55 protein-coding genes (2 of these 55 running past the window's edge) are annotated in these 56,069 nt (G+C 60.7%); 28 read left to right on the top strand and 27 right to left on the bottom strand.

The features are described 5' to 3' along the window. From ntrX to dusB, 5 genes are all read right to left on the bottom strand, one after another. Positions 1-988 carry the 5' portion of a nitrogen assimilation response regulator NtrX gene (ntrX, locus tag ACR0AC_RS06995; RefSeq protein WP_170450251.1) on the bottom strand. 422 nt of this gene lie to the left of the window's left edge, so 988 of the gene's 1,410 nt are visible here — the first part of the coding sequence; the start codon lies at positions 986-988; its stop codon lies off the left edge, out of view. Further along, entirely contained in the window at positions 985-3,249 is a 2,265-nt protein-coding gene (locus tag ACR0AC_RS06990) for a sensor histidine kinase NtrY-like (RefSeq protein WP_480780695.1), read from the bottom strand. Before ACR0AC_RS06990 ends, ntrX begins: the two co-directional genes overlap by 4 nt. Before the next feature lie 123 nt (positions 3,250-3,372). Further along, positions 3,373-4,740 (bottom strand): sigma-54-dependent transcriptional regulator, encoded by a 1,368-nt coding sequence (locus tag ACR0AC_RS06985; RefSeq protein WP_170450246.1) that lies wholly within the window; start codon positions 4,738-4,740, stop codon positions 3,373-3,375. Next, positions 4,740-5,822 (bottom strand): ATP-binding protein, encoded by a 1,083-nt coding sequence (locus ACR0AC_RS06980; RefSeq protein WP_170621889.1) that lies wholly within the window; start codon positions 5,820-5,822, stop codon positions 4,740-4,742. Before ACR0AC_RS06980 ends, ACR0AC_RS06985 begins: the two co-directional genes overlap by 1 nt. Continuing rightward, positions 5,819-6,802, bottom strand: coding sequence for a tRNA dihydrouridine synthase DusB (gene dusB / locus ACR0AC_RS06975; RefSeq protein WP_480780658.1), 984 nt, complete (start codon positions 6,800-6,802; stop codon positions 5,819-5,821). Before dusB ends, ACR0AC_RS06980 begins: the two co-directional genes overlap by 4 nt. 185 nt (positions 6,803-6,987) lie before the next feature. On the opposite strand from dusB, the gene ACR0AC_RS06970 reads away from it, so the two are divergent. From ACR0AC_RS06970 to ACR0AC_RS06890, 17 genes are all read left to right on the top strand, one after another. Then, a complete protein-coding gene (locus ACR0AC_RS06970) occupies positions 6,988-8,118 on the top strand; it encodes a bifunctional 2-C-methyl-D-erythritol 4-phosphate cytidylyltransferase/2-C-methyl-D-erythritol 2,4-cyclodiphosphate synthase (RefSeq protein ID WP_170621891.1) in 1,131 nt (376 codons plus the stop codon). Then, positions 8,115-8,612 carry a phosphatidylglycerophosphatase A family protein gene (locus tag ACR0AC_RS06965; protein ID WP_170518984.1) on the top strand — a complete coding sequence of 166 codons (498 nt, stop codon included), beginning with the start codon at positions 8,115-8,117 and terminating at the stop codon, positions 8,610-8,612. The genes ACR0AC_RS06970 and ACR0AC_RS06965 overlap by 4 nt, the downstream gene beginning before the upstream one ends. After that, on the top strand, positions 8,609-9,076 hold the full coding sequence (locus ACR0AC_RS06960) for a CinA family protein (protein WP_480708266.1): 468 nt from the start codon (positions 8,609-8,611) through the stop codon (positions 9,074-9,076). The genes ACR0AC_RS06965 and ACR0AC_RS06960 overlap by 4 nt, the downstream gene beginning before the upstream one ends. Positions 9,077-9,283: 207 nt before the next feature. Then, positions 9,284-10,465, top strand: a complete 1,182-nt coding sequence (locus tag ACR0AC_RS06955) for an ammonium transporter (RefSeq protein ID WP_480872545.1) — start codon at positions 9,284-9,286, stop codon at positions 10,463-10,465. Between the two features lie 138 nt (positions 10,466-10,603). Next, a complete protein-coding gene (locus tag ACR0AC_RS06950; RefSeq protein WP_480872543.1) occupies positions 10,604-11,281 on the top strand; it encodes an orotate phosphoribosyltransferase in 678 nt (225 codons plus the stop codon). A gap of 201 nt (positions 11,282-11,482) precedes the next feature. Beyond that, complete coding sequence (locus ACR0AC_RS06945; RefSeq protein ID WP_480872541.1) at positions 11,483-12,973, top strand: replicative DNA helicase; 1,491 nt, start codon at positions 11,483-11,485, stop codon at positions 12,971-12,973. A 117-nt stretch (positions 12,974-13,090) separates the two neighbouring features. Then, positions 13,091-14,161, top strand: coding sequence for a Hint domain-containing protein (locus tag ACR0AC_RS06940; RefSeq protein ID WP_480872539.1), 1,071 nt, complete (start codon positions 13,091-13,093; stop codon positions 14,159-14,161). 225 nt (positions 14,162-14,386) lie between these two features. After that, complete coding sequence (gene alr / locus ACR0AC_RS06935; RefSeq protein WP_170621895.1) at positions 14,387-15,421, top strand: alanine racemase; 1,035 nt, start codon at positions 14,387-14,389, stop codon at positions 15,419-15,421. Next, positions 15,418-16,200, top strand: a complete 783-nt coding sequence (locus ACR0AC_RS06930; protein ID WP_170450224.1) for an MlaE family ABC transporter permease — start codon at positions 15,418-15,420, stop codon at positions 16,198-16,200. The genes alr and ACR0AC_RS06930 overlap by 4 nt, the downstream gene beginning before the upstream one ends. Next, the gene (locus ACR0AC_RS06925; protein WP_170450223.1) at positions 16,197-16,943 is read left to right on the top strand and encodes an ATP-binding cassette domain-containing protein; all 747 of its coding nucleotides are present in this window, start codon (positions 16,197-16,199) and stop codon (positions 16,941-16,943) included. Before ACR0AC_RS06930 ends, ACR0AC_RS06925 begins: the two co-directional genes overlap by 4 nt. Positions 16,944-17,513: 570 nt before the next feature. Beyond that, positions 17,514-17,966, top strand: a complete 453-nt coding sequence (locus tag ACR0AC_RS06920; protein ID WP_170450221.1) for a paraquat-inducible protein A — start codon at positions 17,514-17,516, stop codon at positions 17,964-17,966. Positions 17,967-18,117: 151 nt separating this feature from the next. Then, positions 18,118-18,897, top strand: coding sequence for a kinetochore Spc7 family protein (locus ACR0AC_RS06915; protein WP_480872536.1), 780 nt, complete (start codon positions 18,118-18,120; stop codon positions 18,895-18,897). 120 nt (positions 18,898-19,017) lie between these two features. Next, positions 19,018-20,382, top strand: coding sequence for a DNA repair protein RadA (gene radA, locus ACR0AC_RS06910; RefSeq protein WP_480872534.1), 1,365 nt, complete (start codon positions 19,018-19,020; stop codon positions 20,380-20,382). A 40-nt stretch (positions 20,383-20,422) separates the two neighbouring features. Next, the gene (locus ACR0AC_RS06905; protein WP_170519014.1) at positions 20,423-21,013 is read left to right on the top strand and encodes a CvpA family protein; all 591 of its coding nucleotides are present in this window, start codon (positions 20,423-20,425) and stop codon (positions 21,011-21,013) included. Positions 21,014-21,650: 637 nt separating this feature from the next. Further along, positions 21,651-23,174, top strand: coding sequence for an amidophosphoribosyltransferase (gene purF / locus ACR0AC_RS06900; RefSeq protein ID WP_170450213.1), 1,524 nt, complete (start codon positions 21,651-21,653; stop codon positions 23,172-23,174). A 254-nt stretch (positions 23,175-23,428) separates the two neighbouring features. Continuing rightward, on the top strand, positions 23,429-23,677 hold the full coding sequence (locus ACR0AC_RS06895; protein WP_170450211.1) for a hypothetical protein: 249 nt from the start codon (positions 23,429-23,431) through the stop codon (positions 23,675-23,677). Between the two features lie 42 nt (positions 23,678-23,719). After that, complete coding sequence (locus ACR0AC_RS06890) at positions 23,720-24,364, top strand: SDR family NAD(P)-dependent oxidoreductase (RefSeq protein ID WP_480872531.1); 645 nt, start codon at positions 23,720-23,722, stop codon at positions 24,362-24,364. A gap of 62 nt (positions 24,365-24,426) precedes the next feature. Here ACR0AC_RS06890 and ACR0AC_RS06885 read toward each other — a convergent pair whose 3' ends face one another. The 4 genes from ACR0AC_RS06885 to ACR0AC_RS06870 all read right to left on the bottom strand — a co-directional run bounded on the left by ACR0AC_RS06885 (position 24,427) and on the right by ACR0AC_RS06870 (position 26,939). Beyond that, entirely contained in the window at positions 24,427-25,269 is an 843-nt protein-coding gene (locus ACR0AC_RS06885) for an ATP-binding protein (protein ID WP_480872529.1), read from the bottom strand. A 117-nt stretch (positions 25,270-25,386) separates the two neighbouring features. Then, a complete protein-coding gene (gene tatC / locus ACR0AC_RS06880; RefSeq protein WP_170519024.1) occupies positions 25,387-26,262 on the bottom strand; it encodes a twin-arginine translocase subunit TatC in 876 nt (291 codons plus the stop codon). Next, on the bottom strand, positions 26,259-26,717 hold the full coding sequence (gene tatB / locus ACR0AC_RS06875; protein ID WP_170450203.1) for a Sec-independent protein translocase protein TatB: 459 nt from the start codon (positions 26,715-26,717) through the stop codon (positions 26,259-26,261). Before tatB ends, tatC begins: the two co-directional genes overlap by 4 nt. A gap of 6 nt (positions 26,718-26,723) precedes the next feature. Further along, on the bottom strand, positions 26,724-26,939 hold the full coding sequence (locus tag ACR0AC_RS06870; RefSeq protein ID WP_170450201.1) for a twin-arginine translocase TatA/TatE family subunit: 216 nt from the start codon (positions 26,937-26,939) through the stop codon (positions 26,724-26,726). Positions 26,940-27,157: 218 nt separating this feature from the next. Between ACR0AC_RS06870 and ACR0AC_RS06865 the strand changes: the two genes are divergently transcribed. Then, positions 27,158-27,463, top strand: a complete 306-nt coding sequence (locus tag ACR0AC_RS06865; RefSeq protein WP_170450198.1) for a hypothetical protein — start codon at positions 27,158-27,160, stop codon at positions 27,461-27,463. 21 nt (positions 27,464-27,484) lie between these two features. Further along, positions 27,485-28,156, top strand: coding sequence for a helix-turn-helix transcriptional regulator (locus tag ACR0AC_RS06860; protein ID WP_170621904.1), 672 nt, complete (start codon positions 27,485-27,487; stop codon positions 28,154-28,156). Between the two features lie 64 nt (positions 28,157-28,220). On the opposite strand, the gene ACR0AC_RS06855 is transcribed toward ACR0AC_RS06860, so the two are convergent. From ACR0AC_RS06855 to ACR0AC_RS06820, 8 genes are all read right to left on the bottom strand, one after another. Continuing rightward, the gene (locus ACR0AC_RS06855) at positions 28,221-29,399 is read right to left on the bottom strand and encodes a peptidoglycan DD-metalloendopeptidase family protein (RefSeq protein WP_480872526.1); all 1,179 of its coding nucleotides are present in this window, start codon (positions 29,397-29,399) and stop codon (positions 28,221-28,223) included. A gap of 63 nt (positions 29,400-29,462) precedes the next feature. Continuing rightward, complete coding sequence (locus ACR0AC_RS06850) at positions 29,463-30,113, bottom strand: protein-L-isoaspartate(D-aspartate) O-methyltransferase (protein WP_170450192.1); 651 nt, start codon at positions 30,111-30,113, stop codon at positions 29,463-29,465. Further along, complete coding sequence (gene surE, locus ACR0AC_RS06845) at positions 30,110-30,892, bottom strand: 5'/3'-nucleotidase SurE (protein ID WP_480872524.1); 783 nt, start codon at positions 30,890-30,892, stop codon at positions 30,110-30,112. Before surE ends, ACR0AC_RS06850 begins: the two co-directional genes overlap by 4 nt. A gap of 112 nt (positions 30,893-31,004) precedes the next feature. Further along, on the bottom strand, positions 31,005-32,048 hold the full coding sequence (locus tag ACR0AC_RS06840) for an ABC transporter ATP-binding protein (protein WP_480582206.1): 1,044 nt from the start codon (positions 32,046-32,048) through the stop codon (positions 31,005-31,007). Positions 32,049-32,170: 122 nt separating this feature from the next. Then, positions 32,171-33,220: a methyltransferase domain-containing protein gene (locus ACR0AC_RS06835; RefSeq protein WP_480872522.1), complete on the bottom strand. Its 1,050-nt coding sequence runs from the start codon at positions 33,218-33,220 to the stop codon at positions 32,171-32,173. 99 nt (positions 33,221-33,319) lie between these two features. After that, positions 33,320-34,432 carry a hypothetical protein gene (locus ACR0AC_RS06830; protein WP_170450184.1) on the bottom strand — a complete coding sequence of 371 codons (1,113 nt, stop codon included), beginning with the start codon at positions 34,430-34,432 and terminating at the stop codon, positions 33,320-33,322. 2 nt (positions 34,433-34,434) lie between these two features. Next, positions 34,435-35,214: an SDR family oxidoreductase gene (locus ACR0AC_RS06825; protein ID WP_170450182.1), complete on the bottom strand. Its 780-nt coding sequence runs from the start codon at positions 35,212-35,214 to the stop codon at positions 34,435-34,437. 63 nt (positions 35,215-35,277) lie between these two features. Beyond that, complete coding sequence (locus ACR0AC_RS06820) at positions 35,278-35,640, bottom strand: nuclear transport factor 2 family protein (protein WP_170450180.1); 363 nt, start codon at positions 35,638-35,640, stop codon at positions 35,278-35,280. Positions 35,641-35,748: 108 nt separating this feature from the next. On the opposite strand from ACR0AC_RS06820, the gene ACR0AC_RS06815 reads away from it, so the two are divergent. After that, the gene (locus tag ACR0AC_RS06815; RefSeq protein WP_170621908.1) at positions 35,749-37,353 is read left to right on the top strand and encodes a peptide chain release factor 3; all 1,605 of its coding nucleotides are present in this window, start codon (positions 35,749-35,751) and stop codon (positions 37,351-37,353) included. A gap of 6 nt (positions 37,354-37,359) precedes the next feature. Here the strand turns inward: ACR0AC_RS06815 and ACR0AC_RS06810 are convergent, their stop codons facing one another. Next, positions 37,360-38,130, bottom strand: coding sequence for an amidase (locus ACR0AC_RS06810; protein ID WP_170450176.1), 771 nt, complete (start codon positions 38,128-38,130; stop codon positions 37,360-37,362). 99 nt (positions 38,131-38,229) lie between these two features. Here ACR0AC_RS06810 and ACR0AC_RS06805 point away from each other — a divergent pair, with 99 nt between their 5' ends. Continuing rightward, a complete protein-coding gene (locus ACR0AC_RS06805; protein WP_480780666.1) occupies positions 38,230-39,189 on the top strand; it encodes a glycosyltransferase family 2 protein in 960 nt (319 codons plus the stop codon). A 184-nt stretch (positions 39,190-39,373) separates the two neighbouring features. Further along, positions 39,374-40,732, top strand: a complete 1,359-nt coding sequence (locus ACR0AC_RS06800; protein ID WP_170519057.1) for a DEAD/DEAH box helicase — start codon at positions 39,374-39,376, stop codon at positions 40,730-40,732. Here the strand turns inward: ACR0AC_RS06800 and ACR0AC_RS06795 are convergent. Genes ACR0AC_RS06795 through ACR0AC_RS06785 form a run of 3 tightly spaced genes read right to left on the bottom strand, consistent with a single transcriptional unit; the run spans position 40,729 to position 42,751 of the window. Then, a complete protein-coding gene (locus tag ACR0AC_RS06795; protein WP_480872519.1) occupies positions 40,729-41,631 on the bottom strand; it encodes an EamA family transporter in 903 nt (300 codons plus the stop codon). The genes ACR0AC_RS06800 and ACR0AC_RS06795 overlap by 4 nt on opposite strands. 21 nt (positions 41,632-41,652) lie before the next feature. Continuing rightward, the gene (locus ACR0AC_RS06790) at positions 41,653-42,555 is read right to left on the bottom strand and encodes a fatty acid desaturase (protein ID WP_480872517.1); all 903 of its coding nucleotides are present in this window, start codon (positions 42,553-42,555) and stop codon (positions 41,653-41,655) included. Continuing rightward, entirely contained in the window at positions 42,548-42,751 is a 204-nt protein-coding gene (locus ACR0AC_RS06785; RefSeq protein ID WP_480872515.1) for a DUF2061 domain-containing protein, read from the bottom strand. Before ACR0AC_RS06785 ends, ACR0AC_RS06790 begins: the two co-directional genes overlap by 8 nt. A gap of 109 nt (positions 42,752-42,860) precedes the next feature. Here ACR0AC_RS06785 and ACR0AC_RS06780 point away from each other — a divergent pair, with 109 nt between their 5' ends. Together ACR0AC_RS06780 and ACR0AC_RS06775 are read left to right on the top strand one after the other, a co-directional pair. Further along, entirely contained in the window at positions 42,861-43,733 is an 873-nt protein-coding gene (locus ACR0AC_RS06780; RefSeq protein ID WP_480872513.1) for a helix-turn-helix domain-containing protein, read from the top strand. Between the two features lie 86 nt (positions 43,734-43,819). Beyond that, positions 43,820-44,002: a hypothetical protein gene (locus ACR0AC_RS06775; RefSeq protein WP_170450164.1), complete on the top strand. Its 183-nt coding sequence runs from the start codon at positions 43,820-43,822 to the stop codon at positions 44,000-44,002. A gap of 9 nt (positions 44,003-44,011) precedes the next feature. Here the strand turns inward: ACR0AC_RS06775 and ACR0AC_RS06770 are convergent, their stop codons facing one another. From ACR0AC_RS06770 to bcoG, 3 genes are all read right to left on the bottom strand, one after another. After that, positions 44,012-44,773: an SDR family oxidoreductase gene (locus tag ACR0AC_RS06770; protein ID WP_480780670.1), complete on the bottom strand. Its 762-nt coding sequence runs from the start codon at positions 44,771-44,773 to the stop codon at positions 44,012-44,014. Beyond that, positions 44,770-46,251 (bottom strand): carnitine 3-dehydrogenase, encoded by a 1,482-nt coding sequence (locus ACR0AC_RS06765; protein WP_480708294.1) that lies wholly within the window; start codon positions 46,249-46,251, stop codon positions 44,770-44,772. The genes ACR0AC_RS06770 and ACR0AC_RS06765 overlap by 4 nt, the downstream gene beginning before the upstream one ends. 70 nt (positions 46,252-46,321) lie before the next feature. Beyond that, positions 46,322-47,239, bottom strand: coding sequence for a 3-dehydrocarnitine:acetyl-CoA trimethylamine transferase BcoG (bcoG, locus tag ACR0AC_RS06760; protein ID WP_480872510.1), 918 nt, complete (start codon positions 47,237-47,239; stop codon positions 46,322-46,324). Positions 47,240-47,371: 132 nt separating this feature from the next. Here bcoG and ACR0AC_RS06755 point away from each other — a divergent pair, with 132 nt between their 5' ends. Next, complete coding sequence (locus ACR0AC_RS06755; RefSeq protein WP_170450156.1) at positions 47,372-48,358, top strand: GlxA family transcriptional regulator; 987 nt, start codon at positions 47,372-47,374, stop codon at positions 48,356-48,358. A gap of 67 nt (positions 48,359-48,425) precedes the next feature. On the opposite strand, the gene ACR0AC_RS06750 is transcribed toward ACR0AC_RS06755, so the two are convergent. Genes ACR0AC_RS06750 through ACR0AC_RS06740 form a run of 3 tightly spaced genes read right to left on the bottom strand, consistent with a single transcriptional unit; the run spans position 48,426 to position 51,435 of the window. Then, positions 48,426-49,472 (bottom strand): aldo/keto reductase, encoded by a 1,047-nt coding sequence (locus ACR0AC_RS06750; protein WP_170450154.1) that lies wholly within the window; start codon positions 49,470-49,472, stop codon positions 48,426-48,428. Positions 49,473-49,506: 34 nt separating this feature from the next. After that, positions 49,507-49,965, bottom strand: a complete 459-nt coding sequence (locus ACR0AC_RS06745) for a DNA polymerase III subunit chi (RefSeq protein ID WP_170629375.1) — start codon at positions 49,963-49,965, stop codon at positions 49,507-49,509. A gap of 3 nt (positions 49,966-49,968) precedes the next feature. Continuing rightward, positions 49,969-51,435, bottom strand: a complete 1,467-nt coding sequence (locus tag ACR0AC_RS06740; RefSeq protein WP_480708297.1) for a leucyl aminopeptidase — start codon at positions 51,433-51,435, stop codon at positions 49,969-49,971. A gap of 230 nt (positions 51,436-51,665) precedes the next feature. On the opposite strand from ACR0AC_RS06740, the gene lptG reads away from it, so the two are divergent. The 3 genes in view from lptG to ACR0AC_RS06725 are tightly spaced (each overlapping or abutting the next) and all read left to right on the top strand, a layout consistent with a single transcriptional unit that may run on beyond the window. Next, positions 51,666-52,766: an LPS export ABC transporter permease LptG gene (gene lptG, locus ACR0AC_RS06735; protein ID WP_170453017.1), complete on the top strand. Its 1,101-nt coding sequence runs from the start codon at positions 51,666-51,668 to the stop codon at positions 52,764-52,766. Continuing rightward, positions 52,766-54,931: an LPS assembly protein LptD gene (locus ACR0AC_RS06730; RefSeq protein ID WP_170450148.1), complete on the top strand. Its 2,166-nt coding sequence runs from the start codon at positions 52,766-52,768 to the stop codon at positions 54,929-54,931. Before lptG ends, ACR0AC_RS06730 begins: the two co-directional genes overlap by 1 nt. Beyond that, positions 54,922-56,069, top strand: the 5' portion of a protein-coding gene (locus ACR0AC_RS06725; protein ID WP_480872507.1) for a peptidylprolyl isomerase. Its footprint extends 106 nt past the window's final position; the window shows 1,148 of its 1,254 coding nt (coding positions 1-1,148); it begins with the start codon at positions 54,922-54,924; its stop codon lies off the right edge, out of view. The genes ACR0AC_RS06730 and ACR0AC_RS06725 overlap by 10 nt, the downstream gene beginning before the upstream one ends.

Here is a 56,069-nt window from a genome sequence, read left to right as displayed (position 1 = left end):
GGGTTTCGTTGCACATTTCGATGAAGTGCTGGGCCAGAACCGGAATATCCTCGCGCCGGTCTTCCAGCGACGGCACCGCAATCGGCACCACGTTCAGGCGGTGATACAATTCCTCCCGGAACCGTTCGGCTGCGATCTCGTCGTCCAGGTCCTTGTTCGTAGACGAGATCACGCGCAAATCGACCCGCACCTTGTCGCTGCCGCCAACCCGCTGGAATTGCTGATCGACCAGCACCCGCAGGATTTTCGACTGCGTGCCCAGCGGCATATCGGCGACCTCATCAAAGTAGATCACACCGCCATGGGCTTCTTCCAGCAAGCCCGATTCCACCCCGCGTTCCGAGGATTCGCGGCCAAACAGAACCTCTTCGACCCGCTCCGGCTCGATCCCGGCGCAGTTGACGGTCACAAACGGCGCGTTGGCGCGGTTGGAATGGGCGTGGATATAGCGCGCGGCGATCTCCTTGCCCGACCCGGCCGGACCGCTCAGCATCACGCGACCGTTCGACTTGGTGACCTTGTCCAATTGGCCCTGCATCGCCCGGAACGAGGCCGATTTGCCGATCATGTCCGAATTGCTGACCTCTTTGCGTTTCAGCGAGGCATTCTCGCGGCGCAGGCGCGAGGTTTCCATCGCGCGGCGGATCACCACCATCAGTTGGTCGATGTTAAAGGGCTTCTCGATAAAGTCATACGCGCCCTGCTTGATCGCGGCGACCGCGATCTCGATATTGCCGTGACCCGAAATGATCACCACCGGCACATCCGGGTTGTCGCGTTTGACCGCCTTCAGAATATCGATGCCGTCCATCCGACTGTCTTTCAGCCAGATATCCAGGATCAACAGCCCTGGCGGTTCGGCATTGATCGACGACATGCACTCGTCCGAGTTTGCCGCCAGCCTTGTGGAATAGCCTTCGTCCTCCAGAATGTCGGACACCAGCTCGCGAATATCGCGTTCGTCATCTACGATCAGAATGTCGCTCATCTTTGGCCTGCTTTCAGTTTGTTGGTTTTAATCGCCTGCTTCTGTGGCGCTGAATTGGTGGGCAGATTCGCCCCCGGCAAACGGATCACGGCCATCGCGCCAAAATGGTCCTGTCCGTCGAATACGGGCGCGTCTTCAAGCGTCAGCGCTCCGCCATGTTCCTCGATAATTTTCTTGACGATGGGCAGGCCCAGCCCGGTCCCTTCGTCGCGTGTGGTCACATAAGGTTCAAACAACCGCGCCCGGTCTTCGGGCAGACCGATACCGTTGTCCGCAATGGTGATGATCGTACCCGCGTCATCGTCGGAAACGGCCACCTTGATCTGTGGCTTCAGGTTTGCAGGCGCACCTTTTTCCTTCAAGGTATCAATGGCTTCGCCTGCGTTCTTGATCAGGTTTGTGAGCGCCTGATTGAGCATGGTCGCATCCAGATCCGCCGCGATTGGTTGATTAGGCAGATCCGCATCGATCTGCACGTTGGGCTGCCCGGCCTGCTGCAGCAACACAGCCTCGCGCACCAAGGCGACAACGTCTTCCTCACGCCGTTCCGGCTCGGGCATACGTGCGAATTTCGAAAACTCGTCCACAATCCGCCGCAAGTCATTGGTCTGGCGCACAATCACGTCGGTCATCGACTCGAGGCTATCGCAATCCTCTTCGTCCAGCTTGCGCGAGAATTTGCGTTTGATCCGCTCAGCGCTCAGCTGGATCGGGGTCAGCGGGTTCTTGATCTCGTGCGCGATCCGCCGGGCCACGTCGCCCCACGCCGCCATCCGCTGGGCGCTGACCAGATCGGTGACGTCATCAAAGGCCACAACATAGCCTTCAAGCCCGCCATCCTCACCCCGCCGCGTGGCCATCCGGACCAGCAGGTTCTCCAACTGCCCCTTGCGGGTCACCTTGATTTCGCCCTGCACAGCCTCTTGCCCGCTGTCCTTCAAGCTCTCGAACAGAGGCAAAAACTCAGGCACCGCAATACCGATGGCCAGATGCTGTTCGCCACGCGACCAATCCAGCAACCGTTCGGCTGAACGGTTAACGAAGGTCACGCACCCATCAGGGTCCACTCCGACAACGCCCGATGTCACCGAGCTTAGCACCGAGTCGAACAGGCGGCGGCGGCTTTCGATCTGACGTGTGTTCTCCAGCAACGTGTCGCGCTGGCCCTTCAACTGTCGGGTCATCTGGTTGAAATACCGCCCCAGCATGGCGATTTCGTCGTCGCTGGCCTCTTCGATCACCTGAACGCTCAGGTCGCCCGCGCCGACGCGCTGCGCGGCGGTTGTCAGGCGTCCCACGGGGCGCGAGAGACGCTCGGCAAACCACATGCCCAGGGACATGGCTGCAAGGATCAGGATCAGCGCAAAGCCCAGATACAAAAGGCCAAATTCGAACAGCACCCGTCCCCGTTCGCTTTCGAGCTGTTGGTAGAACTGCGCCGTTTCCTTGGTGTCGTCCAGCAGGGTCAGCAACTGGCCGTCCACTTCGCGACTGACATAGAGATACCGGTCCAGATAGGCCTGCAAGGGCACCAGCGCGCGGAATTCGTTGTTTTCCCAATCGGCGATGATCAAAAGGCCATTATCCGTTGCCTCGATCATCTGCTCGGGCGTCGGGGCTTCGTAGTTGAACAGGTAAGACCGATCCCCGCGCGAGCGGATCTCACCACTGCCATCGATCACATAGGCCTCGCGCAGGCCGCGCTGGATCTGAGATTGCCCTTGCGCCAGAACCTCGCGCAGTTCAGCGTCCGAGATGTAGAAATCGCGTGATCGGGCATTGTCGAGATACAGCGCCAGAACAGCCGCGTCCTGTGTCAGCCCTTGGCGGTGTTCAAGCTCATACGCTTCGGCTGCGGTCAGGGATGAGCCGACAACCTGCCGCACACGGTCCGAGAACCAGCCCTCAAGGCCGATATTCACCGTCAGCCCGGCAAAGATCGCAACTGTCACCGTGGGCACCAGCGCCAATAGCGTAAACGCCCCGATCAGACGCAAATGCAGGCGAGAGCCTGCCGATTTCGCCCGTCGCGCCGCGATCAGGCTGCCCAACTGGCTCAGCACAAGGGCCGCGACAACCAGCACGTAAACCAGATCTGCAAGAAGAATCAGACGCAATGTCGGGGCGGTCGCCCCCAGATCAAACGGACCAATGACAAGATAGGTTGCAAGCGCCAAGGCAGGTCCTAGAAGAACCAGCCCCAAGGTGCCGAAATTGCGCAGTTTTCGGGATTTTCGCCATCGACTAATCGATGGGATCATCCCGCTCTGTGCTCGGGTTGCCACCGTCTGCCCTCATTCTGATGTGTCGCTTGCGCGACGAACCGCCATATGTCGTGGTCGTTGCCCAGGCGATACCCGGATGCCACGCTTTGTGTGGCGATATTACATCAGTTTGCGACGGCGTGTCACCTGAATATCGAGGTCTGTAATCTTTTTCCGCAGCGTATTGCGGTTGATTCCCAGCAAATCCGCGCATTTCGCCTGATTTCCACCGGTCGCTTCCAGCGCGATTTCGATCAGCGGTGCCTCAACTTCGCGCAGGATACGCTGGTACAGGCCCGGAGGCGGTAGCATGTTGCCGTGCAGGTCGAAATACCGCCGCAGATGCCGTTCAACGGACGTGGACAGCTTCTCGCGCTCGCCCCCGCCCAGAACCGGTTCGGCCTCGGGCTGGCTGCCCAGTACCATTTCGACCTCAGCCTTTGAAATCTCATCCGCGCGGCTGGTCAGGCTCAGGCGTCGTATCGCGTTTTCCAACTGCCGCACGTTGCCGGGCCAGGAATAACGCCGGACCAGCTCGACCGCATCAGCGCTGAGCCAGCGCTTGGTGCCGCTGTCACGTTCTTCGCGGGCCAGAAAGTGCTCGGCCAGCAGGGTGATGTCATCGACCCGCTCGCGCAGGGCTGGCACATGGATCGTTGCGCCGCACAGGCGATAATACAGGTCCTGCCGAATGCGACCGCTTTCCATTCCGTCCGTCAGGTCCGACTGGCTGGTGGCCATAAAGCGCGGCACGTGATCGCCCGGCGTGTCCATCATCCGAACGATCCGGGCCTGAATCTCGTCATCGATATCGGCAATCTCATCGATCAGCAGCGTGCCGCCGCGCACGCGGGCCATGACGCGCGCGGGGCCTTCAAGGTCACGCAGGTCGGCCGCCGTTGCGGTCACAAAGGGCAAGGTACGCCGGTCCGAGAAATCGTGAATAGCGCGCGCAATCAGGGACTTACCGGTTCCACTTTCACCAGAAATCATCACCGAAAGATCGGTATTCATCACCCGCGCGACCAAACGATAAAGCGACTGCATGACCGGGGTGCGCCCGACCAGAGGCAACTCATCCGGGCGGTCGCTTTGTTCGGTTTCAGGCTCGGTATGCAGGCGCTGTTTCTGCTCTAACGCGCGCGCGGTGCGCTTCATCAGATCGGGCAGATCGAACGGCTTGGGCAGGTAATCATAGGCATCCGCCTCGGCCGCCTGAATCGCCGTCATGATGGTGTTCTGGGCCGAGATCACGATGACCGGCAATCCGGGCCGGTCCTGAGCGATTTTCGGCAACATTTCCAGACCGTTCCCGTCCGGCATGACCACGTCCGAGATCACAACATCCCCCTTGCCCTCGCCCACCCAGCGCATCAGCGTGGTCAGCGAGGATGTGGCGTGCACCTTGCATCCGGCCCGCGTCAGGGCCTGGGTCAGAACGGTGCGGATCGTGCGGTCGTCATCTGCGACCAGAACGGTGCCATCCATCAGGTGCTCTCCTTCGATATGCTCTCTGCCGGTGCGCGGCGCAGCGACAGTTTAAAGACGGTGCGTCCCGGAACGGATTCGGCTGAAATCCAGCCGTCATGGTCCGAGATGATCTTGCTGACCAATGCCAACCCCAGTCCGGTTCCGTTTTCCTTGCCGGACACGAACGGGTCGAAGATATCGCTGCGGATTTTCTCTGGCAGGCCCGGCCCGTCATCGATGATTTCGATCTGCAGGGGCAGCGAATGGCCCGAACCATCACTGCGGCGCAGCCGGAACGAATGTTCGAAATAGGTGCGCAGGCGAATTGTGCCGCCGTCCGGCCCTGCGGCCTCGGAGGCGTTCTTCAGCAGGTTCAGAACCACTTGCAGGATCTGGTCGGGATCCCCAAAGGCCAGCGGCAGGGACGGATCGTAATCCTCGATTATGGTCATGTCCGCACCGAACCCCAGCAAGGCCGAGCGGCGGGCGCGGTCCAGAACATCGTGAATATTGACCGGTTTGAAGTCAGGTTGCTGCAGGTTTCCAAACTGCTCAACCTGTTCCAGCAACTTCACGATCCGGCGGCTTTCTGCGACGATAAGATCTGTAAGTTCAAGATCTTGCGGCGGGATATTCATGCTGAGAAGTTGTGCCGCCCCGGTGATACCGGCCAGAGGGTTCTTGATCTCGTGCGCCAGCATCTCGGCCATGCCAATCGCTGATTGGGCGGCGGATTTGACGGTATTGCCACGGGTCATGCGCCCGGCCAGTTCGCGCGGGGAAATGATCATGATCATCGATCCCGGATGCCCGACCAAGGGCGCGATTTGCAGCGCGCATTGCAACGGCGCGCGGTTGCCCGAGCCTGCATCCACATCATTGACGAACAAGGGCGTGCCGTGCTGGCGGGCGCGCAGGAACGCCACTTCCAGCGGGGCATCCACGGCGATCTGATCCCAGACCGGCTCACCAATCACCGCTTTGCGCGAGGCATTCAGAAACCCCTCGCCCGAGGAATTCACGTCGGCAATCCGATCCTCGGCATCAATGATAAAGGCCGGAACCGGCAGCGAGTTCCAGATGCTTTGATCCGAGGTCATGCCGCCACCTCTGCCGTGCCGTTCAAGGCATCGCTTAGCAGGCGCAGGACCTCGTCTGAATCGCGTGAGGTCAGAACCGCCCGGCGCAACGGTGCGGGTGTTCCGGCCTCATCCATGTACCAGCCAAGATGTTTGCGCGCGACGCGCAGGCCCAGATCGGCGCCATAGAAACCCAGCATCGCCTGATAATGCGCGCGAACCATGTCGACCAGATCAGTGCCGTCCGGGATTACAGGGGCATCGGTGCCGTAAACCTCATGGCAGATCTGCGCCAGCAGCCAGGGTTTTCCCTGCGCCCCGCGCCCGACCATGACACCGTCAGCACCGGAATGGTTCAGCGCCGCGTGCGCCGCTTTGGTATCGACAATGTCGCCATTTGCGATGACGGGGATCGAGACCGCCTCTTTCACCGCGCGGATCGCCCGCCAATCGGCCCGACCCTTATAGAACTGACAGCGCGTGCGACCGTGGATCGTAACCATCTGAATGCCAGCCCCTTCGGCCCGGCGCGCCACATCCGGCGCGTTCAGCAGCGCATCATCCCAGCCCAACCGTGTTTTCAGGGTGACGGGCACGTCCACGGCCTCGACCACCGCCTCGATCAGCGTCAGCGCGTGATCGGGCGTTTTCAGCAGGGCCGAGCCGGAATAGCCGTTTGTAACCTTCTTGGCCGGGCAGCCCATGTTGATGTCGATCACCCGCGCGCCGCGGTCCGCGACCTGACGGGCGGCCTCGGCCATCCAATGCGCCTCGCGCCCGGCAAGCTGGACGGCGGTGTTTTCCACATCCGCAGACAATTCGGCCCGTTCGCGCACGCCCGGTTTGGCCTGCACCATCTCCTGACTGGCGACCATTTCGCTGACGACCATTCCGGCCCCAAAGCGCATCACCAGATCGCGAAAGGGCCGGTCCGTGATTCCGGCCATTGGGGCCAGTAACACCGGCGGGTTCAGGGTTTTGTCAGCAAGATGCAGGGTCAACGTGCCTAATCCTTGAGCATTTGGGGTTTTGATATCGAATTCCGCGCATATGAACAACAAAACGGCGGGTCACAAGCCTGCAAAATCATCACTTGCCTATTTTTTAATCACGTTAACGCGGGTGATTGCCTCTGCATTCACCGCCCCCTAAACAATGGCGAGAACCACGGAAGGCCGAGCCCCAAATGACAACCGCCGCCATCATCGTCGCCGCCGGACGCGGAACCCGCGCCGGAGGGGGTGCGCCGAAGCAATGGCGCACGCTGGGCGATCGCACAGTGGCAGACTGGACCATCGCCAGGTTTCGCGGTCAGGTCGATCAGATCGTTCTGGTGCTTTCGCCCGACGACGACGCGGCGTGGGCGGCATATCGAACCAGTGGCCTGACCCTGACCGCAGGCGGCAATGACCGGTCCGAATCCGTGCGCAACGGGTTGGCGGCGTTGGCGGACCAAGGCGTCACCCGCGTTCTGATCCACGATGTCGCCCGCCCCTGCGTGGCGGAAAACACTATTCGAAACGTGTTGGAGGCTCTGACCTCGGCCAAGGCCGCTGCACCGGGTCTGGCGGTCACGGACGCGCTTTGGACCGGGGCGGATGGTTCGGTTACTGGCACGCAGGACCGCACGGGCCTGTTTGCGGCGCAAACCCCGCAGGGGTTTGATTACGAGGCGATCACCGAAGCACATGCCGCCCATCCCGGCGGCGCAGCGGATGATGTCGAGGTCGCGCGCGCCGCAGGGCTGGACGTGACCATCGTGCCGGGCGACCCGGATAATATCAAAATCACACGACCCGAGGATTTTGCCCGGGCAGAACGCATATTGGGGCTGGATATGGATGTAAGGCTGGGCAACGGCTATGACGTGCACCGCTTTGGCGAGGGGGATCACGTAATCCTGTGCGGCGTGAAAATCCCGCATGAGCGTGGGTTGCAGGGCCATTCGGATGCGGATGTGGGCATGCACGCGGTGACGGATGCGATCTATGGCGCACTGGCGCAGGGCGACATCGGGCAGCATTTTCCGCCATCTGACCCGCAGTGGAAGGGGGCCGACAGCGAGATCTTTCTGCGCCACGCCGTCGAACTGGCCGGGCAAATGGGCTATCGCATCTCGAACGCCGATTGCACGCTGGTCTGCGAATACCCCAAGATCGGACCCCATGCGCAGGCGATGCGGGAAGAGATGTCCAGAATCATGGGTTTGCAGGTCGGTCAGGTCTCGGTCAAGGCCACCACATCCGAGCGTCTGGGCTTTACCGGGCGCAGTGAGGGCATCGCCGCTTTGGCCACCGCCTGTCTGGTGAAGGCATGAACGCCGCGCGCCTGATCGGAACCGTCTGTGGCGTGGGCCACCTGCGTCCGGCTCCGGGGACCTGGGGATCGCTGGCCGCCCTGCCCCTGGCCTGGCTGTTGCACACATTGGGTGGCTTTCCGCTGCTGGCCATTGCCACCGTTGCGACCTTTATCGCAGGCGTGTGGGCAACACGCGTGATGACCGCTGGTCAGGACGATCACGACCCGTCGGAAATCGTGATTGATGAGGTCGCGGGCCAGTTCATCGCGCTCTGGGCCGTGTCCTATCCGGCCTGGGCGCACGGGATTGAGATCACGGCGCTCTGGCCCGGTTGGATTGCGGGTTTCCTGCTGTTCAGGTTGTTCGACATCACCAAACCCGGCCCCGTCGGCTGGGCCGACCGGCGCAATGACGCGATGGGCGTGATGCTAGACGATGTGATCGCCGGGGTGTTCGCTGCGATTGGCGTCGCGGTTCTGGCCGGTATCGCACATGGGGTTCTGGGGCTGTGACCGCCGCCGCCCTGCTTGATCTGGCAAAGGCACGCGGCGTCATGATCGCCACGGCCGAAAGCTGCACCGGAGGTATGGTGGCCGCCGCCCTGACCGATATTCCCGGCAGTTCCGCCGTGGTCGAACGCGGGTTTGTGACCTACACCAACCAAGCCAAGCAGGACTTGCTGGGTGTGCGCCCTGACACTCTGGACGCCTACGGCGCGGTGTCCGAAGAGGTCGCCCGCGAAATGGCCGAAGGCGCGCTGCGCAACTCGCAGGCGCAATTGGCCGTATCGGTCACCGGCATCGCAGGCCCCGGCGGATCCGAGTTCAAGCCCGAGGGGCGCGTGTGCTTTGGGCTGGCCGGTGACGGGCTGGAAACCTGCACCGAAACCGTCGAATTCGGTGCTTTGGGACGGGACCATGTGCGCAAAGCGGCGCGGGATCATGCGCTGGCCCTGCTGCGTCAGGCCTTTTCCTAAACCGCCCGTTTTTCGGGCATTCACCCGCAACTGATGCAAAAACTGTCATCAGTTGAACAAAAGACGCCAAATTAGGCGCAAATTTCCACCCCTGCCTCTTTTTTCCTCACCCCGCCTCCGCTTCAACGCCCCGCACAATCACTCACACGGCTCCGACCTGCCCCGATGGGCGTCCCGGAGCATCCGCAGGGAAAAGGAGACCGGCCCATGAACGGAGCCGACACAGCCTGGATCATCGTTGCAACCGCACTGGTCCTGTTTATGACATTACCGGGGCTTGCCCTGTTCTATGGCGGCCTTGTGCGCGCCCGCAACGTGCTGAGCGTTTTCATGCACTGTTTCAGCATCGCCTGCCTGATGAGCGTCCTTTGGCTGGTCGCGGGGTATACCATCGCCTTCGGCCCCGGCGAAAGCGGGCTGTGGGGCGGCTTGGGCAAAGCGTTCCTGATCGGCGTCGATGTGGACAGCCTTGCAGGCACCCTGCCCGAGATCCTGTTCTTCGCCTTTCAGATGACCTTTGCCATCATCACCCCCGCGCTGATCGTCGGCGCTTATGTGGAACGCGTGGGCTTTGGCTTTGTCCTGACGTTCTCGGCGCTGTGGATGTTGCTGTGCTACGCGCCGGTGGTGCACTGGATCTGGGGCGGCGGGATGCTGGCCGATGGTGGAATTCTGGGTGAGATCGGCGTGCGCGACTTTGCGGGCGGCATCGTTGTCCACGAAACCGCCGGTCTGGCCGCGCTGATCATCGCTGTCATCCTCGGCCCCCGCCGCAACCGCACGACACCGCCGCACAATCCGGGCTTTGTCATGGTCGGTGCCGCGATGCTGTGGGTCGGCTGGTTCGGCTTCAACGGCGGCTCGCAACTGGCCGCTGACGGAGGGGCCGCGATGGCCATGACCGTCACACATCTGTCCGCGGCCACCGCCTCGCTAACTTGGGCGCTGTGGGAGAAAATCCGCTTTGGCAAAGCCTCGATGGTCGGTCTGGTGACTGGCACCATCGCGGGTCTGGCCTCGATCACGCCGGCCTCGGGCTTTGTCGGCCCGGTTCAGGCGCTGATCATCGGCGCTGTGGCAGGCATCCTGTGCCAGGAGGCGGTGTTCGTGATCCGCAACAAGCTGAATATCGACGACACGCTGGACGTGTTCGCGGTGCATGGGGTGGGCGGCATCTTTGGCACCCTTATGATTGCACTGTTCGGTCTGGGCACCTGGACCGCGCAACTGGGCGGGCTGGTGATCGTGGGTGTCTTTACGTCAGTTGTCACGATTGTACTGGTCAAGGTGGTTGCGCTGATCACCCCACTTCGCGTAGACGCCGAGACCGAAACAAACGGGCTCGATCTGTCGGTACACGGCGAGCGGGCCTATGACATGAGCAGCTAAGCCCACCTTGGCATGCTCTGCCCGTAAGGGCCTAAGCGGACCTCTTGGGGGTCCGCTTTTCTTTTTTCACCCCCTCGACTCCGGCCAAAGGGTCAGGCTATCAGCCCGCAACGCGTTTTCAGCCCAGAGGTTTGCACCATGATCCCCAGCTCATTCCCCGATAGCACCGAAATCGCCCGCCTGACCGCGCGCATGCTGCTGGAGATCAAGGCCGTGCATTTCAACTCGCGCGAGCCGTTCACGCTGGCCTCGGGTCTGCCAAGCCCGACCTATATCGACTGCCGCAAGCTGATCTCATACCCTCGCATCCGCTCGACCCTGATGGATTTCCTGACCGTCACCGTGATGCGTGAGGCTGGGTTCGAGGCGTTCGACAATATCGCAGGCGGCGAGACGGCGGGCATACCCTTTGCCGCGATGGTGGCCGAGCGTATGGCTCTGCCGATGACCTATGTACGCAAGAAACCCAAAGGCTACGGCCGCAACGCCCGGATCGAAGGCGCGATGAGCGAGGGTGAGCGTGTTTTGTTGGTTGAGGACCTGACCACCGATGGCGGGTCAAAGCTGTCCTTCGTCGATGCGATCCGCGAAACCGGTGCGACCTGCGGGCATACGGCGGTCATTTTCTACTACGGAATTTTCCCCGAGACAGAAAAGACGCTGGGCGATCATGGCGTGAAGCTGCACAGCCTTTGCACATGGTGGGATGTTCTGGCCGAAGCCAAGGCCCAAAAGGCCTTTGACGAAGAAACCCTTAGCGGCGTCGAAACCTTTCTGAACGACCCGCGCGGCTGGCAGGAAGCGAACAAAAGCTGACGTCGCGAAATCTGTTTTCTAAACGGAAACAGTGGCAGGTCGGCGGACTAAATCCGCACAATATGTTGACGTCCGGCCCCCTCATGCTTCAAGATGATGGGGCCCGGAGATATGCACAGCATATCCCCAGAAAACATACAATTTGCCCCGACTCGCAGGGCTAAGCTATGGACCTTGTCCCAAGGGACGGTGAGAGCAGCAATGAACGAGATCAGCAGTATCGAGCAGGCAGCGGCACAGATTCAAAACGCCGAAACCATGCCGCATTCCATTGAGGCTGAACAGCAGCTTCTGGGTGCGATCCTGACCAATAACGATCTGTATGACCGGGTCGCTTCGATCATCGGGTCCGAGCATTTCTATGATCCGGTCCATGCCCGCATCTATGAGGTCGCCGCCAACCGCATCGCCAAGAATGCGCTGGCCTCGCCCGTGACGCTGAAGTCCTTCATGGCCGAGGATGAGGGCCTGAAGGAACTGGGCGGTCCCGCCTATCTGGTCAAGCTGGCGGGTGCGTCGATCAGTGCCTTTGCGGTGCATGACTACGCCCAGATGATCTATGACCTCGCCATCCGGCGCGAGCTGATCCGGCTGGGCCGGGACATCTCGGACAAGGCGGCGCGGGTTGATGTGTCCAGCGAACCGAAAGAACAGATCGTCGAGGCCGAGCAACAGCTCTATCAGCTATCCGAGCAGGGCCAGACCGAACAGGGGTTTCAATCCTTCCTCAAGGCGGTCACAGAAGCCGTCAACGTCACCAACGAGGCTTACCAGCGCGGTGGCGGCATGGCGGGGATTTCCACCGGTCTGGCCGATCTCGACAAGCAGCTTGGGGGCCTGCACCCATCCGACCTGATCATTCTGGCGGGGCGTCCGTCGATGGGAAAAACCTCATTGGCGACCAACGTGGCGTTCAACGTGGCCAAAGCCTACAAGCGCGGGCTGAAACCCGATGGCTCTGAAGGCGCGATTGATGGCGGCGTGGTCGGGTTCTTCTCGCTTGAGATGAGCGCCGAGCAGCTTGCAGGCCGGGTTCTGGCCGAGGCATCCGAAATCTCAAGCCACAAGATCCGTCAGGGCGACATGACCGAGGCCGAGTTCCGCCGTTTCGTGGACGCGGCCAAGGAACTGGAAGCCTGCCCGCTATTCATCGACGACACCCCTGCCCTGCCCATTTCTCAGCTGGCCGCCCGCGCGCGGCGGTTGAAGCGGACGCATGGGCTGGACCTGCTGGTGATCGACTATCTGCAACTGTGCCGCGGCATGGCCGACAACCGCGTCAACGAAATCGCCGAGATTTCGATGGGCATGAAAGCCATTGCCAAAGAGTTGAACATCCCGGTGATCGCCCTGTCCCAGCTATCGCGTCAGGTCGAAAACCGCGATGACAAGCGCCCGCAACTGTCCGACCTGCGGGAATCGGGCTCGATCGAACAGGATGCCGACGTGGTCATGTTCGTGTTCCGCGAGGAATATTACAAGGAACGCGAAAAGCCCGGCGATCACGAGTTGGAAAAGATGGAAGAGTGGAAACAGGCCATGGAACGCCTGCACGGCAAGGCCGAGGTCATCGTCGGCAAGCAGCGCCACGGCCCCATCGGCACGGTCGAGTTGTCGTTCGAGGCACAGTTCACCCGCTTTGGCAATCTGGTCAAACCCTGGCAACAGGGCGGCGAGATCGCGGGGTACTGACCCAAGCTGGTGCCGGGCACCCGTGTCCCACGGGGAGAATGCCGTTGCCTCTCACCCGTACGGCAGGCTGGGTATAGGGCTAGATAGAGGCCATGCTCTGAAAAGGACGCGCGGAATTTGCCAGCCATCATCTCGGAAATTCGCTACCGTAACGGTCCGGGCTTCAACAACCCGGATGACGACTTCATCGAAATCCGGGTGCCCACGGGCCAGAGTGTCTCGGGCCTGACAGTCGAGGTGTATAACCCCAACGGCACAGTGCGCAGCACAACGTCGGTCGATAGCGGCACCATGACCACCGTCGGCGGGTTCGACTATTACGTTTTGAACGCCCGCATCAATCGCTTTGGCGCGGTATCCCTCGATGACAATGGCACCGTTCTGGGGTTCGTGTCATTCGACGGCGACGTCACGGCCACCGAAGGGGCCGCCGATGGTCTGACCGCAAACCGCATTGGCAACGACAGCGATCCGGACCTGACGGATTCAACGCAGTCGGTCACGTCGACCGATGGCATCAACTATGTCGTCAACGACAACCCCAGCCCGGGCGCGCCCTGTTTTGCAACCGGCACTCTGATCCAGACCGACAGCGGGCAGATTGCCGTCGAAGACCTGAAACCCGGCGACTTGGTCCTGACCGCAACCGGGGCGTATCTGCCTCTGCGGCTGAATCTCTCCCGCGCTCTGCGACAGTCCGAGTTGATCTCGCAACCCGAGCTGCGCCCGATCCGTATCGTGGCCGGAGCCTTGGGCCAGAGCTTGCCGGGGCGCGATCTGCTGGTTTCGCGTCAACATCGCATGCTGGTGCGGTCGCCGATTGCCGGGCGGATGTTTGGAACGCAGGACGTGCTGATCTCGGCAATCCGGCTGACCGACCTGCCCGGTATCTTCATCGACGACAGCATCACTCAGGTCACCTATCATCATCTGGTGTTTGATTGTCATGTTGTCCTGTTCGCCGAAGGCGCGCCCAGCGAGAGCCTGTTCACCGGCCCGCAGGCCGTGTTTGCCGTCACGCCAGAGGCGCGGGCTGAATTGCTGGCCTTGTTCCCCGCGCTGAATGCGGCTGAGGCACAAACCGGCAAGCATGCCTGTTTCATTCCCAACGGCAAGCAGCAGCGCAAACTGGTGGCGCGGCATCTGAGTAACGAAAAACCGCTGCTGTCGCCGCCTGCGCAGGGATAGGCTTGACCCGAAGCGGGTCAACGATAATTGGCTTCAGCCGCGTTTGACGCCAGATGTCACATAATCCAAACCCCTTTCAAACAATGGTGTTTTTGCAGAAGATTACGCTCGACAGCCGCGCGGACCGTTTGTACTCAGCCAGATGCTGCCTATGTCGCAGCGTATCTTGTCGGGAAAAGCCCGATACCCCCTTGACCTGCCACGACGCAATGGCATGAACGACGCATGAGTACAGCACGACTAACAATCAATCTTCAGGCCGTTGCCAGCAACTGGCGGGCGCTGGATGCAAAGACCAATGTTGAAACCGGCGCCGTGGTCAAGGCCGACGCCTATGGGTTGGGGGCCGGACCCGTCAGCGGCGCGCTGGCCGAGGAAGGCGTGCGCAAGTTTTTCGTCGCCGTCGCCGAGGAAGGCGTCGCCGTGCGTGAGGCTGTTGGCCCCGGGCCGATGGTAGCCGTGTTTTCCGGCCATATGGAGGGTGACACCGATCTGCTGCGCGATCACGATCTGACGCCGCTGATCAACTCGGCCGAGCAGTTCCAGCGCCATATGCAGGCCCTGCCCGATCACCCGTTCGGCATCCAGCTTGACAGCGGCATGAACCGTCTGGGGCTGGAACCCGCCGACTGGGCCGAGCTGCGCCCCATGGCCGAGGCGCTGAACCCGGTGGTCGTGATGTCCCACCTCGCCTGTTCGGACGAGCCCGATCATCCGATGAACCAGCAGCAGTTGAAAACCTTCCGCGAGATGACGGACGGTGTCACCGCGCCGCGCTCGCTTGCGGCGACGGGCGGGACATTGCTGGGGCCCGAGTTCCATTTCGACTTCTGCCGTCCGGGCGTCGGCCTGTACGGTGGCATGCCCTTTGCCGGGGCCAAGCCGGTGGTCACGGTTGATCTGCCGGTCATTCAGGTCCGCGCCGTGGAAGTCGGAGAATCCGTAGGCTATGGCAACAGCTGGACTGCCCGGCGTCCATCGCGCATCGCCACAGTGGCGGCGGGATATGCGGACGGACTGCACCGCGCGATTGGCGGCGGCATTGATACGTTTTCGGGCGATCAGCCCTGCCCGGTCGTGGGCCGTATCTCGATGGATCTGATCACCGTCGATGTCACCGACCTGCCGCAGGACCCCGAACGCCTGCGCATCCTGAACGGCCATCAGACGGTGGATGATCTGGCCGAGGCCGCAGGGACGATCGGTTATGAAATTCTGACGTCACTGGGCCGCAGGTACTCGCGGGGTTACGTGGAATGAACCCCATTCTGATGCTTGGCGGATTGGGCCGCGCGGTCCTGAACATGCTGGCTGCGTTCGGACGCGTCGCCTTATTCGCGCTGGACGCGGTGTCGCATATCTTTCGACCGCCCTTCTACCCGCGCGAATTCGCCATGGCATTGCTGAATATCGGCTGGCTGTCCCTGCCCGTGGTAGGCCTGACCGCAATCTTCACCGGTGGCGCGCTGGCCCTGCAGATCTATTCCGGCGGCGCGCGCTTCAATGCCGAGGCCGTGGTCCCCCAGATCGTCGCCATCGGCATGGTGCGAGAGCTTGGCCCCGTTTTGGTCGGTCTGATGATCGCGGCGCGCGTGACCTCGTCCATTGCCGCAGAAATTGCGACCATGAAAGTGACCGAGCAGATTGACGCTCTGGTCACGCTGTCCACCCACCCGATGAAATACCTGACCGCCCCGCGCGTGCTGGCGGCGGTTATCACCGTTCCTGCTTTGGTCGCGGTGGGCGATGTGATCGGCATCATGGGCGGCTATACGGTTGCCACGCAAAACCTGGGCTTCAACCCAGCGACCTACCTGAAAAACACTGTGGATTTCCTTGAGACGCGCGACATCGTCTCATCACTGGTCAAGGGGGCCGCCTTCGGCATGATCGCCGCCGTCATGGGCTGCTACTACGGCATGAGCTCGGGTCGCGGCGCGCAAGGTGTTGGCCGCGCCACCAAAGGCTCGGTCGAGGCCGCGGCCGTGCTGATCCTTGCCGCCAACTTCGTTCTGACAGGGGTGTTCTTCTCGCTATGATCCGGATGGAGAACGTACATAAAGCCTTTGACGACAACCACGTCTTGCAAGGGCTGAACCTTGAGATCCCCAAGGGCACGTCGATGGTCATCATCGGTGGCTCGGGTACCGGTAAATCGGTGGCGCTGAAATGCATTCTGGGCCTGATCAAACCCGACAGCGGCATGATCTATGTGGACGGCAAAGACGCCACCAAAGGCGACCGAGATGCCTTTCTGGCCCGGTTCGGCATGCTGTTTCAAGGCGCGGCGCTGTTTGACTCACTACCCGTTTGGCAGAACGTCGCCTTCCGCCTGCTGCGCGGTCCGCTGAAACGCCCACCCGAATACGCCCGCGAAATCGCCATCGAAAAGCTACGCCGCGTCGGTCTGAAATCCAACGTGGCCGACCGCTTTCCGTCGGAACTGTCCGGCGGCATGCAGAAACGCGTCGGCCTCGCCCGCGCCATCGCCGCCGAGCCCGAGATCATCTTTTTTGACGAGCCCACCACCGGGTTGGACCCGATCATGTCCGGCGTCATCAACGACCTGATCCGGGAAATCGTGACCGAGATGGGTGCCACCGCGATGACCATCACCCACGACATGAGCTCCGTCCGCGCGATTGCCGACAACGTGGCGATGCTGCATGACGGGGTGATCCAGTGGACCGGGCCTGTGGGCCAGATGGACGCCTCGGGCGATCCGTATCTGGAGCAGTTCATCAGCGGGAGTGCAGAAGGGCCGATTGAGGCGGTGCGTTGAGCATGGAACAAAGCTGCGTTGATGTTGGCGAACTATACAGGTCTCAGAACTTCGGTCTGGGATTAATAACATTCGTTCTGGTTCTGCTGTTGCCATTCGCGGTATTTGTTTCGCTTCTGATAAAGCGAAAGCTGGGTTTCACAACGCGAACAATCAAAAAAGGGCTCAGTTCGTTTTACATACTGGTGGCTTTCGCGCTCACTAGGTTGTTTCTTCCGATGGTTTCCGAGTCGAGCGAAGACTTTGTAAGGTACTACAGTACAGTTTTTGGCTTGGCTCTGTTCGTTCTCTACGTATTCCTAGTTCTTATTTGGTTGATCGGCGCCTTCAAAACTCGGTGGAAGCCTAGAAAATTCGAGCTTGTTCCCGCTGCTATCCTGCTGGCGATTGTTATCTGCGCAGTTTTTCAAGTTCTAGAAGCGAATAGATACTATGAGCTTCTGCAGTTACCACGCTGCGAGCAAAGTAGTAACTTACTACCATCGCTTCAAACTTCTGATTGACTGGGGACATCGACCATACAAACTGGAGAAAGCACGACCAAGTGACTTTTCTTCGTGAACCGGATACATGCCCCTCCGCCTCGCAACCCTCTCGCTCCTGATCCTCTACCCCATCGCGTGGTTCGCCCCGCTGATGCGCGCCGGTCTCCTCCCCATCTTTGGCCTCAGCGAGATCAGCGTCATCACCGGCCTCCAGTCGCTTTGGAAATCCGACGTCTTCCTCGCGCTGGTCGTCACAATCTTCGCCCTCGTCGCGCCTTACGTCAAAACCATCGGCACCGCGCTGATCCAATGGGACCTGATGGATGCTCGGCTACAACCCGCACTGAACATCCTCGGCAAACTGGCAATGGCCGACATCTTCCTGATCGCGCTTTATATCACGCTGGCCAAGGGCATCTCATACGCCACCATCGAAACCGCTTGGGGCCTGTACCTGTTCACCGCCTGCATTCTGGCCTCTCTGGCGCTCGGCTATATTACCGAGATGACATCCAGTTCACGAAATCCTCAGACCTAATTGATTGAAAACATTAATCTGAGTATCATTTTAGTATTCGAGCAGCAAAGTTTTTTGTCGTTTACGGGTCCGCAGCGGATCACCTTGCGTGTTTGATCTTTCCCTCCGCTTCGGCCCGGTGTGTACCGGTTTGAAAAGGAGAAGGACTATCATGGCCGCGCTCCATAACATTACATTGCAATTTCAGAATGCCTTTTTAAGACTGACTTTTTTCCTGATTTGCGCCGCAGCGCTTGGCGCAGTTGTCGCTACATCGCTGTCCGCGCTCGGCGTCTGGCCGTGGTTGTCGATGCAGGCCGGATTTGTCGGCGGCCCCATCGATGCGGGCGTCTATATCCAGATCGGGTTGACCTGCCTGATTCTCATGCTGGCCTTCTATTTGCCCTCAAACGCGCGGATGATGGCGCTGGAAAACGCGCACCGGAAGTTCTCGCTGAACATGGAGGACATCGCCCATGCCTATCAGGTGGCCCATGCCGCAGACCGCAGCGGGGCGTTTGCGCTGGCCTCGGAATTCGACGCGGTGAAGGAACGGATGGCCTTTCTGCGGGATCACCCCGACCTTCAAGCGCTGGAACCTGAAGTTCTGGAAACCGCGGCCCAGATGAGCCAGGTCAGTCAGGAACTGGCCGAAACCTATGGCGAGGATCGTGTCAGACGCGCCCGCGCCTTCCTGCAACAGCGGCAGGAAGAGGTTGAGTTGTTTCAGAAGCGGATCGAGGATGCACAGACCATCCTGCACGAGCTCAGCCAATGGACCCGCGATATCGAGATCGAGGAATCCATCGCCAAATCCCAACTCAGCCGCCTGCGGGACGAGTTGTTCGAGTTGCTGCCGGAACTTTCCGCCCAATTGCAATCCCCCCCAGATGACAGCGATCCAAGCCCGTCCAGCGTCATCGCAATGTCCCCCCCTCGGGCGGCGGAATAGGCGCGTCAGCGCCCGCTGCGGGGGATGGCCCGTCGGGCCTGAGCCCGCAGCGTGTCACCGGCGGGGATGAAAGCCCGCAAGGGCTTGAAGAACCGCCCATCCTCGGGCACCAAAGGCCACATGGCAAAGACGACTTCCTTCTCCTGCTCGGCCTGTGGCGCCACGCATACAAGATGGTCCGGCCGCTGCGACGCCTGCGGCGAATGGAACACAATCACTCAGGACGTGCCGCTTTCGGCGGGTCCGGCCAAGAAATCCCTCGGCGGCAAGCGGGGCACGTCCATCGCACTCACGGACTTGTCGACCGAGGAGACACCGCCACCCCGTACACTCAGCGGGGTGGACGAGTTGGACCGCGTGTTGGGCGGCGGGCTCGTCCCCGCCTCTGCTCTATTGGTCGGCGGAGATCCCGGCATCGGCAAGTCCACCCTTCTGCTGCAGGCCGCCGCACGGTTCGCGCGCGCGGGCGTCAAAACCATCTATGTCTCAGGCGAAGAAGCCAGCGCACAAGTCCGCATGCGCGCCCGCCGTTTGGGGCTGGAAGATGCGCCCGTCCAACTGGCGGCCGAGACCAACCTGCGCGACATCCTCACAACGCTTGAGGCCGAGAACCCGGGCCTCGCCATCATCGACTCGATTCAGACGATGTGGGCCGACAATGTGGACAGCGCGCCGGGCTCGGTGTCACAAGTCCGGGCTGCCGCGCATGAATTGACCACGTTTGCGAAACGACATGGCGTATCGATCATCATGGTCGGTCACGTCACCAAAGAAGGTCAGATCGCTGGCCCTCGTGTCGTCGAGCATATGGTCGACACGGTTCTTTATTTCGAAGGCGAGCGCGGCCATCAGTTCCGCATCCTGCGCGCCGTCAAGAACCGCTTTGGCCCCGCCGACGAGATCGGCGTCTTTGAAATGACCGGCAAGGGGTTGGCCCAAGTCACCAACCCCTCGGCCCTGTTCCTGTCGGAACGCGGCACCCCAAGCCCCGGTTCCGCCGTGTTTGCAGGCATTGAAGGCACCCGGCCCGTTCTGGTCGAGTTACAAGCGCTGGTCGCCCCCTCGCCCCATTCGCAGGCGCGCCGTACGGTTGTTGGCTGGGACAGCGGGCGTCTGGCGATGATCCTTGCGGTGCTCGAAGCGCGATGCGGCGTTCCCTTCACCGGCCTGGACGTCTATCTGAATGTCGCCGGAGGCCTGAAAATCGGCGAACCCGCCGCCGATCTGGCCGTTGCCGCCGCGCTGCTGAGCGCGCGCGAAGACACTGCCCTGCCCGCAGACACGGTGGTTTTCGGAGAAATCTCTCTATCCGGGGCACTTAGACCGGCCCCGCAGACCGAAAACAGGTTGAAAGAAGCCCAAAAACTTGGTTTCACGTCGGCAATCGCTCCGGCTGGCGGCAAAACCGGTACTGTGGCAGGTCTGACACTCACCCGGCCCTCTGATTTGGTTGGGTTTGTTGGCGAAACCTTCGGAGCAGGTTAAAGTCGCGCCGCGAGGGGCAGAAAAAGAACAGGCGAGGGCCATGGAAGGTTTTACAATAATTGACGGGGTTGTGGCCCTGATCATCGTGCTGTCAGGTCTGCTGGCCTATTCGCGCGGGTTCATGCGCGAGGTTCTGGCCATCGCAGGTTGGGTCGCGGCGGCAGTCCTTGCATTCATCTTTGCACCGCAGGCTGTTCCGCTGGTCAAGGAAATCCCGGTTGTCGGGGATTTCCTGCGCGACAGTTGCGAATTGTCGGTGATCACAGGGTTCGCCGCCGTTTTCGCCATCGCCCTGATCGTGGTCAGCATCTTCACACCGCTGTTCTCGTCACTGGTGCAGCGTTCCGCTCTGGGCGGGTTGGATCAGGCGCTTGGCTTCTTCTTCGGCATTGCACGTGGCATCCTGCTGGTTGCCATCGCCTTCTTTGTCTACGACACGGTCATGACCGGCCAGTCCTATACGATCGTGGATGAAAGCCGCTCGGCCAAGGTATTCGAACAGTTCAGTTCGCAGATCGAAGAGCAGAACCCCGAGGCCGCCCTGGGCTGGGTCACTGCGCAGTATGAAGAGCTGGTAGCAAGCTGCACCTCGAACGGTTCGGCCCCTGCTGCTGAAAGCACCGGCAACTGATTGCTGCTTAACCAGTCTACGGAAAGCCCGGCACTGCCCGGGCTTTTTTGTGTCAAACTAAACGAAACCCTCGCCACCGCATACGGTGCATCGGATCGTCTTCAGCCCGAAACAGCCGTCGCAGCGACTGGTGATCGGCTTGCCGTGAATATCGCGGCTTTTGATGACCTCGCCCGAGCCGTTGCAGATCTGACAGGGCGCCCGCCCCATGCCGCGACATCGATGGCACCGCCGCTTGGGTGTTTCATCTTTCTTCGATGGTGCCCTGTTTTGCCACATAGAAGCCCCCTGCCCGCTATATCCCCTGGTTTTCGCGCCCTTTCCGACATGTCAGCATAAATGAAATCATATGTCATCAGCCTTGGCCCGGGATCACGGTTGCACAAAACCCACCTGCGGCATTGTGTATTTGTGATCCTTTGATGACAGGCGCGTTCTAAGGCATTATGTGGGGGCCAACCCGCCACGGAATCGGAGCTGCCGGTCTTGTTCTTTGTGTTTTCATCTGCGTGCGCCGCATCGATGATTGGCCATCTGGCTTTGGAAACACACCCAATCCCGCGTCTGGCGCAGGCCATCCGATCCTACATGCCGGTCAAACCTCTCGTCACAACGTCATAGAAATTGGAGCCCGTACATGTGTGGGATTTTGGGGATCGCAAGCCGGACACATGATGTGTTTGCGGAAATCTATGACGGGCTGCTGATGCTGCAGCACCGGGGTCAGGATGCCTCGGGGATCGTCACGTATAATGGTGAGTTCTTTCGCGAGAAAAAGGCCAACGGTCTGGTCAAGGACGTCTTCAACGCAACGGACGCCGAAACCCTGCTGGGCAAGGTCGGCATGGGCCATGTGCGCTATCCGACCGCAGGTTCGCTCAGCGCGGCTGAGGCGCAGCCGTTCTTTGTGAACGCGCCTTACGGGATCTATCTGGTCCATAACGGCAACATCACCAACACCGCCGAGCAGCGTGAGAAGGTGACAGGCAAATACAGCCGCCACCTGCGCACCACGTCGGATTCCGAAATTCTGCTGAACGTGCTGGCCGACAAAGTGGCCGATGCGATCAAGGTCAACGGCAATGTCGAACCCATCCGCAACATCTTCGCGGGCGTGAAGATGACGATGGAGCGGGTGCAGGGTGCCTATTCCGTCATCTGCCTGATTGCAGGAGTCGGGATGCTGGCCTTCCGCGATCCGTACGGCATTCGCCCCCTGTCGGTGGCTGTGCGCGAAACCGATGGCGACGGCAACGACTATGCCTTTGCCTCCGAGGATGTGGCTTTTGGCATCAACGGGTTCAAGAAACTGCGCGACCTGCGCGCGGGTGAGGCGATCCTGATCGATCTGGACGGCAACATGCACGAATTCCAGGCGGTCGAAGGCAAGCTGACGCCCTGTATCTTCGAATATGTCTATCTGGCCCGTCCGGATTCTCTGCTGGATGGCGTATCGGTCTACAAAACCCAGATGCGCATGGGTCAAACGCTGGCCAAGCAGATTCAGGATTCGGGGCTTGAGATTGACCGGATCATCCCGGTTCCCGACAGCGCCCGCCCTGTGGCGCTTGAGGCTGCCAAGATCACCGGCATCCCCTATCGCGAAGGTCTGGTGAAGAACCGCTATGTCGGTCGGACATTCATCATGCCCGGTCAGGAAGAACGCCAGAAATCCGTCCGCCGCAAGCTGAACGCCATTCCGCTTGAGTTCAAGGATCACAATGTCCTGCTGATCGACGACTCGATTGTGCGCGGCAATACCATCAAGAAGATCGTGCAGATGTGCCGCGAGGCCGGGGCCAAAAAGGTCTATATCGCCAGCGCGTCGCCTCCGGTGAAATATCCCAATGTCTACGGCATCGACATGCCCACCAAGCATGAGTTGATCGCCAACGGCAAAGAAATCGAAGAAATCCGCGAGGAACTGGGCGCGGATGCCCTGTTCTATCAGCATCTCGACGATCTGGTCTGGGCAGCCAAGGAAGGCAACCCCGAGATCGAGGCCTTCGATTGTTCCTGCTTTGACGGCGATTACATCACCGGCAGCGTCAGCGACGACTACCTCGACAGTCTGGAAAACAGCAGCCGGGTCAGCAAAAAGCGCGAAGACATGCAGGTCGTTGGTGGGTCGTGGAACGGGGCCAAGCTGGCCTCGGGCTGAGGTCAGAAGGCGAATCAAGCTGAGGGGGTCAGGTCCGGGATTTGGGCGGTTTGGGTCGATGCATAATCGATCACGAAAAGTTGCCGCCACATCCCCAAGTTGAACCCTTTGGATTTGCAAAGGCTTCGGCGGCGCAGTGTTTTGAACCGAAATCTGCGACGCGGCGGCAGTCTTTTGTTCCCCTTTGGCCTTTGTTAACCACCCTTCTGCTACCACTCACCAAAGGGGTCCGGGCCCTGCCCTGACCGCAGTTCATGTCCAACGCCACCGTCAAAAGCGCGGCCACCCAAAAGGGCGCGCTGAAGAAAAACTCTGTGTCTGTTCTTGGGATCTTTGGCCCCAAAAGCGATCTGCGCGCACTAATGCGTATGGCGTCGGGTCGTGTGAGAGAGGTCAAGACCGGCAGCCGGGTCGGTTCGGGCACCATTGTTGCCATCGATGAACATGGGATCATGCTGCGACAAAGCGGCCAGACCCGGCGGATCGCGATTCCGGGGGGCTAACCCCCTCTTGACGCCCTGCGCGATGGGGTTCAAACCGCTGCCATGACCGATCAGACCAAAATTGCCCTCATCACCGGGGCCTCACGCGGGTTGGGCGCAGCCCTTGCCGAAGCGCTGGCCCCCGACTATCACATCGTCGCCGTTGCCCGCACCACCGGCGGGCTGGAAGAACTGGACGACCGGATCAAGGCAAAGGGCGGATCCGCCACCCTAGCCCCAATGGACATCACCGATCCAAACGCCATGGCGACCCTGTGTCGGGGCATTCACGATCGCTGGGGCAAGGTTGATCTCTGGTTGCACACGGCCGTTCATACATCGGCCCTGACACCGGCGCATTTCGTTGATCCGAAAGAGTGGACGAAGGCGATGAACACAAACGCCAATGCCACCTCGGTCCTGATCCCTTATGTAACGCCTTTGCTGGGTGAAGCCGGTCACGCAGTGTTCTTTGACGACCCCAAGGCGGGCGAGAAGTTCTATGGCATCTACGGGGCCACTAAGGCTGCACAGATGGCACTGGCCCGCAGTTGGCAGGTCGAGACCGAACGCACCGGCCCACGGGTTTCCATCGTGGAACCTGCGCCGATGCCGACAGCCGTACGCGCTCGGTTCCATCCCGGCGAAGATCGGGATGTGTTAACCAACACGGCAGATGAGGCGGCGCGGATTTTGGCACTGCTATAGGGGAATGGCCCGTTCCGGGCCATGCCTCCGGCGGAGATATTTTTGGCCAGATGAAGCTGGGATCAGGCGATATGGACGCCGTTGCGCCCCGCCAGATCGACGAAGAATTGCCAGGCGACGCGGCCCGAGCGCGCGCCTCGGGTGGCCTGCCACTCGATGGCTTCGGCGCGCAGGGTTTCTGGGTCGACTGAAACCCCATAGGCACCGCAGTAGCGGTCGATCATGGCAAGGTATTCATCCTGATCGCAGGGGTGGAAGCCCAGCCAAAGACCAAAACGGTCGGAGAGTGAGACCTTTTCCTCGACCGCTTCGGACGGGTTGATGGCGCTGGAGCGTTCGTTCTCGATCATGTCCCGCGGCATCAGGTGGCGGCGGTTTGAGGTGGCGTAGAAGACCACATTCTCGGGGCGGCCCTCGATACCGCCATCCAGCACGGCCTTGAGCGATTTGTAGTGCTGGTCATCATGGCTGAAGGACAGGTCATCGCAGAACAGGATAAACCTGTACGGCGCGGCCCGCAGATGGTTCAGCAGGCGCGCGACCGAGCCCATATCCTCGCGCTGCAATTCCACCAGTTTCAGGTTTGGGTGATCTGCCTGCAGCGTGCCATGCACTGCTTTGACCAAGCTGGATTTCCCCATCCCCCGCGCCCCCCAGAGCAGCGCGTTGTTGGCCTTGTACCCGTCGGCAAACCGGCGCGTATTGTCCAGCAAGGTGTCTCGTGAGCGGTTGATGCCGACAAGCAGATCCAGGTCGACCCGGTTGACTTGCTTCACCGGCTCCAGCCGGTCCGGCTCGACATGCCAGACAAAGGCCGGGGCCTGGTTGAAATCCGGGGCGGCCAATGGGGCGGGTGCCATACGATTCAACGCGTCGGCAATACGTTTCAGGGCTTGATCGTCCATCGGGGCCTCCGGGTCAGGGTCTGGCGGTTTCAAACCATGATCCGCCCGCCACAACAAGAGCCGCCAATGAAAAAGGCGCGCCAACCGGGGCGCGCCTTTGTCCGGGATCAGGGAAGGTTACTTGCCTTCTTCTTCCTGAATGATCTCTTCATCCGCTTCGGCTTCGTCATCATAATAGCCATCGGCACGCAGTTGTTCCTCGCGCTTTTTCTCGACACGGGCGACGAGGAAGATCGACACTTCGTAAAGGCCATAGACGACCACGAACAAGATGACCTGAGTGATCACGTCGGGTGGCGTCACCAGCGCGGCCAGAACCAGAATCCCCACGACCGCGTATTTGCGCACTGCACCTAACCCTTCGGCGCTGACCAATCCGGCTTTGCCCATCAGGGTCAACAGGACCGGCAGTTGGAAGCACAACCCAAAGGCCACAATGAATTTGATCGTCAGGTTCAGGTATTCCTGTGCCGAGCCCTGGAACACGACGCTTAGCGGCGCGGCTGTTGCACCATCGACCACAGCCTCACCTTCCGCGCCAAACTGCTGGAAGCCAAGGAAGAAATCGTAAGCCAGCGGCGTGACGACATAGAAGGCAAAACTTGCACCCAGCAGGAACATGAAGGGCGACGCGACCATAAAGGGCAGAAACGCGTTCTTTTCCGACCGATACAGCCCCGGCGCCACAAAGCGCCACATCTGCATTCCGATATAAGGGAAAGCCAGAATGAAACCGCCCAGAAGCGAGACCTTGATGGCGACAAAGAACCCTTCCTGCGGCGAGATGAAGATCAGCCCGCAATCCTGTCCGCGTTCGTTCAGCACCTCACACAGCGGGTGCGTCAGGAAGTTGAAAAGCGGCGTTGCCACGGTGAAGCAGATGATCATCCCGACAAGAAACGCCACGACGCAATGAATGAGCCGCGTACGCAGTTCCGCCAGATGCTCGATCAACGGGGCCGAGCTGTCTTCGATTTCGTCGGTCTTGCTCATGTCTTGTTCTCGGAATTCAGCGCCGCTTCAGCTTCTTCCGCCTTGGCCAGCGCATCAGCGGCTTCCTTGGCCTTGCGCTCGGCCGTGGCGCGGGCGCTTGTGGCCTGAACCTTCTTGGCTTGTTCGGCCCGCTCGGCCGCCAGTTTCCCGGTTGCGCTGTCGGGATCGTATTTGGTTGGGTCGATGCTTTTGGCCATGTCCTGCGCCGCCTGTTTCACACCATCCATGGCCGTGTTCACAGGGTTCGTTGCGGCATTCAGACCCTTCTTGATCTCGTTCACACCCGCCTGATCCGCCGCTTCGTTCATGGCGCTGCTGAATTCGCGCGCCATGCCCCGCGCCTTGCCGACAAAGCGCCCGACATTGCGAAACAGCACCGGCAGGTCCTTGGGCCCCACCACGATCAGCGCAACGATGCCGATGACCAGAAGCTCGGTCCAGCCCAGATCAAACATCTGCGCTTAGACCTTGTCTTTCTCGGTTTCGGGCGTGACATCCTTGGCCAGCTCGGACGCGTCCTGTTCGATCTCTTCCGAACCGTCCTTGACGCCTTTCTTGAACGCGGTGATGCCCTTGCCGACTTCACCCATCAACGAGCTGATCTTGCCGCGACCAAACAGCACCAGCACCACAACCGCAATCAGCAGAAGACCAGGAAGGCCGATATTGTTGAGCATGTCTCTTCTCCTTTGCTTGGGCGCCGTGCGCCCGGAATATGATCTGAGCCTGTGTTTACGCCGCAAACCTGCCCGTCAAAAGGGAACTGGCCCCAATTGGTGCTCAAATTTGATGTGATCGGATGGATTCATGGGGCTCGCATTTCTCAACTGACAGGTTTATGTCAGTTGTAAGGGACTAGGCAGAGGTCATCGAAACCTGGTCAACGGAGAATCAAATGACCCATGTTGCGGAAATCGTCACCTTCAGCCTCGCCAATGGCACCACGGCGGAAGAGTTCGTGAAACTCAGCCAGGCGTCCGAGGCATTTGTCCGGTCGGCCCCCGGCTTTGCCCATCGTCAGCTGAGCCAGGGCGAGGATGGCCGGTGGACCGACTATGTCGTCTGGACCGATATGAATGCCGCGCAAGATGCCGCTGCGCAATTCATGCAGCAGGATTGCGCCGCCGCCATGATGGCGGTGATCAATCCCGACAGCGTCCAGATGCGCCATGAGACTGTGCTATGGAACATGACCGCGTAACCCCGGTTAGATCGGCGTGTCATGCGCCGCACTGACCGTCTGTTCGACATCATACAGATCCTGCGCGACGGCAAACTGCACCGCGCGCAGGACATCGCGGATCGGCTCGAGGTGTCAGTCCGCACCATCTACCGCGACATGGATACGCTGGTCGCCTCGGGCGTTCCGGTCGAGGGCGAGCGCGGCGTGGGCTACATGGTGCGCGAGCAGATCACCCTGCCCCCGCTGAACCTGACACCCTCCGAACTCGAAGCCCTGAACCTCGGCATGGCCATCGTGGCCGAGGCTGCAGACTCGGACCTCAAATCAGCCGCCGAGTCGCTGGCGGAAAAGATCGACGCGGTTCTGCCCACGCAGGTCGTAGCCGAAGCGGATGCCTGGAAATTCGCGGTCTACCCCTTTGCTGACGCCGCGCGCGGACTGGCCCATATGGCCCCGATCCGCGCCGCCATCAAAGCACGACAGAAACTGCACCTCGTCTATCGCCGCATCGACGGCACCCTGACCGACCGCATCATCCGCCCGCTGCACATGGAATACTGGGGCCGAGTCTGGACCCTTACAGCATGGTGCGAACTACGCGAAGGCTTTCGCGTCTTCCGCATCGACCTGATCGAATCCATCACGCCCCAACCGGAACTCTTCACAGATGAACCCGGCAAACGCCTGAGCGACTACGACCCAAACGCGTAATCCCGGCTTCATCTGGCTAAAAATACCTCCGCCGGAGGCATGGCCCGGAACGGGCCATTCAACGTCACTTCAGATATGGCTCGGGATCAACCGACTCGAACCCCTTACGCACTTCGAAATGCACATAGGCGTTGTCGCCGCCCCGCAGTGCCGCAATCTTCTGCCCGCGCCGGACCCGATCGCCTTTCTTGACGGCAATATTATCTACATTGGCATAGACCGTCAGCAGGTCATTGTTGTGCTTGACCACGATGATCGGCACCTGATCCGCATCTGCTGTGATGGCCGCAACAGTCCCCGCCTCAGCCGCCTGAACGGATGTACCCGGCGCGGCAGCGATATCGATGCCTTCGTTTTTGCCCTTCTCATAGGTCCGGATGATCTTGCCGGATACCGGCAGTGACAGCGCCGATGTGCCCGTATTGCTGGGGGCTTCGGCAGTAACGTCCGGAGCTTCGGGCGACTCGGTCAGCGGTGCGACCTGTTCATCCGGCAGCGGCTGCGTAGCGCTTGGGGGTGTCGGAGTGGGCGAGCCCTGCCCCGGTTGCGTCACGTTGGTTGCCTCAGCCGCCGGGGCCGCCGCAGCCGCGCGCGGCGCAGGCTGGTTCTTGACAGGGATCAACAGGTACTGACCTTCGCGGATCGCAAAATCCGGACCCAACCCGTTCCATTCTGCCAGCGATTCAACCGGAACCTGATAAAGGCGCGATACCGTATAAGCTGTTTCGCCCCGTTTGACCTTGTGCTGGATCGGTTCAGGCCCAGCGGGCACTGGGGCCGGGGCTGGCGCGGTTCTGGCCGGTTCCAGCGTTGTAGTCTGAACCGAGCCCGTCTCGGGCGCCTGATCAATGGCCGAGCCCGCGATTGACGCGATATCGACACCGCTGGATGCCCCGACCGAGCGCGGCAGAGCCAAGACCTCGCCCTCGCGCAGCTTGTCTGTTGTCTGCAACCCATTGAACCGCGATAGCTCGCCTTCGGGCAGGCCCACACGCGCGGCCACGTCGCGGACGGTATCGCCCCGGCGGGCCACGGCGACCTGATAGTTCGGATAGGTGATCACACCACGCGCATCCGGTGCCGGACGGCTGGCCGTGGCGCTTTGCGCGGCACCGGTGGTCGAAAACCCGCCGATCTGCCCCCGCAGGTCATAATCCAGCGGCCCTTCGCACCCGGCAAGAATTGCCAAGGCAGCCACCCCGGTCGCACAGCGGCGCATTGCCGATTTGGAAACTGCTCTCATCACGTCGATCCTCAACACCTGCCCCTGTTCACCGGGGTTTTGGCGATAAAACTTAAAAACCTGTTATGCCTCGTCCTTCCCAAGCCCCTCAAGCAGAGGCACGAAACGGACGGACGTCAATTCGTCGTAGTCCAGACCATCCTCGGTGCGCGTCACCTTGATCAACTGCTGCACCGCATCTGACTGTCCTACGGGTAGCACCATGATACCCCCGATTTTAAGCTGCGCCAAGAGCGGGCCCGGAGGGTCCTCAGCCGCAGCTGTCACGATGATCCGGTCAAAAGGCGCCTGTTCCGGCAAACCGAACGAGCCATCAGACAACATCGCGGTCACGTTGGTCAGACCCAACGCGCGAAACAACTGGCCTGTTTCATGCACCAGCCGCCGGTGCCGTTCCACCGTATAGACCCGGCGCGCCAACTTCGACAGGATCGCCGCCTGATAGCCCGAGCCGGTACCGACCTCCAGCACAGTGTCCCTGGGGCGCACATCCAGCGCCTGCGTCATCAGACCAACGACCGAAGGCTGGCTGATCGTCTGCCCGCAGGCGATGGGCAGCGGCATATCCTCATACGCGCGATCCGCGAACAGCCCCGTCACAAAACGGCCCCGGTCGACCTGCTCCATCGCGGCCAGCACGCGCGCATCTGTCACGCCCCGTTTGCGCAGGGCAAACAGGAACTGCATTACGGTTTCAGGGTCCAGTCCGCTCATTCGATCGACTTCAACGCCTCAAGCGCATCATGCGCCGTCAGATCCGCCCGCATCGGCGTGACCGAGATATACCCGGCAAGATTGACCGCCGCATCCGTGCCCGGCGCGGTCGGATTGTGCTGATACCCGCCCTTGATCCACAAAAACCGCCGCCCCGAAGGTGAGCTGTGCGGCTCGACCGAGAACCGCGTGTCGCGGCGAAAGCCCTGCGGCGCGACGCGGATGCCCAGAACCTCATCCGCCGGGACCGGCGGGAAATTCACGTTGTAAAACAGGCGGTAATCGCTTTGCTCAGCGGGGGTGGCATCCAGAATACGCCGCACCAGATCGGCCCCAAAGCGCGCTGCAGCCTCGAACGGATCGTCCAGCCCCAGATTGCGCGGCCCGAAATATTGCGACAAGGCGATTGCGGGTACGCCTTGCAAAGCGGCCTCCATCGCGCCGCCAATTGTGCCGGAATAAAGCGTATTCTCGGCAGAATTATTACCCCGGTTTACCCCGGACAGCACCAGATCGGGCGGCGTGTCCTTCATCACATCATGCAGCCCCGCCAGTACGCAATCCGCCGGAGAGCCTTCGGCCGCGAAACGACGCTCGCCCAGTTTGGCGACCATCATAGGATGGGTGTAGCTGATGCAATGCCCGACGCCCGATTGCTCGAACGCCGGGGCGACAACCCAAACCTCGCCGTCCGGCCCGGCCAGGTCTTTGGCAATCGCCTCAAGCGTGATCAAACCCGGTGCGTTGATCCCGTCATCATTGGTCAAAAGAATACGCATGTGCCCGATCATCCCCACGTTTGGCCCTTGATAGACCCGCCCTTGCGTTGCGGCAAGCAAAGCGCATACGCAATCTGAGGCTTTCGCGCACCACTTTGGCGGAAATTGCGGCCTAGACCGGGAAAACGAAGCAGCGGTCGCGCCGGATGGTCAGCCACATGACGCGCCCGGGATTGGGCACAAACACGTTTGGCACCGTCACTTTCAGGATCGAGCCGTCATGGTCCATCCGAAACTCGACCAGACTTTCATTGCCCAGAAAACGCGCACGTTCCACGGTGCCGCGTGCGGCAACCCCATCGGTGGCGGTGGGCGATGGACCTTTGCCGTTGCGGTCGAAATCCAGCTTTATGTGTTGCGGGCGAAAGACGATCTCGACATCGGTGCCATCCGGGATGCCGGGGGCAAGGAACTGACCAAATGGCGTCTGCGCCAACGCGCCATTCACTTCAGCCCGCAAAACATTGACATCGCTGAAGAAAGCAACCGCCGCCTTGTCGGCTGGCCTGGTGTAGACGTTATAGGGCGCGCCTTGCTGTACGATCTTGCCACGGCGCATCAGGGCGATCTCGTCGGCCATGCGCATCGCCTCTTCGGGTTCATGCGTGACCAGCAGAACGGCGGCATCCTCTTCTTTCAGGATTGCCAGCGTCTCATCCCGGATACCGTCGCGCAGACGATTGTCGAGGCCCGAGAAAGGCTCATCCATCAGCATGATGCGGGGGCGTGGGGCCAAGGCACGAGCCAGCGCGACACGTTGCTGTTCGCCCCCCGACAATTGATGCGGAAACCCGTCGATGAAGCGCATCAGGTCGACTTTACGCAGCAACTCCTCAACGCGCGCGCGTTTTTCGTCTTTGCTGCCCTTCAGGCCGAAAGCGACGTTCTGGGCCACGCTCAGATGCGGGAACAGGGCAAAATCCTGAAACATCAGCCCGATCTCGCGCCGTTCGGGCGGCACCCGGAACACCGTGTCGCAGATCAGCTTTCCATCGACATAGATTTCGCCCGAGTCCTGCATCTCGACCCCGGCAATCATGCGCAAGGTGGTGGATTTGCCGCAACCCGACGGCCCCAGCAGGCACGTCACCTGCCCGGCCTGAATGGTCAGCGACACGTCATCGACAACGACCCGCCCTTCAAACCGGCGGACCATATTGCGAATTTCCAGACGTGGAGGAGTTGCGTCTTCTGTCACCAAGGGACCCCGTTGCCTTTCCCGATCAAAAGCATCGGGCTTGGGCGGGGATAGCAACCCCGCCCCGCAGGTTCAAGGGATCAGCAGCACCCGCCCGACGATGCAGCCTCGCCAACCGCTTCAAATGGGCTTTCGCCGCCGCAGCCGTCGAAGATCCCATAATGGGTCGAGAAATCGCCGATAAAGTCAAAATGACGCGCAAATCGCGTGTCTTTCAGCATCATCCAGGTATTGCCGCAAACTGGAAAGACCTTGCCTGTTTCAATCGCGTGATGATCATCCAACTCGAACAGATGCGGCGCGTTGGGGATGGTGCCCTTGTAGATCACGGCCTGCCCGTAATCCTCGCAGGCCGGTTCCAGTTCGGGCAGTTTGAACAGCCGATAGGTGGCCGACAGGAAGTTCAGCGGTGCAACCCGCTGCTCCAGCACCGGGTTTTCGATGGTCAGCGGGCGATGGGTGACGCGGCGCGCATCACCAAAGCCTGCTTTGCGCGAGATCGACAGGAAATCGTTCCAATACAGCGCGCCCGACAGGCATTCGCCATACAGAACCTCATCCTCGGCCATCGCCTGCGGGATACGGCGGTCGGCGTAGACGTCCGAGAAATACATCTCGCCGCCGTCTTTCAGCAAACGATGCGCGCCCCGCAGAACGGCCTCTTTGTCGGTTGCCAGGTTGATGACGCAGTTCGAAACAATGATGTCGAAGGAACCGGGCTCCAGGTCTAGCTCGTCAAGTTTTTCGATATAGCCGTGGTGAAATTCGACATTGCTAGCCGCGTATCCAAATGCCTCGGCGTGATAATCCTGATGCGCGCGGGCCACATCCAGCTGTTCGGGTGTCATGTCCACACCAACCACCCGGCCCGTTTCGCCCACCATCGCGGACAGGGCATAGACGTCCCGACCCGCGCCGCAACCCAGATCGAGGATGCTCATCCCTTCCAGATCCAGCGGCGCGATCAGGCCGCAGCCGTAGTAGCGGGTCAGCACCTCATCGTGCAGTTTGGACAGGATACGCTTGAGGTGATCCGGCATGTCATCCGGTGTGCAGCAGGCATTGGTTTGCAGATCCGCACTGCTTTGCAGCACTTCGCCATAATAGTTCTGCACCGATTCATGCTTCATCTCAGCTTTCCTTTCGCAAACAGCTGCACCGCAGCTAGTGCACGGCTGCGCCCGGTGCAATCCGGCATCTTGGGTTTTGACGAAAGCGTGAGGGGGGATTTAACCCAACAGATCGAAATCGATCCCCGCCCGCACCCTGCCATTGACCTGAACCTCAAGCCGGTGCGCGCCGGGCACCAGCTTGAACGTCGTGGCATCTCCCTTCAGCTTGTGCCGCTTGTCCAGTCGCAGCTTTCCATCTTTCAGAACGGCTTGTTTCAACTTGTGCACCTTGGCTGAGGTTTTTCCGCCAGGGCGTTGAAAGTGAATGATATAATCCACAAGTACAGGCTGACCATCCGGGCCTTTCAAATCCACCGAGAACTCCAGTGCCTCGCCAATCCGGGCCTGCGTGTTGAGGTCAATCGTCACTGCCACGTCGGCGTCAGGATCATAGCCCAGCATCGCCATCGCCCCCGGATGACCAGCCTTAACAAGGCCCCGCAACGTGTGCGACGTCATCCAAGCCAGTTCATCCGCGTCCTGCGCGCCCGCATCCCGCCACTGTTGCAGCCGCGCCAGCACCTGATCAGGCTGTTTCTTGGAAACATCATTCAAATGGTTTGCGACCGATCGGGTGACATAGCGTGTCGGATCGCTGTGCAGCCGGTCCAGCAAAGGCAACGGATCATCCAGTTCCAGCCCGATGGCCTGCCCCCATGGCAGACGCGGACGGGTGCCTTCGCTGACCAACCGACGCACATGATAGCTGTCATGCGCGCACCAGTCCTGCATCCGGGCCAGAACCTGATCGGGCCAGCGGTTCAGAAACGGGCGGATCGCCCACTCCATCGAAAAGCGCTGCGTGATCTCGGCCAGCAGGTCCAGCGACTGATCAGGGTTTTCCAACCCAACCGACACCACCCATTCACCCAAAGGGGCAAAGATGAAATCGCCGAAATCATCATCGGTTTTTGTCGGATCCAAAGGCGGAGGAAGCGCGCGCAGGATTACGGGCGCGACCTGCGGCAGTTCACCCGGAACAACCTCTTGCAGGCAGTCCGCGATCCACGTCATCCGCTCTTTCAACTCAAGCTCAAGCAGGCGCGACATGACCCGTGCGTGAAATGCATCCGCGTCAAAGGATGCATCGGCCTTGGCGAACAACCCCGCGAGATAACGGGTTTTTTCATCGTTAAACAGCTGGTCTTTCAGCGAAAACCCTTGCGCCATGGCTACATTGTCAGATTGGTTGCGCCACCGTCCAGCAGGATATTCTGCCCGACGATGAACCCGGCATGTTGCGAACACAGGAAGGCACAGGCGGCCCCGAATTCGGCGCGTGTGCCGTAACGGCGCGCGGGGATCGTGGCCGCGCGCGCAGCACGCGCTTCATCCATCGAAATCCCTTGCTGCGCCGCCACGCCGCTGTCGAGCGAATCCGCCCTGTCCGTCGCATGAATGCCCGGCAGCAGGTTGTTGATGGTCACCCCGTTTGGCGCGACCTGCCGGGCCGTCCCGGCAACATACCCTGTCAGCCCGGTGCGTGCGGCATTCGATAGGCCAAGCACCGCAATCGGCGCACGCACGGATTGCGAGGTGATGTTGACCACCCTGCCCCAGCCCTTGTCCATCATCCCCGGCAACAGCGCTTTCATGAAGGCAATCGGTGTCAGCATGTTGGCGTCCAGCGCCTTGATGAAATCTTCGCGGTCCCAGTCTGACCACATTCCCGGCGGTGGCCCGCCTGCGTTATTCACCAGAATATCCACGCCCTGCGCGGCCTCGATCACCTGCGCCTGCCCCTGGGCCGAGGTCACATCGCAGGCCACCGTCTGAACATCCACGCCGTGGTCCGAACGAAGGCGGGCCGCTTCGGCCTCCAACGCCTCGGCCCCGCGGGCGTTCATCACCAAATCAACGCCTGCTTCGGCCAAGGTTTCGGCGCACCCAAGACCCAATCCCTTGCTGCTGGCACAGACCAGCGCGCGTTTGCCGCGAATTCCAAGATCCATTCTGATCCTCCCTGTCCTGCCTTATCTTGCACCGGCCCGACCGGAAGGACCAGACGAGCTTTGTCAGTAGAAAAACTCCTCGCGCACGATTTTTCCGTCCGCGACGTGGTAAATCGCCACCTCGCGCATATCAAAGCTTTCGCCGCTGTCTTTCACTGTGCCCTGAACCTCGAAGATCACGGCAAAGCGGTCGTCGCCGTGCAGAAACGGCCCACCAACCGTTGCGCCAGAGACGTCGTGCGCGTTTTCCCACCAATCGTGCTTGCCTCGAATGCCTTCGAGGCCCTGGGTTTCCCGGCCCATACCCGACATGTCCTGCGCCTCGACCGAAACTGCGTCAGGTGCGTAGAGCTTGCTCAGGTTTTCCTTGGCCCGGTTCTCGCGGCATCCCGCGACCAGTTCTTCGGCGATTTCTTTCAAATTCATTGGTCCACTCCATATTTTGTTCACTATATGTTCCTTCTGTCACAACCCGCCGATTCGAACCACCCCTTTGTCTTGCCTCGGCGGGATTCCCCGCCTATACGCGCGTTTATGCTTGATACCTCGAACCAACCCTCTCTGCCGCCCGAGATCGCCCGGCGCCGGACATTCGCCATCATCTCGCACCCGGATGCGGGTAAGACGACGCTGACGGAAAAGTTCCTGCTGTACGGGGGCGCGATTCAGATGGCCGGTCAGGTGCGCGCCAAGGGTGAGGCACGGCGGACCCGGTCGGACTTTATGCAGATGGAAAAGGATCGCGGCATCTCGGTCTCGGCCTCGGCGATGTCGTTCGACTATGGGAACTTCCGGTTCAATCTGGTGGACACGCCCGGCCACTCGGATTTTTCCGAGGATACCTATCGCACGCTGACCGCCGTGGATGCCGCCGTGATGGTGATAGACGGCGCGAAAGGTGTGGAAAGCCAGACGCAGAAACTGTTCGAGGTTTGCCGCCTGCGCGATCTGCCGATCCTGACCTTCTGTAACAAGATGGACCGCGAAAGCCGCGATACGTTCGAGATCATCGACGAAATTCAGGAAATGCTGGCCATCGACGTCACGCCTGCCGCGTGGCCGATTGGCGTGGGTCGCGACTTCATCGGCTGCTATGACATGCTGCGTGACCGGCTGGAACTGATGGACCGCGCCGACCGCAACAAAGTGGCCGAAAGCATTGAAATCAACGGGCTGGACGACCCGAAACTGGCCGAGCACGTGCCCGAGCACCTGTTGGAAAAACTGCTGGAAGAGGTCGAGATGGCGCGCGAATTGCTGCCCGCGCTGGACCCGCAAGCGGTGCTTGAGGGGCATATGACCCCGATCTGGTTCGGCTCGGCCATCAACTCGTTCGGCGTCAAGGAACTGATGGAAGGCATCGGCGCCTATGGCCCCCAGCCGCAGGTGCAATCGGCAGAACCACGTCAGATTGCGCCCGACGAGAAGAAAGTCGCAGGCTTTGTGTTCAAGGTGCAGGCCAATATGGACCCCAAGCACCGCGACCGGGTGGCTTTCGTGCGAATGGCAAGCGGCCATTTCAAGCGTGGCATGAAGCTGACCCATGTGCGGTCGAAAAAGCCGATGGCCATTTCGAACCCCGTTCTGTTCCTCGCCTCCGACCGCGAACTGGCGGATGAGGCTTGGGCCGGGGACATCATCGGCATCCCCAACCACGGTCAGCTGCGCATCGGTGACACCCTGACCGAGGGCGAGGCGCTGCGTGTGACCGGCATCCCGTCCTTTGCGCCGGAACTACTGCAGGGCGTCCGCGCGGGCGATCCGATGAAGGCCAAGCATCTGGAAAAAGCCCTGATGCAATTTGCCGAGGAAGGCGCGGCCAAGGTGTTCAAACCCTCGATCGGGTCAGGCTTTATCGTCGGCGTCGTCGGCGCGCTGCAATTCGAAGTGCTTGCCAGCCGGATCGAGATGGAATACGGCCTGCCCGTGCGCTTCGAGGCGTCGCAATTCACTTCGGCCCGCTGGGTCAGCGGTGACAAGGCCGAGGTCGAAAAGTTCGTCAACGCCAACAAGCAGCACATCGCCCATGATCATGACGGCGACATCGTCTATCTGACGCGTTTGCAATGGGACATCGACCGGGTCGTGCGCGACTATCCGGCGCTGAACCTGACTGCGACCAAGGAAATGATGGTCTGACCAAGGCTAGGGGTTTATCGCCTTGAGATACGTGGAAAAGACGTAGCCGATATACCCTTGCCTAGTGCGAACGCGCCACCACTCGCCATCGACACCCAGTCGCTCCACGGTTGTACGTTCGGGCAGCGCCCCGATTTTTTCACCGCCGGGTGTGCGGCGCAAATTCAGTGTTGAAGGCGCGACACCCGTCACACGGTATCTTGGGGCCTTCGCGTCTTCGGGCATCGCGTCCGCAGCAATCAACGGGCCATCATCCAGCGCGGCGGCGACGCTGGACCGCAGCAACTGTCCGACTTCTTCATACCCCTTGACCGACAGGTCAAAGGCCAGCCGCACAATGTCCCATTTGCCGTTTTGCGGGACGTTCAGATTGGGCTCGACCTCGGCATGGGTCAGGATCTTGGTGGGCGTGACCAATATGTTATATTTCTCGGCCAGATCCGCCACGACCAGCATTCCCTGATCCCACTGGGTTCGCGTCATGGGATAGTTGCCGGGATCGAAAGGCGACCGTTCAGCCCCGAGCATGCAGCACAGCGACACACCAATCGCGCCCGTGTTGGCACCGCGTGTGTGCCGCGCATAGTTCGAGCTCATGGGGCGTGCATTTTCGGCAATCGACTTATTTCCGCGCACAAGGGTGCCGTCGGATTCGACTAGAATGTGATAGCTGTTCTTATCATTGGCATTGGCGCTATGCGCTCCGGCCGTCCAATGAAGATGGATGCGCTCCATATTGACATCGGGCATCCATGACGCGGGAACAACACGAGGCATTGTAATCTCCTCAATAACAAATGTAAGAACTCTTAAAGTGGCGCTATCGTATCACATTTCGGCACAGGCTCAAAAACAGACCCCGCCACAATGACTTGCATGGCTTCAGACCAAGACAATCACACGCACGTTCCCACCTGGGGTATCGTGTCTATGGTGCGGGGGTCTGCCGAGGACATCCTTGGCTTTGCCGCGCACCATCTGGAGCTTGGGGCGGACCAACTATACATCTACCTTGACGAACCAAACCGGCGCGCCTTTCGGGCACTTCGCGCGCATCCAAAGGTTCGGGTGCGGCTTTGTGACGACGCGTTCTGGGTGAAACGAAAACGCACACGGCCGGAAAAGCACCAGATCCGTCAAACCGTGCACGCCACCCATATCTACAAACGTACCAATCTGGACTGGCTGACCCATATCGATGTGGATGAGTTCCTGTGGTCGTCCGAGCCGATTGCGCATGTTCTGCGCTCGGTTCCGGCAGACATTCCCGGTTTTCGGGTGCGCCCGATCGAGGCGCTGGCCGGGGGCGACGACCTATACAAAGCGCACATCCCCAAGGGGCCAGGCCGCGAGGCGCTGGTGCAGGACCTCTACCCCACCTATGGCGGGTTTGTGCTGGGCGGATTTCTAAGCCACGTGCAGGGCAAGCTGTTCGTGCGGGCCGGATTGCCGAACCTGAGCTTTCGAATCCACAATCTGTTTCAGAACAAGAAACTGCTGCCCTGCAAAACCGAACTGCCCCAATTTGAGCTGTGCCACCGCCACGCACCGGACTGGGACCATTGGATCGGTCACTATGATTTCCGAATGAATCGAGGCTCTTACCAGCCAGGAATGTCGCCCAACGTACCGCGTTACAAGGGCGGTCTGAGCAAAAACGAACTGCTGAGCTGGATCGAGGCCGAGCAAGGCATGGACGGGCTGCGGGCCTTCTACGCGGAGATGAGCGGTCAGGACCCCGATGTGCGTGCGCGGCTGGAACAACACGGGCTGATCCGGCACAGGCCCTTGAACCTGCCCGACAAGATCGCGAAACACTTTCCCGGAAGGGCCTGAATTGTTGCGCAAAATCCCGATTTGACGCAACCGCGTAACGTCAGACTGGTCTTCATTTGACCCTGACCTACCTTTTTGTTATGTCCGCGCCCAAAGCCGAAACGCGCCTGTTGCGCGTGGCCATCCGGGCCCGGCAGATTTTGATGCGCGGGCCAGGTCAAGTGTCCGCTTGAACCGGACATACATGACAAAGTTTAACGAACTGAACCTGAACCCGAAGGTCCTCAAAGCCATTGAGGAAGCCGGATACGAAACCCCCACTCCGATCCAGGAAGGCGCGATACCGCCTGCGCTTGAAGGCAAGGACGTTTTGGGCATTGCGCAAACCGGCACAGGTAAAACCGCCAGCTTCACGCTGCCGATGATCACCCTGCTGGCCCGTGGCCGCGCCCGCGCGCGGATGCCGCGTTCGCTGGTGCTGTGCCCGACGCGCGAGCTGGCCGCGCAGGTGGCCGAGAATTTTGACACCTACTCCAAGCACCTGAAACTGACCAAGGCGCTGCTGATCGGCGGTGTCAGCTTCAAAGAGCAAGAGGCGCTGATCGACCGGGGTGTCGACGTTCTGATCGCCACGCCGGGTCGTCTTTTGGACCATTTCGAGCGCGGGAAGCTGCTGCTGACAGGCGTTCAGATCATGGTGGTGGACGAAGCCGACCGGATGCTGGATATGGGTTTTATCCCCGATATCGAGCGCATCTTCTCGCTGACGCCTTTCACCCGTCAAACCCTGTTCTTCTCGGCCACCATGGCGTCCGAGATCGAACGCATCACCGACACGTTCCTGTCCGCCCCCGCCCGGATCGAAGTTGCCCGTCAGGCCACCGCCTCTGAGACGATCGAACAGGGCGTCGTCATGTTCAAAGGTGGGCGTCGGGATCGCGAGGCCAGTGGAAAGCGCAAAGTTCTGCGCGCGCTGATCGATGCCGAGGGTGAGAAATGCACCAACGCGATCATCTTCTGCAACCGCAAGACGGATGTGGACATCTGCGCCAAGTCGCTGAAGAAATACGGCTATAACGCCGCCGCGATCCATGGCGATTTGGATCAGTCCCAGCGGATGAAAACGCTGGACGGATTCCGCGATGGCTCATTGCGTTTGCTGGTGGCATCTGACGTGGCCGCGCGCGGGTTGGACATTCCATCGGTCAGCCATGTGTTCAACTTCGACGTGCCCGGCCATGCCGAGGATTACGTGCACCGTATCGGCCGTACCGGTCGCGCGGGCCGCGAAGGCAAGGCTGTTACAATCTGCTCGGGCCGCGATGAGAAGGCGCTGGATGCGATTGAGAAGCTGATCCAGAAGGACATTCCGCGCATCGACAACCCGGTAAAGGACGAACCGAAGCCGGACACGCCCAAGCCCGAGAAAAAGGCCAAGCCCGCGGATGAGAAAAAGCGCGACCGCAAGAAGGATGAGCGTAAGCAGGACAAGCCCGCCAAGGGCCGTGGTCGCCGGGACGATACTGGCCCAGCGGTTGTCGGCATGGGTGATCATCTGCCCAGCTTCATCGCGCTGAGCTTCGACGAACGCCGCGCCAGCTAGATCGTCAGCACCAGCGTCAGTATCGAGACGCCCAACAAACCCATCCCGGCGATTTCGCGCCGGGTGATGGTCTCGCGGAAGAACAGGATCGAGGCCAATAGGCTGAGTATCAGCTCAACCTGCCCCAGCGCTTTGACATAGGCCGCGTTTTGCAAGGTGAAGGCCAGAAACCAGCAGAACGACCCACCGAGGCTGGTCAGCCCGACAAAGACGCCCGTTGATCGGGTTTCCCAGACCGCGCACAACTCGGCCCGGTCGCGCCACAGCAGCCACAGGCCCATGCTGAGAAATTGGAACGTGACCACAGCCGCCAAGGTCACTAAGGCGCGGAACCAGGCGTCAATATCCCCGAGTTCCAAAGACGCACCGCGGTAGCTGACGGCTGAGAAGGCGAACAGAACGCCAGAGCCAAGCCCCAGTTGCGATGCGCGGTTGGTCAGATGACGCCACCACGCCCCGTCCCCGCCCGGTGTTTTGGACAACAAGAGAACCGCCAGCAATCCCAACAGGATCGCGCCAAGCGCCCCGGCTGAGACCTTATCCCCAAGGATCAGAAACCCGACAATTGCGGTCTGGATAACCTCGGTCTTCTTAAAGGTAATTCCCACCGCAAAATTGCGCTGTTTGAACAGGGCGACCACGCAGACCGTCGCCAATATCTGTGCTGTTCCACCGATGGCAACAAACAGCCAGAACTGCGCCGTCAGCGGCGGCACCGCCATACCGGTCAGCCACAACGCCACAGCCAATCCCAAAACCGCCAGCGGCATCGAATAGGCAAACCGCGCAAAGGTCGCACCAGCCGCAGACAGTTTCACACTGCTCAACGATTTTTGCAGCATGAACCGCACCGTCTGGAACGAGGCGGCTGCGATGGTGACGGGAATCCACAAGCTCATGGCTTCCCTTCTGTCGCGAAATCAGGGCTTTGGCCAGAGCGGATGGGCCACCGGGTCTTTCGCCCGCCAGAAATACTCTTTGAATATCTGTGCGTAAGACCGATAGACATACGCCTCGTTGCACGCCTGATACCGCTCTTTCCCGGCCCGATAGAGCGCGGGCAGCTGATACCAAGGCGCGGATGGGTTCATGTGGTGAACAACGTGCAAGTTGTTGTTCAAAAACAGAAAGGACAACAACCCTCGATCTTCGATTATCACGGTCCGGGCGCGCGATTTCTCATGCGCGCGGTGTTCCAGGAAGGTGCGGATTTTGACCAGCCCCAAACCGATATAGGCCGACAGGACAAATCCCCAGACCGGCATGGCCGACTGCGCAACAACCCACAAAACCACCGCGACGCCCGGAATATGCAGCGCCCAGGCCAGCAGAACCGCGCGATCCCCCCGGATCATCCCCTGCCATTCGTCCCGTACAAACATCACCTGCCCAATAACCGGGCCCAGCACGATCCGGCCCAGAAGCGTGTTGTTGATTGCGAACAGCCGCTTCTTCCACCCGGATAATTGCGCCCAGATTTTGGGGTCCAAGTAATTCGTCTCGGGGTCGTCATAAGGATCGGTCAGGTTGGCATCCTGATGATGCGCAAGATGCAGATCGCGGAAGCGATTGAACGGGATGAACAGTGTCAGGGGCAAGGCCAACAGCGCCTCGTTCAACCATTTGGCGCGGAAAGGATGGCCGTGCAGCGCCTCATGCGTCAGCGAAGAATGCAAGGCCCCAACCAACCCCATCGCCGGAATCGCCAGCCATAACGACCATGCGGCCAACCAAAACAGCACCGCAAGCCAAGTGGCATAGCACGCGACGATCAGCGCAAACGTGCCCCATTCGGGCGTCTTCGGCGTCGTTGGCTCACCCATGGCGGCCCCACGAAATCCTGGCCCAAATGCGCTCGTAGAGCACATAAAGCGTCAAACCAATGGCCGTATTGACCAGCGCCAGCGCACCACCAATGGCCGCCGATCCGGTTGCGACAAGACCGACCAAAGTCATGACCGCCAACCCAACAGCATTCCAAATGATTGCTTTCACGACCGATCTTCGTCGCGTTTCCATTCCGGACCCCAGTTTTTTTTGTTCTCACAAAAGTGTTACTTACTGGTCCGGGCGTTGGGAATTCTGAATATGATTAACAAAATTCATCACCTGTGATATTTTCAAACATATGGATGAAAAACTCGACAAACGCGTCCGCGCTGCGCAGTTTCGCCTGCGACTGACCCGCGCGATGGAGGACCGCCATGTCAGCCAAAGCGCTCTGGCCCGCAGTATCGGGGTAGACCGGTCCACGGTGTCTCAACTACTGGCCGATGAAGGCGCGCGCTTGCCCAATGCGCATGTGATCGGCGGCTGTGCTTCGGCGCTGGGGGTTTCAGCGGATTGGCTGCTGAGCCTGTCGAACCGCCCCGAAAGCGCGGCCGAGCTTCTGGCCAGTTCCCTGACCATGACCGAAGCCCCCCGCGCATTGGTGGATGAGCGTATTTTCCAATGGCATCAAGAGGCTGCGGGCTATAAAATCCGCTATGTGCCTGCCACTCTGCCCGACATGCTCAAAACCCGCGCGGTGCTGGAATGGGAATACGCCCCGCATCTGGGTCGCACGGCAGATCAGGCCATCGGTGCCTCCGAAGACCGTCTGTCCTGGATGCGCAGCGCGCAGTCAGACTATGAAATCGCCATGCCGCTGTTTGAAATCCATAGCTTTGCGCAGGCCGAGGGATACTATCAGGGCCTGCCGCTTTCTGTCCGCCTGGAACAAATCGACCACCTGCTGAGCCTCTGTGAACAGCTCTACCCACGTTTGCGCATCTATCTGTTCGACGCAAAACGCCTGTATTCCGCGCCGGTCACAATCTTCGGCCCGCTGCTGTGTGTTTTCTATGCTGGCGGTCACTATATGGCCTTCCGGGACCGCGACCGGATCGAGGTTTTCACCCGCCACTTCGACACATTGATCCGCGAGGCGGATATGACAGCGCGCCATTTTCCAGAACATCTGCGCCAGTTGCGCGCCAGATTGCCGACGGCTGAGGGCTAAAGGGAATCCCCCAATCGTGCGATTTGGCGGGTCGTGTAGTATAGTGACCGCGCGAACCCTCAGACATTCCATGGAGGATGACAGGAATGGACGCATTACAGACTGCCCAATATGCACGCGCATTGTACACGGCCCATGGCGACCAGGCCGAGGCGGAAGCCGCTAAAAAGATGCGCGAATGTGAGGCCGCCGGAAACACGCAGGAAGCCAAAGACTGGCAGGCCGTGCGCAGCACAATCCGCCAGATCCGCGGCCCGAATCAAGGCTGACAAAGCAGATCAGAGTTTCGGGTCAGGATTGACCGTGTGACCGTCCACCGCGATGACCTGCCCCGAAACCAGCCGCGCCGCGTCCGAGGCCAGAAAGACCGCCATTTCAGCAATATCATGCGCCTCGACAAAGCGCCCCATTGAGGTGCCCGAGGCATAGCCCGCATAGACCTGATCCCGTGTCATGCCCTTTGCGGCGGCTTCGCGCTGCAGGACGCCTTCCATGCGCGGGCCTTCAACAGCGCCCGGACAAATCACGTTGCAGCGCACGCCATGGGGCCCAAGTTCCATCGCCAACGTCTTGCCCAGCCCGATCACACCCCATTTGGCAGCCGCATAAGGCGCGCGGTTCGGATAGCCATATTGCCCGGCCGTGGATGATGTGATGATCACCGCACCGCGCCCGTCACGTTTCAGCATCGGCACTGCGTATTTTGAACACAGAAACGCGCCTTCAAGATTGACGGAAAGGCAGTTTTTCCAATCCGTTAAAGACACATCCTCAACCAGTGCGGTTGGCCCGGCCACACCTGCATTGGCGCACAGAACGTCCAACCCGCCCCAGGCCTGTTCCAGTTGCGCGAAAACCTCGGCGACATGCGCCTCGTCCGACACATCTGCCTTGGATGACTGCCAATGGTCCGGGCAACCCTGCAAAGCGTCCTCGTCGACATCCACCACCCAAACCTGCGCCCCTGCGGCATCAAACGCCTCGGCCATCGCCCGCCCGACGCCCGAGGCGCCTGCGGTGATCAACACCCGCTGCGTCATGCGGGTTTTCGGATCGCGGCACCCGCTCCTTCCGGATACGGCAAATCAGCCTGCGCGCTGGTAATCCGGGCCATGGCGGCTTCGATCTCGGGCGACGGCGGGCTTGGGCGGCGGGTCTGCAGGCTGACATGCAGCAGGAAACTCTCACCCGTGGCCAAAAGCGTGTCGCCTTCATACATGCTGTGGAACAGGTGCAGCTTCTTGCCCTGCCCCAACAGCATTTGCGTGCGCACCTCGATCTTCGCGCCTGCATGTGCCTCATCATGATAGCGGATGTGGTTTTCGGCGGTGAAATAGCTGCCACCCGAGGCGATATAGTCCGCATCACAGCCGATGATTTCCATGAACCGGTCGGTTGCAGCGGCAAACGCCTCCAGATACTTCGCCTCGTTCATGTGGCCGTTGTAATCTGTCCAATCCAACGGCACCGCACGCGACAGGGTCAGGATTGGCTGGCTCAGATCCGCCTGATCCAGCGTCGGCAACGCGCCCGGTTTCAGAAGCGCGTCATGCCGGTTCAACACCGCCCCCGCGCCGTAATCCTGCGCCTTCAGCGCCCGCATCATGCCTACAAGGTTGTTGTCCCGAATACGCTCAAGTTCCCGGATCGAATGCATCCCGGATTGCGCATCCGACTGATCCGCGATCATGTCGACCAGTTCATCAGTGAACTCGGGCACATCCATCAGCTTGGTCCACGGCCACTTCAAAGCGGGCCCGAACTGCGCCATGAAATGCCGCATCCCGGCCTCACCACCGGCCACGCGATAAGTCTCGAACAACCCCATCTGGGCCCAGCGAATGCCAAAGCCCATGCGGATGGCCTCATCCACCTCTTCGGTCGTGGCGATCCCGTCCTTGACCAGCCACAGCGCCTCGCGCCAAACCGCCTCCAGAAAGCGGTCCGCGATATGCGCGTCGATCTCTTTCTTGATGTGCAGGGGGAAGAATCCAACCGATTTCAACAGCTCCTGCGCCCGTTCCACCATCTCGGGCGGGTTCTTGGCGGTCGGCACCAACTCGATCAATGGCAGCAGATAGACCGGGTTGAACGGATGCGTCACCACAATCTGCTCGGGCCGCAGCGCGCCTTCCTGCAATTCCGACGGCTTGAACCCGCTGGTCGAGGAGCCAATGATCGCGTCCGGATCGCACGCCTCCTGCAACCCTTTGTAAACCTTCAGCTTCAAATCCAGACGTTCCGGCACGCTCTCCTGAATCCAGATCGCGTCCCGAACGGCGTCCCCAATGTCGTCGTGAAAGGTCAACGCCCCCTCGGGCGGCAAAGGTACATCGCTCAACCCCGGCAAAGACCGCCGCGCATTGTCCAGAACCTCGCCAATCTTGCGCTCGGCTTCCGGGTCCGGGTCGAATACCCGCACATCCCAGCCATTGAGCAGAAACCGGGCAGCCCATCCGCCGCCGATCACACCGCCCCCTATGATTGCCGCTGTTTTTGCTCGTTGTTCTTTGTCCACGATCCGCCTCTTCATCTGGCCAGAAATATCCCGGGGGTTTGGGGGCTGGCCCCCAATTTCCCCGTAGGTGTCACTTCGCAACCGGTGCCCGTTTCTCCAGGCCCAGCTTCTCGCGCACCCCCTGCGGTCCGATCACCCGCGCGCCCATGTTCTCGATGATGGTGCCCGCGCGTTCGACCAACTGCCAGTTTTCAGCCAAGACGCCCTTGTCCAGCCACAGATTGTCCTCAAGCCCGACACGCACATTGCCCCCTGCCAGCACCGTTGCCGCCACATAGGCCATTTGGTTCCGCCCCAGCGAAAAGGCACTGAACGTCCAGTCATCCGGTACATTGTTCACCATCGCCATGAACGTGTTCAGATCATCCGGCGCGCCCCAGGGCACCCCCATGCACAGTTGCACCAGCGCATTCGGCTCCAGAATCCCTTCCTTCACCAACTGCTTGGCAAACCACAGATGACCGGTGTCAAAGGCCTCGACCTCAGGCTTCACGCCCATATCGGTCATCATCTGCCCCATCGCCCGAAGCGCACCGGGGGTGTTGGTCATGACATAGTCAGCCTCGGCAAAGTTCATCGTGCCGCAGTCCAGAGTACAAATCTCCGGCAGACATTCGGCAATATGCGCCACGCGCTCCGAGGCCCCGATCATGTCGGTTCCGGCTTCATTCACCGGGAACGGGCTCTCGACCCCGCCAAACACGATGTCCCCGCCCATACCCGCCGTCAGGTTCAAGACCACATCCACGTCGGCGTCACGGATACGGTCCGTCACCTCGCGATACAGATCCAGCCGACGGCTGGGTGCGCCGGTCTCAGGGTCGCGCACATGGCAATGCACCACCGCCGCACCGGCCTTGGCGGCAGCAATTGCGCTATCGGCAATCTGTTGCGGCGAGCGTGGCACATGCGGGCTGCGATCCTGCGTTCCACCCGAGCCGGTAACAGCGCAGGTAATGAAGACATCGCGGTTCATTTCCAGAGGCATGGTGTTTTCCCCAAGTTATACCCGGTTTCGCCCTGAGTTTTCCCCAGGCTTCTCCCCGGCAATCGATTTGCGTTCACCCCCGACTCTGACGCAGCCTTGGGGAAACACTTGCCAGAATGCGAATCGAACTTGATGAAATCCGCAAAAAACATACTCCAGCCCGAACATCGCGCCCTGAAAACGGCGGTGTTGGTGCTGGATGAATGCAACACGCTCAGCTTCGCCTCGGCGGTTGATCCGATGCGCGCCGCCAACCGTCTGGCGGACCGCCCGGCTTTTGACTGGGACTACGTGACCGCCACAGCGGAACCCGCGATGCTGACCAGCGCGCTGAGCGTCCCCGGCATCCCCTTGGCGCGGCTGCAAAGCTGCGACCTGATGATCGTCGTGGCCGGGTTCCAACTGGCCCGCCACGCCACCCCCAGCCTGCTGGCCGGTCTGCGCCGTATTGCCAGCACGGGTGCCACAATGGCCGGCATTGACGGCGGCCCCTGGTTGCTGGCCGAGGCTGGTCTGCTGGATGGCCACGCGGCCACAACCCACTGGGAAGACCTCGACAACTTCGCGGCCCGCTTCCCCGAGGTAGATGTCCGCCCCGACCGCTTCACAGTATCCGAAAACCGCCTGACATCCGGCGGCGCGATCCCGGCGGTCGAGATGATGTTGCACATCATCGCCGCGCGTCACGGCGCAGGCTTTGCCGCGCGCGTCTCGGGCCTGTTCCTGTACGAAGGCGCGCCGGAACCCACCAAACCGCAAAGCCGCACGGGTGCTCCGCTCCGCCATACTGCGCTGACAGCCAAAGCGAACAGCCTGATGGAATCGGCGCTCGACGACCCCCTGCCGCTCGCCTATATCGCCGACCGTCTGGGCACCAGCCCGCGCACGCTGCAACAGCAGTTCCGCCTGCGCCTCAACACCACGCCGCAAGACCACTACCTGCAACTGCGCCTGGCCGAGGCCCGCCGCCTTGTCACCGACACCGACATGCCACTGATGGATGTGGCACTTGCGACAGGCTTCACCTCACAATCCAGCTTCGCCCGCGCCTTCCGCACCGCCCATGGCCAATCGGCCCGCGACCTGAGGCAAGAGCGCGCGCACCCCACCCATCACTGACCGGATCCGCTTCATCTGGCCAAAAATACCTCGGGGGAGTCGCCAAAGGCGACGGGGGCAGAGCCCCCTAAAACGGCATCGGATGCGCGCGATGCGCATGTCCAATGTCCTTCAGAACCTCAGCGGAAAGCTGCAGGTCTGTCCCGGCGATGATATGTTCCAACTGCGCCACCGAAGTCGCACCGAAAATGGCCGACATCATGAAGGGCCGCGTCCGGCACCATGCCAGCGCCATATGGGTGGGGTCCAGACCATGCGCCGAGGCAACCTCGAGATAGGCTGCCACCGCATCAAACACCCGGTCCGACTTGCGCCCGCCCATCTCGGCCGAGATCGACATGCGCGATCCTTCGGGCACCGCGCCGCCCTGATACTTGCCGGTCAAAAACCCCGCCGCCAAAGGTGAAAACGCCATCAGGCCCACGTCTTCATGAACGCTCAGCTCGGCCATGTCGGTGTCGAAATGCCGGCACAGCAGCGAATACTCATTCTGCACCGACGCGACCCGAGGCGCGCCCATCTGTTCGGACAGGCGCAGCCACTGCGCGATGCCCCAGGCGCTTTCATTCGACAGGCCGAAGGCGCGGATGTTGCCCTTATCGACCTGCGTCTGCAGGGCCTCAAGGCACTCCTGCATGTTCTCCAGAACCTCGTTGGTGTTGTGACCCGACGGGGAATAATTCCAGTTCTGCCGGAACATGTAGCTGCCGCGATTGGGCCAGTGAAACTGATAAAGGTCGATATATTCAGTCTGCAACCGCCGCAGAGAGCCTTCGATTGCCTCAGGGATGGTCTGCGCCGAAATCGGCGCGCCGTCGCGCACGTAAGACATGCCCGACCCCGAATGCTTGGTGGCCAGAACATAGTCGCCCCGGCGCGCCGCGTTGGCCGCGTTCCAGTTGCCCAGGATCTCCTCGGTTCGCCCGATGGTTTCCTTCGAGACCGGATTCACCGGATACATCTCGGCGGCATCGACGAAATTGATCCCTGCCCCCAGCGCCAGATCCATCTGCGCGTGCGCATCCGCCTCGGACGTCTGCGTCCCGAAGGTCATCGTTCCCAGACACAGATCAGAGACCATGATGCCGGTACGACCCAATGGCTTCATTTCCATCCGTCACCCTCCTGAAATTTGCGACAGCCGCGCGTTACGCCTCGGCTTTCTTTTCCCAACGGCCCGATTCTTCGGACCAGTACTGTGCCGAACACCCCGCGCCGGTCAGGGCTTTCCACTGTCCGCGCGCTTGGTTAACGGCCTGTTCGTCATTGCCATCAAACAGGATGCAGACGCGGTCAAGTGCTGCAACCTCATCCGGTTCCACCGCAGCCCCGTCCACCGACATAACGCATGTGGCGTCATTTGCCGCCTGCATGTCCGAGGTCAGCAGGATCGGCTGCATCGCATCATGTGGCCCGCCTGCGCGGCCATGGGGCAGGAACGCTTCCTCGGGCCCCAGCCACAGCTTTTCATCCAGCCAGTCCAGCCGGGCGGGATCGGTGCCCCGCACGGCAATCCGCCACCCGGCCTGCCGCGCTTTGTCCAGCAGCACCGGCAAAGTGTGCTCCAGCGGCCTCTGGGTCAGGTGGTAGAAATAGACGGCCCCCATGGTTTACTCGAAATTGTCCTGCACAAAGCGGCTGAGCGCACGGACCCCCCAGCCAGTGGCCCCCTTGGGCGCGTAGGAGGTCTCGGACGCGACCGAGGCCACCCCGGCAATGTCCAAATGAATCCACGGCGTGTCATCCTTGACGAACCGTTGCAGAAACTGTGCCGCCGTGATCGAGCCTGCGGGCCGTCCGCCCACATTCTTCATATCGGCAATGCGGGATTTCAGTTGCTTGTCATACGCCTCACCCAGCGGCATCCGCCATGCGCCCTCATCCTCGGCCCGCGCCGATTTCAGGAAGGCATCGCAGAACGTGTCATTGTTCGAGAAGACACCGGCATTTTCGTGCCCAAGCCCGATGATGATCGCACCAGTCAGGGTCGCCAGATCGATCATGCCCACCGGTTCGAACCGCTCCTGCGCGTACCACATCACGTCGCACAGCACCAAGCGCCCCTCGGCATCGGTGTTGATGATCTCGACCGTGTCGCCCTTCATCGATTTGACCACATCGCCGGGACGTGTGGCGTTGCCCGAGGGCATGTTCTCGACCAGACCAACAAGCCCCACAACATTGGCCTTGGCCTTGCGTTTGGCCAGCGCCCGCATGGTGCCCGCAACAACACCCGCGCCGCCCATATCCATGGTCATGTCTTCCATGCCACCAGCCGGTTTCAGCGAGATACCACCGGTATCAAACACCACGCCCTTGCCGACCAGCGCCAGAGGCGCATCGTCCTTGTCACCGCCATTCCACTGCATGACGACCACTTTCGACGGGCTGTCCGAGCCCTGCCCGACGCTCAGCAATGTGCGCATGCCCAGTTCGGCTAGCTTGTCCTCGTCCAGCACTTCGACCTCAAGACCCAGCTCGGCCATCTCGGCCAAACGATCCGCGAATTCGGTGGTGGTCAGCACATTTGCGGGCTCGTTGGTCAGGTCGCGGGTCATCCGCACACCGTCGGCGACCGCATACATCGGCGCAAAGGCGGCTTCGACTTCGTCCGGTTTCTGGTGACTGATCGTGACCGTGCCCGGCGCGTCGCTTTCCTTGGTTTTGTGCGCGTCAAAATCATAGCAACGCAGGGCAAAGCCCAACGCCAGATCCTCGGTGCGGGCAAGATTTCCGGCCATGACCAGCAAAGGTTGATTGTCCGACAGCTTGGCCAGCTTTGCCCCGGCCTTTCGCGCTTCATCTGCATCAGGGCGGCGCGGCAGGATCAGGATATCCAGCGCCTCGGCCGCCATTCCGCTTGGCCAGGCCAGCGACACCACATCCCCGACATTCACCTTTTCAAACCGGTCGCTTTCCAGCAGCCGCGCCACGGCCCCGCGCGTCAGGCGATTGGCGCGTTTGGCCGCCGGGCTCAGCTTTCGGTCCGCGGGAATGACGACGACGACACGCCCCTCGGCCTGTGCCATCGCGTCCACGTCGAAGGCCTGAAACTGGATGGGGACTAGACTGCTCATTGCGCGCTCCTCAAAATCTGTTCCCCAAGACCTAGCCCGCGTCGCCCGGCTTGACCAGATAGCAGTTTTCCCCGACCACCAATTGCATTAAAGTCCTGAAAAAATATTCGGCAGGCTCGAGGGGAGACGACAGTGGCACTAAACGGCAGGCACACGCCGTCGCGCATGACCATATGCGGGACAGGCCTTGGCCAGACTGCCTGTGATGCAAGCCCAGCGGGGCTGTGCCCGTGATACTGGACCGCTACTTCGCCCGCCGCTTTTTGCAAAGCTTTCTGGTCATCGGCGGCATCTTTCTGACCCTGATGATTCTGATCGACCTGATCGAACAGGTACGTCGGTTCAACGAGGTTGACCTTTCCTTTGGCCGCTTGTTGCAACTGACCTTGTTGAACACGCCCGCCGCGATCAGCGAAATGCTGCCCCTGCTGGTGATCCTGGCCACTATCGCGCTGTTCGTGGGGCTGGCGCGCACCTCTGAACTTGTGGTGACGCGGGCCACGGGTCGGTCCGGCATCCGGGCGCTGGTGGCCCCTGTCCTGCTGGCGCTGATCATCGGTGCGCTTGCCGTGACCTTGCTGAATCCGATCGCGGCAGCCACCTCCGAGGAATATCAGCGCCTGTCCGATTCCTACCGCAACAACGGCAGTTCCGCCCTGTCGATCAGCAGCGAAGGCCTGTGGCTGCGTCAAAGCACCGACACAGGTCAGGCCGTGATACACGCCCGAGGCACGTCGAACGGGGATGAGTTGCGCCTGCGTGATGTCACCATCGTCTCGTTCGATCCGGACGGCAAACCGACCCAACAGATCGTTGCAGACCGTGCCAGGCTGATCGATGGAAGCTGGGTTCTGATGCAGGCCAAGGTCTGGAACTTTGAGGACGGCCAGAACCCTGAACTGAACGCGGTCGAGCATGATCGGCTGGACCTGCCCACCTCGCTGACCCGTCAGCGCATTCTGGACACTTTGGGCCAACAGGACTCCGTTTCTGTGTACGACCTGCCGCAGCTTATCAAAGATCTGCGCGAGGCCGGATTCTCGACCAAACAGTACGAGGTCTGGCTGCAAGTCCAACTGGCGCGCCCCTTCTTTCTGGTGTCGATGGTTCTGATCGGCGCCGCATTTACCATGCGCCACGTGCGTTTCGGTGGAACCGGTGTGGCGGTTCTGACGGCGGTTCTGTTGGGCTTTGCCATCTATTTCGTACGCAATTTTGCGCAAATTCTTGGGGAAAACGGTCAATTGCCCATCTACGTCGCTGCCTGGGCCCCGCCCGTTGCCGCCATATTCCTGTCACTTGGCCTGTTGCTGCATGCGGAGGACGGGTAATGCCGCGCATCGTATCTGCGCTTCTGGCAGGTGTCTTGGTCTTTGCAGCCCCGACCACCGCGTTGAAGGCGCAAACCGCGCCTGGACCCGCGCCTGCGGATGGAGCGGCGCAGCAGGAACAGCCCGCCTTGCTGGTGGCCGACAAAATCTTCATCACGCCCGAGCGAAAGCTGGTCGCCGAAGGCAATGTCGAGGCGTTTCAGGGCGATGTGAAACTGACCGCCCAACGGGTCACTTTCGATCAGGAAACCGGGCAGCTTGTCCTTGAAGGTCCGATCCGCATCGATCAGGCCGGACAGACCACGCTGCTGGCGGATTCGGGCGAGTTGGATGAAGGTATTCAAAACGGCCTGCTGATCGGCGCTCGGATGGTGTTTGACCAGCAGGTGCAGATCGCCTCGGTTCAGGCCAATCGGGCGGCCGGGCGCTATACGCAGTTCAGCAAGGTCTCGGCCACGTCGTGCCATGTCTGCGCAAATGGCAGACCGCCTCTGTGGCAGATCAGGGCGCGCAGGGTAATCCACGACCAGCTCGAACGACAGTTGTATTTCGAAGGCGCACAGCTTCGGGTGCTGGATTTCCCGGTGTTTTATTTCCCCTATCTGCGCCTGCCGGATCCGACACTTGACCGGGCAACCGGGTTTCTGGTGCCGTCGATCCGCAGCACCTCGCAACTGGGAACCGGCGTGCAGGTGCCGTATTTCTTCAAAATCGGCGATCATAAGGACCTGACGCTGACGCCTTATGTGTCGGCCCAGACCAAAACGCTGGGATATCGCTATCGTCAGGCCTTCAAGAACGGCCGCATTCAGATCGAAGGCGCGTTTACCCGCGATGATGTGCAACCGGATCAGGATCGCGGCTATTTGTTCGCCAACGGTTTCTTCAACCTCAAGAACGACTACCGGCTGAGCTTCAATCTGCGCACCACATCCGATGACGCCTATCTTGCCGATTACGGCCTGCCGGATTTCGACCGCCTGCGCAGCGAAATCGCGCTGACCCGGATCAAACGCGACACCGCGTTCCGCACCAGTTTCATCCATTACAAGACCCTGCGCGACAGCGAGGATCAGGATGAGATCCCCTCGCGTGTGTTCGATCTGAACTATGAAAGGCGCTATTTCCCCAACGCCATCGGCGGTGAAGTACGGCTGGGATTCATTACTCACGCCCACGAACGCACCAGCGACGAGGATATTGTTGGCCGTGACATTGCGCGTGCAACCTTTGACGCGGAATGGTTGCGCAGCTGGACCTTTGCCACAGGGCTTCGGGCCGACGTGCAGCTGGGCACATCGGTGGATACGTTCGACATCCGCAATGACAGCGCGTTCCCGGATCAGGTCACACGTGCAACGCCACGCGCGGCACTGACCCTGCGCTATCCGATGACCCGCCGGGAACAATCCGGCGCGACCCAGTTTCTGGAACCGATCGCACAGTTCGGCTGGACCGATGTGTCCGATACCGATGTACCCAACGACGAAAGCACGTTTCAGGAATTCGATCAGGGCAACCTGCTGTCCCTGTCCCGCTTCCCGGCAGAAGACCAGCGCGAGGATGGGGCCACCGCCGTCTTTGGCGTGAACTGGGCGCGGTACAAGGCGAACGGCTGGCAGGCGCTGGCCACCGTGGGTCAGGTCTTTCGCAGCGAAGCCGACCCGAATTTCAACCTGACCTCGGGCCTACAGGGCACAACCTCTGATCTGCTGCTGGCCGGTCAGATCAATACAGCCAACGGTTGGTCGCTGGCCGGGCGTGGGCTGATCGATGGTGATTTTAGCTTTACCAAGGCCGAGCTGCGCGGCGGCTGGACCGGTGAAGGCAGTGCGATCACCGGCAGCTATGTCTGGCAAGAGGCGGATCCCGCTGAAAATCTGGATGACGAGATTTCGGAAATCTGGCTGCGCGGGCGCTACCGGGTTGACGAAAACTGGCTGACCCGCGCCTCAGCCCGCTATGATCTGGCTGCCTCGGAACCCATTCGTCTGGGGCTGGGCGTGACTTATCAGAACGAGTGCGTGCAGGTTAACATGTCCGTAAGCAGGCGCTTTACATCGACAACAACTATTGAGCCTTCGACCGAATTCGGGTTTACCCTTTCGCTGACAGGATATGCCGTTGAAGGCGGCGGAAAGACATACAAGAGAAAATGCAGTTGATTACAGGTTTCGTCAGGTTTCTCCGTTCCGGTTGCTCCAAACCGGTTACTTCGGCATTGGCAGCAGCCATCTTGGCCTTGTCCGCCCCTCAGTCGGGGGCCCAAAGCCTGTTCTCACCCGCGATCCGCGTCAATCAGGACATCGTCACCTGGTACGAGCTGGAACAGCGTATCCAGTTCCTGAACGTTCTGGGCATCCCCGGCGGCACCGAGGCCGAGGTCCGGCAGGCCCTGATCGATGAACGTCTGCGCAAACAAGCCATGCGTGAGGCCGGGATTCAAGCCGCCCCCGAAGACGTGCAGGTCGGCATCGACGAATTCGCCGCGCGCGGCCAACTCAGCACTGATCAGTTCCTGCAATTGCTGGGCGACGCGGGCGTCGACCCCGAAACGGTACGCGATTTCGTGGCCGATCAGTTGGCCTGGCGCGATTATATCAGCGCGCGTTTTCTGTCTCAGGCCCGCCCCACCGAAGACGAGATCAACCGCGCCCTAGGTCAGGGCGGCGGCGGTGGCCTTCAGGTCCTGCTGTCCGAGATCATCATTCCGGTGAACCAGCAAACCCTGGCACAAACCGAGTTGTTGGCCGAAGAAATCTCGCGCCTGCAAGGGTTTGACGCGTTTTCCTCAGCCGCCGCGCAATACTCGGCAGCTGCCACCCGCAACAATGGCGGACGGCTGGACTGGCTGAACATCACCAACCTGCCACCTGCGCTGCAACCCTTGATTCTGGGACTGGAAAACGGTGAGATCACCGAGCCCGTGGGCCTGCCCAACGCCATCGCGCTGTTCCAGATGCGCGGTATTCGCGAGGTCTCGACCGGCGCGCCCCGATATTCGAAAATCGACTACGCGGTCTACTACCTGCCCGGCGGGCGCAGCGGTGACACGCTGGCCCAGGCTGCCCGCCTGCGCGAGGATATCGACACTTGCGACGACCTGTACGGCATCGCCAAGGACCAACCCGCCGAGGTGCTGGAACGGATCGAGGCCGCGCCATCGGAAATCCCGCAGGATGTTGCCGTGGAACTGGCTAAGCTGGACCGCAACGAGGTGTCTACGGCGCTGACCCGCAACAATGGGCAAACGCTGATGTTCCTGATGCTGTGCAACCGCACCCGCGATCTGGGTGAAGATAC

Source organism: Ruegeria sp. H7, from assembly GCF_056532945.1.
The sequence above is the reverse complement of the archived record's forward strand: the minus strand, read 5'-3'. Positions and strand labels throughout refer to the sequence as shown.

What these genes read in the sequence shown, in the direction of transcription:
- ACR0AC_RS06990 (WP_480780695.1), bottom strand. Translation starts at nt 3,249, where the DNA reads ATGATCCCATCGATTAGTCGATGGCGAAAATCCCGAAAACTGCGCAAT.
- ACR0AC_RS06985 (WP_170450246.1), bottom strand. Translation starts at nt 4,740, where the DNA reads ATGGATGGCACCGTTCTGGTCGCAGATGACGACCGCACGATCCGCACC.
- ACR0AC_RS06980 (WP_170621889.1), bottom strand. Translation starts at nt 5,822, where the DNA reads ATGACCTCGGATCAAAGCATCTGGAACTCGCTGCCGGTTCCGGCCTTT.
- ACR0AC_RS06970 (WP_170621891.1), top strand. Translation starts at nt 6,988, where the DNA reads ATGACAACCGCCGCCATCATCGTCGCCGCCGGACGCGGAACCCGCGCC.
- ACR0AC_RS06965 (WP_170518984.1), top strand. Translation starts at nt 8,115, where the DNA reads ATGAACGCCGCGCGCCTGATCGGAACCGTCTGTGGCGTGGGCCACCTG.
- ACR0AC_RS06955 (WP_480872545.1), top strand. Translation starts at nt 9,284, where the DNA reads ATGAACGGAGCCGACACAGCCTGGATCATCGTTGCAACCGCACTGGTC.
- ACR0AC_RS06950 (WP_480872543.1), top strand. Translation starts at nt 10,604, where the DNA reads ATGATCCCCAGCTCATTCCCCGATAGCACCGAAATCGCCCGCCTGACC.
- ACR0AC_RS06945 (WP_480872541.1), top strand. Translation starts at nt 11,483, where the DNA reads ATGAACGAGATCAGCAGTATCGAGCAGGCAGCGGCACAGATTCAAAAC.
- alr (WP_170621895.1), top strand. Translation starts at nt 14,387, where the DNA reads ATGAGTACAGCACGACTAACAATCAATCTTCAGGCCGTTGCCAGCAAC.
- ACR0AC_RS06930 (WP_170450224.1), top strand. Translation starts at nt 15,418, where the DNA reads ATGAACCCCATTCTGATGCTTGGCGGATTGGGCCGCGCGGTCCTGAAC.
- ACR0AC_RS06925 (WP_170450223.1), top strand. Translation starts at nt 16,197, where the DNA reads ATGATCCGGATGGAGAACGTACATAAAGCCTTTGACGACAACCACGTC.
- ACR0AC_RS06920 (WP_170450221.1), top strand. Translation starts at nt 17,514, where the DNA reads ATGCCCCTCCGCCTCGCAACCCTCTCGCTCCTGATCCTCTACCCCATC.
- ACR0AC_RS06915 (WP_480872536.1), top strand. Translation starts at nt 18,118, where the DNA reads ATGGCCGCGCTCCATAACATTACATTGCAATTTCAGAATGCCTTTTTA.
- radA (WP_480872534.1), top strand. Translation starts at nt 19,018, where the DNA reads ATGGCAAAGACGACTTCCTTCTCCTGCTCGGCCTGTGGCGCCACGCAT.
- ACR0AC_RS06905 (WP_170519014.1), top strand. Translation starts at nt 20,423, where the DNA reads ATGGAAGGTTTTACAATAATTGACGGGGTTGTGGCCCTGATCATCGTG.
- purF (WP_170450213.1), top strand. Translation starts at nt 21,651, where the DNA reads ATGTGTGGGATTTTGGGGATCGCAAGCCGGACACATGATGTGTTTGCG.
- ACR0AC_RS06895 (WP_170450211.1), top strand. Translation starts at nt 23,429, where the DNA reads ATGTCCAACGCCACCGTCAAAAGCGCGGCCACCCAAAAGGGCGCGCTG.
- ACR0AC_RS06890 (WP_480872531.1), top strand. Translation starts at nt 23,720, where the DNA reads ATGACCGATCAGACCAAAATTGCCCTCATCACCGGGGCCTCACGCGGG.
- ACR0AC_RS06885 (WP_480872529.1), bottom strand. Translation starts at nt 25,269, where the DNA reads ATGGACGATCAAGCCCTGAAACGTATTGCCGACGCGTTGAATCGTATG.
- tatC (WP_170519024.1), bottom strand. Translation starts at nt 26,262, where the DNA reads ATGAGCAAGACCGACGAAATCGAAGACAGCTCGGCCCCGTTGATCGAG.
- tatB (WP_170450203.1), bottom strand. Translation starts at nt 26,717, where the DNA reads ATGTTTGATCTGGGCTGGACCGAGCTTCTGGTCATCGGCATCGTTGCG.
- ACR0AC_RS06870 (WP_170450201.1), bottom strand. Translation starts at nt 26,939, where the DNA reads ATGCTCAACAATATCGGCCTTCCTGGTCTTCTGCTGATTGCGGTTGTG.
- ACR0AC_RS06865 (WP_170450198.1), top strand. Translation starts at nt 27,158, where the DNA reads ATGACCCATGTTGCGGAAATCGTCACCTTCAGCCTCGCCAATGGCACC.
- ACR0AC_RS06860 (WP_170621904.1), top strand. Translation starts at nt 27,485, where the DNA reads ATGCGCCGCACTGACCGTCTGTTCGACATCATACAGATCCTGCGCGAC.
- ACR0AC_RS06855 (WP_480872526.1), bottom strand. Translation starts at nt 29,399, where the DNA reads ATGAGAGCAGTTTCCAAATCGGCAATGCGCCGCTGTGCGACCGGGGTG.
- ACR0AC_RS06850 (WP_170450192.1), bottom strand. Translation starts at nt 30,113, where the DNA reads ATGAGCGGACTGGACCCTGAAACCGTAATGCAGTTCCTGTTTGCCCTG.
- surE (WP_480872524.1), bottom strand. Translation starts at nt 30,892, where the DNA reads ATGCGTATTCTTTTGACCAATGATGACGGGATCAACGCACCGGGTTTG.
- ACR0AC_RS06840 (WP_480582206.1), bottom strand. Translation starts at nt 32,048, where the DNA reads ATGGTCCGCCGGTTTGAAGGGCGGGTCGTTGTCGATGACGTGTCGCTG.
- ACR0AC_RS06835 (WP_480872522.1), bottom strand. Translation starts at nt 33,220, where the DNA reads ATGAAGCATGAATCGGTGCAGAACTATTATGGCGAAGTGCTGCAAAGC.
- ACR0AC_RS06830 (WP_170450184.1), bottom strand. Translation starts at nt 34,432, where the DNA reads ATGGCGCAAGGGTTTTCGCTGAAAGACCAGCTGTTTAACGATGAAAAA.
- ACR0AC_RS06825 (WP_170450182.1), bottom strand. Translation starts at nt 35,214, where the DNA reads ATGGATCTTGGAATTCGCGGCAAACGCGCGCTGGTCTGTGCCAGCAGC.
- ACR0AC_RS06820 (WP_170450180.1), bottom strand. Translation starts at nt 35,640, where the DNA reads ATGAATTTGAAAGAAATCGCCGAAGAACTGGTCGCGGGATGCCGCGAG.
- ACR0AC_RS06815 (WP_170621908.1), top strand. Translation starts at nt 35,749, where the DNA reads ATGCTTGATACCTCGAACCAACCCTCTCTGCCGCCCGAGATCGCCCGG.
- ACR0AC_RS06810 (WP_170450176.1), bottom strand. Translation starts at nt 38,130, where the DNA reads ATGCCTCGTGTTGTTCCCGCGTCATGGATGCCCGATGTCAATATGGAG.
- ACR0AC_RS06805 (WP_480780666.1), top strand. Translation starts at nt 38,230, where the DNA reads ATGGCTTCAGACCAAGACAATCACACGCACGTTCCCACCTGGGGTATC.
- ACR0AC_RS06800 (WP_170519057.1), top strand. Translation starts at nt 39,374, where the DNA reads ATGACAAAGTTTAACGAACTGAACCTGAACCCGAAGGTCCTCAAAGCC.
- ACR0AC_RS06795 (WP_480872519.1), bottom strand. Translation starts at nt 41,631, where the DNA reads ATGAGCTTGTGGATTCCCGTCACCATCGCAGCCGCCTCGTTCCAGACG.
- ACR0AC_RS06790 (WP_480872517.1), bottom strand. Translation starts at nt 42,555, where the DNA reads ATGGGTGAGCCAACGACGCCGAAGACGCCCGAATGGGGCACGTTTGCG.
- ACR0AC_RS06785 (WP_480872515.1), bottom strand. Translation starts at nt 42,751, where the DNA reads ATGGAAACGCGACGAAGATCGGTCGTGAAAGCAATCATTTGGAATGCT.
- ACR0AC_RS06780 (WP_480872513.1), top strand. Translation starts at nt 42,861, where the DNA reads ATGGATGAAAAACTCGACAAACGCGTCCGCGCTGCGCAGTTTCGCCTG.
- ACR0AC_RS06775 (WP_170450164.1), top strand. Translation starts at nt 43,820, where the DNA reads ATGGACGCATTACAGACTGCCCAATATGCACGCGCATTGTACACGGCC.
- ACR0AC_RS06770 (WP_480780670.1), bottom strand. Translation starts at nt 44,773, where the DNA reads ATGACGCAGCGGGTGTTGATCACCGCAGGCGCCTCGGGCGTCGGGCGG.
- bcoG (WP_480872510.1), bottom strand. Translation starts at nt 47,239, where the DNA reads ATGCCTCTGGAAATGAACCGCGATGTCTTCATTACCTGCGCTGTTACC.
- ACR0AC_RS06755 (WP_170450156.1), top strand. Translation starts at nt 47,372, where the DNA reads ATGAAATCCGCAAAAAACATACTCCAGCCCGAACATCGCGCCCTGAAA.
- ACR0AC_RS06750 (WP_170450154.1), bottom strand. Translation starts at nt 49,472, where the DNA reads ATGGAAATGAAGCCATTGGGTCGTACCGGCATCATGGTCTCTGATCTG.
- ACR0AC_RS06745 (WP_170629375.1), bottom strand. Translation starts at nt 49,965, where the DNA reads ATGGGGGCCGTCTATTTCTACCACCTGACCCAGAGGCCGCTGGAGCAC.
- ACR0AC_RS06740 (WP_480708297.1), bottom strand. Translation starts at nt 51,435, where the DNA reads ATGAGCAGTCTAGTCCCCATCCAGTTTCAGGCCTTCGACGTGGACGCG.
- ACR0AC_RS06730 (WP_170450148.1), top strand. Translation starts at nt 52,766, where the DNA reads ATGCCGCGCATCGTATCTGCGCTTCTGGCAGGTGTCTTGGTCTTTGCA.